Source organism: Sphingomonas yunnanensis (genome assembly GCF_019898765.1).
Classification (GTDB): domain Bacteria; phylum Pseudomonadota; class Alphaproteobacteria; order Sphingomonadales; family Sphingomonadaceae; genus Sphingomonas; species Sphingomonas yunnanensis.
Map to the genome: position 1 here is coordinate 112,932 of NZ_JAIOKB010000002.1, position 57,108 is coordinate 170,039.

The window sequence follows — 57,108 nt, forward strand, 5'->3', positions numbered from 1 at the left end:
TGCTGCTGTGCGCGGCGAAGCTGCGGAACTGCGCTTCGCTCGCCCGGATCGCCGCCTCGGTGTTGCGTCGCGCGGTCATGTCGATGGCTGCACCGACGAAGCCGGCTGGCTGGCCGTCGCTGAAGGTCGTCTGGCCCGACGTGGCGATGTGGCGCGTGACCCCGTCGTCCCGCCCGATCACGCGGTATTCGATGCTGTAGCGACCATCCCCGGCCGGATCGACGCACGCGGCGATCGCCGCATGTACGCGCGGCAGATCGCGGGGATGGATGCCGGCCTCGTAGACCTGGGTGTTAACTGTCGCGTCGGCGGGCAACCCCCACATCTCGCGCAGCCGCGCATCCCATTCGAGCGCGCCGGTCATCGGGTCCCAGGCATATATGCCGAGGCCGACGAGCTCGGTGGCGGCGCGCAAGCGGGCTTCGCTCTTTTGAAGCGCATCTTCGAAGGCGCGCCGTTCACTGGTGTCGCGCGAGACGCCGATGACCTGCTCGATGGTGCCGTCCTCGCCACGCACAGGACCCCAACGATAGGAGAAGTAGGCGGCATGCCCCGACGGGGTGTCATAGAAAACTTCATCCTCGACCGTCACGCCCTCTGCAAAGATGCGATCGATATGGCCGTTGAGGAGGTTAGCCAGATCTGTGGGATAGTTAAGATCGACGAAAGTGTTACCGATCATCTCGTCCCACGACAGGCCGAACAGAGCAAGCATGGCGGGATTGGCATAAACGAAACGGCGCGTGCGATCGAAAGCGTAGACGAAATCGGAGATTGACGAGAGGTAAGCTTCAAGTAAGCGGAGCTGGCGCGGAAGTTTGGCCGTGAAAGGCGCGCTCTCGCTGCCTTGCGACACGATCGCTGGCGATGTCGTCTCGGTCATGGTGCCAGTCCTCCTCACGGCTTGCTGGCCAAGCGCCAACCGTTCGGCGATCCGGGATGTTCCCTAGGGATCACCCGCATGTCCGGCATGGGAAAATAAGCGCTTAGATCCCGTCGCTTAACCGAGGAGACCGGCATGAAGGCCCTAGTCTGGCACGGCAAGGAGGACATCCGTTACGACACGGTGTCCGATCCTGCGATCGAAGAGCCCCGCGATGCCATAATCAGGGTCACGAGCTGCGCAATCTGCGGCTCCGACCTGCATCTCTTCCACAATCTCGTCCCCGCGATGCTGCCCGGCGACATCATGGGTCACGAGACCATGGGCGAGGTCGTCGAGGTCGGCAGCGGCGCGAAGGGCAAGCTGAAGAAGGGCGACCGCGTCGTCATTCCCTTCACCATCCAATGCGGCGAGTGCGACCAGTGCCGCCGCGGCAATTTCTCGGTCTGCCAGCGGACAAACCGAAAGGGCGAACTTGGCGACAAGGCGTTCGGTCACCGGACGGCGGGTCTGTTCGGCTACACTCATCTCACGGGCGGCTATCCCGGCGGACAGGCCGAATATCTGCGCGTACCCTTCGCCGACACGACGCACATCAAGGTGCCCGACGGCATCGACGACGAGAAACTGTTGTTCCTGTCGGACATCCTGCCGACCGGCTGGCAGGCGGCGGTGCAGGCGGACATCCAGCCCGGCGACACGGTGGCGGTGTGGGGCTGCGGCCCGGTCGGCCAGATGACGATCCGGTCGGCCATCCTGCTCGGTGCCGAACAGGTCGTTGCCATCGATCATCTGCCGGAGCGATTGTCGATGGCGGCCGCCGCCGGCGCGATCACGATCAATTTCGACGAGGAGAACGTGGTCGAGCGGCTGAACGAGCTGACCGGTGGCTTCGGCCCACACAAATGTATCGATGCGGTCGGCGCCGAAAGCCATGTCGGCTTCGGCCAGCCCGACACCATCGTTGATCGCGCCAAGCAGATGCTGATGCTGGAGAACGATCGGCCGCACGTGTTGCGCGAGATGATCTTCGTCTGTCGCCCCGCTGGCGTCATCTCGATCATCGGCGTCTATCTCGGTCTCGTCGACAAGATCCCGATGGGGATGGCGATGAACAAGGGCCTGACCTTCCGCATGGCGCAGGCGCACGTGCCCCGCTGGACCGGCGACCTGCTGCGCCGGATCGAGGACGGGCAGATCGATCCGTCGTTCGTCATCACGCACAAGGTCGCGCTTTCCCAAGGCCCCGAGATGTACGCCACGTTCCGCGACAAGGCGGACGGCTGCATCAAGGTCATGCTCCAGCCCTGAAGGACGCATCCCATGCCACTCACCAACATCTCAGGCATCGCCCGATCGGAAGGCGATCCCCGTGTCGAGCGCAAAGGACCAAGCTCGCTGACCGGTCCCGACCGGCTGGCACGCGCGCTTGGCTGGTTCTCGGTCGGGCTCGGTATCGCCGAGCTCGTCGCGCCGGGCCGCATCGCCCGCACTCTCGGTCTCGAGGGCAAGGAAGGGCTGATCCGTGCGTACGGTGCCCGCGAACTCGCGAGCGCCGTGCCGACACTGTCGATCGACAAGCCCGTCGGGCTGGCGGCGCGGATCGGGGGCGACGGCCTTGATCTGGCGACGCTTGCCACCGCGCTGCATCCCGACAATCCGAAGCGCAGCAACGCCGCCATCGCGACCGCGATGATCGTCGGGATCACCTTGCTCGACGTCGTCGCCTACAAGAGCGTGAAGGCTGCCCACCGCCGCGAGCCGGGCAGCGACCGCGATTATTCGGATCGCAGCGGCCTGCCGCGGGGTGCCGAGGCTTCTCGCGGTCTGGCCCGAAAGGACTTCCAGATACCGGCGGACTACCGCGCGGAGGGCACGGTAGCAGACGCGCTGCCGGCGCTCGCGTCATGAACGCTCCCGCCGCCCAAGCGGCGCTCGACGCTTCTGCACGCGCTGGAGTCACGATCGGCAGACCCGCCGAGGAACTTCGCACGCTCTGGCTTCAGCCGGACACACAGTCGCGTATCTGGGCGCATTTCGCCAACGTGACGGCATCGGGCGATGGTGCCGCCGATTGGGTCGCGCACGGTCCGGCGGGCGGCGAGTATCGATGGCAGACGCAGACGGACGCGAGCGCTGCCGACGCGCTGCGTTGGACCTCCCTCGACGGCGCCGACGTCGCGAACGCGGGCAGTCTGCGGTTTCGCCCGGCACCCGGAGACCGCGGTACTGAGCTGCACCTCGACATACGCTTCGATCCGCCCGGCGGCATCGTCGGCGAAGCCGCGGTCAAGCTGTTCCGCATCGTCCCGCGCGAGATCGTGCTGACCGCGCTCTACCGGTTCCGCGCGCTGGCGCTCACCGGCGAGATCCCGACCACCGATCACCAGCCCGCCGCCCGCAACGGCGGCACTGACCGGTAGGAGAAGACCCATGCGCGCACTCTGCTGGAACGGCGTTAACGATCTCCGCGTCGAGACGGTCGCGGATCCCGAGATCATCAACCCTAACGACGTGATCCTGAAGGTCCGGCTGTCGACGACCTGCGGGTCGGACCTGCACCTGATCGACGGCCTCATCCCGACAATGAAGGCCGGCGACGTGCTCGGCCACGAGTTCATGGGCGAGGTCGTCGACGTCGGCCGCGGCGTGATGAAGGTCAAGAAGGGCGACCGTGTGGTGGTGCCGTCGTTCATCGCCTGCGGCAATTGCTGGTACTGCGCGCACGATCTCTACTCGCTGTGCGACACGACACACCCCAAACCCGAGCTGCAGGAGCCGCTGCTCGGCTATCCGACCGCCGGCATCTACGCCTATTCGCATGCCTTTGGCGGTTATGCCGGCAGCCACGCCGAATACATCCGCGTGCCGTTCGCCGACACAGACTGCTTCGTCGTGCCCGACGGTGTGTCCGACGAAACCGCCCTGTTCATCTCGGACGCTGCGCCGACCGGGTTTATGGGTGCGGACTTCTGCAACATCCAGCGCGGCGACGTGGTAGCCGTATGGGGATGCGGCGGCGTCGGCCTGATGGCGCAGCAGGGCGCGATGATCCTCGGTGCCGAGCGCGTGATCGCCATCGACCGCTACCCCGAACGGCTCGCACAGGCCGCCGCGTTCGGCGCCACGACCCTCGACTACACCAAGGTCGATGTCATCGACGCGCTGAAGGAGCTGACCGGCGGGCGCGGCCCCGACGCGTGCATCGACGCGGTCGGCATGGAAGCGGGCGGCACCGGGCTCCAGCAAGCGTATGACCGGGTCAAGCAGGCGCTCTACCTGGAGACCGACCGCGGCACCGCGCTGCGCGAGGCGATGCTGGCGGTGCGCAAGGGCGGCACGTTGTCGATCCTCGGCGTCTACGGGCTGATGGACAAGTTCCCGCTTGGCCTGCTCATGAACAAGGGCGTCACCGTGCGGACCGCGCAGCAGCACGGGCAGGCCTATGTCCCGCGGCTGCTGGAGCACGCGCAGCGCGGCGAGCTGACGCCCGCCGCGCTCGCCACCCACCGCTTCTCGCTCGAGGACAGCCCTAGGGGGTATCACATGTTCAAGCACAAGGAAGACGGCTGCGTGCGCGCGGTGTTCGCGCCATGAGCCGCCATCATCGTCCGCACCCGTCCTACGGAGAGGCAATCATGGCCGGGCTAAGGGTCGCGTCCGCCGCCGTGGCGGTAACGATTGTTGCTACCGCCTCCCTCGCACAGCAGCGAACTGCTCCAGCGGCAGGAACGGCGCGCCTCGAGCAGGTCGCCAGCTTCGAGCATCAGGTGACCGGAGTGACCGTCTCCCCGGAAGGCCGCATCTTCGTCAACTTTCCTCGCTGGACGGAGGATGCGCCGATCTCCGTCGCAGAGGTGATGCGCGACGGCCGGATCAGGCCTTACCCGGATGGCGCATGGAATGCCTGGCGCAATGCCAGCAAGAACCAGATGTCCGCCGGGGATCATTTCGTGTGCGTCCAGAGCGTTGTAGCCGACGCGCGCGGCAATCTGTGGGTCGTCGATCCCGCTGCGCCGGCAACCGCAGCCGTCGTCCAGGGTGGGCCCAAGCTCGTCAGGATCGACCTGAAGACGAACACGGTCGCGCAGGTGATCCGCCTCGACGAGACCGTCGCACCGCAGGGCAGCTATCTCAACGATGGGCGGTTTTCGCCAGATGGGCGGCATGCCTATCTCACCGACGCCGGTGCCAAAGGCGCGCTCGTCGTGGTCGATCTGCAGACCGGCAACGCTCGCCGCGTCCTTGATGGCCACCCTAGCACGCAGCCTGAGAAGAACGTGGTAGTGAAAACCGATGGCCGTGAGGTGCGCCGCCCGGACGGCCGAGGAGTCGAGTTCGCTGCCGACAGCATCGCGCTGTCTGAGGACGGCCGTACGCTCTACTGGAAGGCGCTGACCGGTCGCACGCTCTATCGCATCTCGACCGAGGCTCTGGATGACCCGCGTCTGTCCGAAGAGTTGCTCGAAGCTCGGGTGCAAAGTGCCGGCGTGACCGAGCCTACCGACGGGCTGTGGATCGACCGTCGGGGGCGCATGTACCTCAGCGCGATCGAGCAGGACGCGGTGCATGTTCGTGATGGCGACAGCGTCGCCACCCTCGTTCGGGACAAGCGGCTACGCTGGCCCGACACTTTCTCCGAGGGACCCGACGGCACGATCTACGTCACCAGCTCGCGCATCCAGGACATGAGCTGGTTCAAGCCGGAGAACGGCCCCCGCCTCACGACGCAATTGTGGCGCATTGAGGGGAGTGCGACGCGGCATCCGTGAAGGCCAACCGATCAAGCCTCAAGCGATCAACCCAGTGAGGACGCCATGACCATCAGCCAACTTTCCGTATCTCTCGAGGACGCTAGTCGCGTTATCGCCGCCGGTCAGGCCAAGGCTGGCGAGATCGGGTCGCCCAGCAACGTGGCCGTGGTCGACGCGGGCGGCAACCTCGTTTCCCACATCCGCATGGACCACGCCTGGGTGGGCAGCATCGACATCTCGATCAACAAGGCCTTCACCGCGCGCGCCTTTGACATCGCCACCAAGGATCTGGGCGAAAACGCTCAGCCGGGACAGCAATTCTACGGCATCCAGGATTCCAACCATGGCAGGGTGATGATCTTCGCCGGCGGGATTCCGCTCCGCCACGACGGTCAGGTCGTCGGGGCCGTCGGCGTGAGCGGGGGCAGCGGCGAGCAGGATCAGACGGTCGCCGAGGCGGCAGCCGCCGCATTCTGATCACTACAATGACACACGAGCAAGGAGAGGATTCGAGATGGCGACACATGTCAGCAAGGCGGTTCTGGTCCGCCTCGAAGCCCTTCCCGGCAAGGAGGGCGACGTTCGCGGCTTCTTGAACCAGGGGTTGTCGATCGTCGAAGGGGAGCCGAAGACCGTCAGGTGGTTCGGGGTCCAGTTCGGACCCTCGTCGTTCGGGATCTTCGATGCCTTTCCCGATGAAGACGGGCGTGAGGCGCATCTGTCGGGTGAGGTCGCGAAGGCGCTCGAAGAGAACACGGGTGTTCTCTTCCAGAAGCCCACGATCGAGCGTCTTGATGTCGTCGCAGAGAAGCAGCCGGTATAGAGCCTGCAGAGCCTCCAAGCGTTCGAAAAGACGAGAGCCGATCTCGGCGCAACAGCTCGTTACGGGAGACGAAAAGATGATCGACCTGTTCGCGGCCGCGTGGTCGTCGCAAGCGGCGGTGACGTGACGCCCGCCTCCGCAGCTGGCGCATCGCAGCGCGCATTGTCCGCGCCGGGATTGAAGGGCATGGAGCAGCGACCCTTTGGGTCCGTGCCGCGCGACGTTCCGGTCATCGGTCAAGGGACCTGGTACATTGACGACGCGCACCGACCCTCCGCCATTGCCGCCCTGCGCCGGGGTGTCGACCTCGGCATGACGCACATCGACACCGCCGAGATGTACGGCGACGCCGAGCTTGTGGTGGGCGAGGCGATCGCAGGCCGGCGCGACGCGGTGTTCCTCGTCTCAAAGGTGCTCCCGAACAACGCCTCGCTGTCAGGTACCGTCGCGGCCTGCGAGCGCTCGCTCGCTCGGCTGCGCACCGACCATCTGGACTGCTACCTCCTGCACTGGCCGGGCTCATACCCGCTGGAAGATACGTTCGAAGCCTTCGAGCGGCTGCGCGAGCAGGGCAAGATCCTGTCCTGGGGGGTGAGCAACTTCGACGTCCCCGATCTCGAAGCGGCCTGGGCAGCCGGCGGCAAGGGGCGCATCGCTTGCAACCAGGTGCTCTACCATCTGGAGGAGCGCGCGATCGAGCACGCCGTATTGCCCTGGTGCGAGGAGCATCGCGTTGCCACGGTCGCTTACAGCCCCTTCGGTCACGGAAACTTCCCCGATCCAGGCTCGCCCGGCGGCCGCGTGCTGGCGGAGATCGCCGCAAGCCACGGCGCGACGATGCGTCAGGTGGCGCTCCGCTTCCTCGTGCGGCGGCCATCGACTTTCACGATCCCGAAGGCATCGAGCGCGGAGCACGCCGCCGACAATGCGGGCGCCGGCGCGCTGATCCTGACGGAAGCCGAACGTGCCCGGATTGATGCGGCATTCCCGCTCGGTCCTCGGCCACGGCGGCTCCCGATGCTGTAGGCTGGAGATGTCGATCGCGCCCACGCAGCTTTCCATACTCGCCGTGGGGCTGGGCGTCGCCGCTGCGGCAGGTCCGGAGGAGAAGTCGGCCATGAAGCCTGAACAGTTCGTTGGGGCAGCGCTGATGCTGCTGTTCCTCGCCGACATCTTCCTCACGGTCCTCTACGCCCGGGCTGGCACGGGGCTGCTCGCGCCACACTGGAACCGCGCGGTATGGGCTTCGATGCGCGCCGCGGCCCGGCTGTCCGGCCGTCGGCGAAGGGCGCTCCTGTCGTTCGCCGGCCCGGTGATCGTCGTCCTGCTGATCGGCTTCTGGGCGTTCGGCCTGACAATCGGTGCGGCGCTCGTCATCCAGCCCGAACTTGGCACCGCGATCCGGCCCTCGACGGGCAGCGCCTCCACAGACTTCGTCACGGCGCTCCTCGTGGCCGGCAACAGCCTTTCGATAGTGGGCGGCGGCGATTACAGCCCGCACACGTCCGCCACGCGCATCCTCTTCCTGAGCAACTCGCTGATCGGTGCGTCGGTGCTGAGCCTGGTGCTGAGCTACCTCGTCCAGGTCTATTCGGCACTTCGAGAGCGCAATGCGCTGGCGTTGACGATCGACCTGATGACAGACGGGACGGGCGATGCCGCGGCCATGCTGGCGAGGCTGATGCCCGATGGCGATCCCGACGGCGCCGCGAGCGAACTCGGCAATCTCGTCCAGTCGCTCGCAGCGACGAAGGAAGCACATCATTTTTACCCGCTCTTGTTCTACTTCCGCTTCGAAGAGCCGCGCTATGCCGTTTCCCGCTTCACCTTCGTCCTCCTCGATCTGACAACGCTGATCGCTACCGGGCTCGACCCGCACCGCTACGGAACTCTTGTAAAGTCCGCGCCTGTTTGCGCGCTGCGGCAGGGGGCCTTCATGCTGCTTAAAACCCTCGACCGAAACTTCCCATCCGTCGAGCATCACACGTCGGATTCGAGTGAGACGTGGCGGTCGCGACTGACCTACGTTGCTGCGATCAAGACATTCGAACGCGCCGGCATCGCGGTGCAACCGGACGGCATTGGGCGATACACCGTCGATCGCCGTAAATGGGAGCCGCTCGCCCAGCGGGTTGCCCCGTCGCTTGGCGACACGATGGCCGAGATCGATAGCCGCTATGCTCTATCAGAACCGCAGAACAATGTCTGAACGCCGCACCGATGCACCACAACCTGGAAGATCGTCACCGCAGCTGACTGTCCTTGCTTCCCCGCCGGTTGAACGTAGCGGCAAGAGGCCGGTCGCGGCCGCTCTGACACGTCACGCAGGTCCGCACTCCTGGCAGCGCCCGACGTCGACCTTCGGGGATGTCGCCGCCGCAGAGTGTACAGAACGGTTCACCCGTTCCACTTGGCATGCTGGCGCGTGCGGCCGACACTGCGTCCGCCACGGAATCATCGATCTGATCCTGCACCGCGCCATCGCGCGCCCAACCGCCGGCCATCTGCCTCTCCTGACCTGACGCATATGGTGACCCGGGTGCGCCTATGCCAATGCTGGCGCTTCAACCGATGTCCGCTTCTCGGCCGCTTCACTCCCGCTAAAAAACTGCGATCGCGTTGAGCGACATATATCTTGTCCGACGTTCTGGCATTGCGTTCGGTGCCGTCCCGAGGAACCTGCGCTTCGCGAACACAACGGCGTCAGATTCGAGGCGCAATGCCTGCGACCGCTGATGTCGCACCCGCCCGTTGAACGGCGTGCCTACGAACGAGCCAGATCGGCCGGTCGCGTCGCGCACTCCAGTAAAGGAGAACGCGTCCTGGCGAGCCGCCAGCCAGAACGACGGAGAGAGGGCATCAGTTCGGTCCGCTTGTCGGGCGCGGCTTCGACCCGCACGCCGGGACTGACGAGGTTGCTGCGGATGATGGCATTGTAGAGCCCGGCGGGGGCAAGGTCGGCGCGGCCCATCCCGAACAGCGTGTCGAAGCGTCCGTAGTCGCCGCCTGGCCGATCGGTATCCCGGCGCTGGAACGCGATCCTGCGCTCGACGTGTGCAACCGGCTTCACGTCATGGAGATGAAGCCTGGCGCCGGCACGATCATCAACATATCATCCGTTGTCGGGATCTCGGTCGAGGCGCTGAACGGCGTCTACCGCGCATCGAAGTCCTACGTGCTGAGCCTCGGCCATTCTTGCAGAAGGACCTCGCCGACAAGGGCGTCCGCTTCCAGACCGTCCTGCCCGCCGCGACCGCCACAAACTGCAGGGACGTTGCCGGCTATGCGCCGCAGAAGACGGCCGAGATCAACATGCAGGCGGCCGATCTGGTCGACGCGGCGCTGGCCGGACTTGACCAGGGCGAGCTCGTCACGATCCCGGGTCTCCACGAAGGCGACGCGTGGACCCGCCGGGGGCAGGAGCGCCGTGACCTCGCGCCCAAGTTCCGCAATCCCACGCCAGCGGCGCGCTACGCGGTCGCCTGAGTGTCTGAGGGGTCGTCATTCTGTCGAGATGACGACCCTCAGACAGCGGTGGTGCTTCCACGGCCTAGGCATTCCCATTTCTATCCAGACCGTGCGGAAACTCGGTCGCCGATTCCATGACGCCGCGGACACGCAAGGCTTCACAGCATCAGTCAATGACGTGATTGATCGTTGGTGCGCCGGCCTTTTTTGGCCCACTTCCCATCGACGTGGGTGGGTGGGCGAGGATCGGCAGAAATGATCCTCAGTTCACCCGTGCTGGGTGGGCCAATAATGCCAACGTCGGCCCACCAGAAAAGGGAGGCGCAATACCGCAAATCAGCCGCAGGCATATTTGCATTGCGAGTGTAGCGAAGATCGCAGTGAGGGCGCCAAGACATCTCATTCGGGGCTTTGGCGCCGCCACGTGTGACGACTGTTTTGGCCCACCGAGCAGGTGGGCCAAAATCCTCAAACAATGCTCTCGTTTTCCTCAACAGAGGTGGGCTCGTCGTGCCGGCGATCAACACGCTCACCGTCCGCGCCACCGGTCGTCACGAGGATCTGCTCGACGACGTGTCGTTCAACCGGGCCGCGCCCAGGATGCCGCTCTCCGTCCGCTGAGGATCGCCGCCAGCCTAAGCTGACGCCAGACGCGATCGATGCGATCAACCGAGCTCTTCAGATGCGCGAGATGGAACGAGCGCCGAACTCCAACACGCTGCTGTCGTTGATCCGTATGTGGCGATCCGAACATCCCGATCGAGCATCAAGCCCCGAATGGGAACGGCTTGCCGCCAACACCAAGAAGACTTGGGGTTCTGCCCTCAACAAATTCGGGGAAAAATGGGGGTCTGTGCCGCTGGCGGTGTTCGATGATCCGCGCATGACCCAAGAGGTCATCGCCTGGAGAAACAGCCGCCGGGACACGCCTCGCGCTGCCGACAACGGCATCACCGTTCTCCAAGCACTGCTCAAGTTCGGGATGCAGAATGCGCTTCGCAGCCGTGACGTCGCCAATGAAATCACGAAGCTGTATGAGAATGGTCAGCGTGCCGACATCGTCTGGACGGAAGACGATCTAAATGCCTTCGAAGCGGCCGCAGAGCCGGACGATCGACCCGTGGTCGATGCGATAAGCCTTGACGCCGCAACAGGTCTGCGTCGCGACGATCTCGCATGGCTGACTTGGGCCAGCGTTCGTGAATTCACCCTGGTCAAGGAAACAGCCAAGCGAAGCGGGGGGAAGCGCCGCTTTGCCACGATCCCGCGGATCCCCGCCCTAGACGCCGTACTTGCGGACCTTCGAAACCGCCATAGAGATCCTGGCGTGGAAACGATATCGGTGACGCGCTCGCGGCAACCTTGGAACCTCGACACCCTTACCCACGAGGTCACGAGGATCGTAGAGAAGGCCGGTGTTGTTCATATTGACGTGCCGGAGAAGGACAAACCTCCTCGAACCCGCCGCAAGCACCTTCACGATGTCCGCGGTACCTTCGTGACACGGCTGATGACCACGACCGATCTGACTGACGAGGAAATCGCCGACATCATGGCCTGGTCGCCCGCGGATGTCCGAAGGATTCGGACGATCTACGTTGACGACCACCCGAGGAGTGTGGCACTTGGCCGCCGTATCGCACGGGGTCTGTAAACCGGAATTGTAAACCGGCGGCTCGCGAGCGGTCAGATCGGCGCTAAGTCGTTGATTCGCGGGTGTAGCTCAATGGCAGAGCAGAAGCTTCCCAAGCTTACGACGAGGGTTCGATTCCCTTCACCCGCTCCACGATTTTTCGAAGCATTCTGAACGACTTAGGCACTAGGCCGCGACAGTCAGCCTCCCAGCCGTTGCGGTAAACTCGCGGCAAAATGCTCCGGGAGCGAGCGACTCGACCTCTTCGATGATGGATTCGGCCGCCGCGAGGGCCAGTCCCAAGTTGGCTATGTCCCGGATAGCGTAGATATCGGAGATGTCGGCGCGGACGTGTCCAAGCATCATCTTGCCCTGCTGCCACTGGGCCTCCCCGATCCGCCCGCGCGCGATCGTCGCCATGCTGCGACGAATGAGCTTCTCGCCCGCCTCCCCATGCTCGGGCAGCCCGATCGTAGTCGCCATGCGGTCCCAGGCTGCGCGGATCGACGCCACCGGCAGCCAGACATCGCCCATGTCATTCAAGTACGGAGCGAACTGCCGTGCGATTGGCACCTTGGGTCGATGCTTCCGCGTCTGTCGCCGGTTGGGCGGGTTGAGGTCGAGGACGCCCGACGCTGAGTGCCACTGCCGCTTGCGGAGGTCGTAGAGCGCATCAGGACGCGCCCATGTGGCGACGGCCGCGCGGAGATAGCGCAACAGGTTCGCGCGCTCCTCAATGCGTCGAGCGACGAGGTTCGCGTTGATCTCGTCGGGGTTGCGCCAGTGCCGAACCGACTTGTCGTCGGGCCGGAGGCAGTAGTTGAACATGGCGGCAATCGTTCGGACGTCGGCACGATACTGCGGCGATGCCGAAACCTCCTTTTGCTGGATGACAGCGAATCCAGCCTTCTGCCCGGGCGTGGCGTTAATGGCTGCCGCAAGCTGCATCAACGCTCCCTCGATCGAGGACAACGCCCGGTGCCGTTCCTCTCCGCCCCGCGAGCCACCGGTGATCTTCTCCGCGCCGAGCCACTCGCGGAAGGCATTGGCGAACTTCTCGTCCGCCTGGGCGGCGGTCATCGCTGGATTCTTCGTGTTGATGTAGCGCACGACGTGACCGAGCCGGGTCCTCGCGGACTTCTCGCCAGCCTTACCCGCCGACAGCAAGAGGTAGTCGGCGATGAGCGACAACAGTAGCGGACTGCCCGACGCCTCCCATGCCCGACCACAGGTCGGGCAATGGTGCGCACCCTCTGATTCGAGGAACTTCCGATCGACGGCTAGCCGCCCGGCTTCAGGATCGCGCGTAGCCGCGCTTGCGCTTCGCTCACGCTGTCGCTCGTGGTCATACCAGACGATCTCGAGGTTGCGCCCTGGCCGTTCGTAGAGGGCGAACTGGCCGCGCTGGTAGATCGGTTTCGGGCGTTTCGTTGCTGGCATTGGGTCCTCTGGTATTCGGCAACGGCCTGGCGGAACACGTCATAGGCTCCGGTCGATACGAACAGGTCAAGGTCATCCGCCGAAAGCTGGATGCCCTTGCCTGCTTCGATCTTCCGGGAGAAGCGGCGGTCGAGGTCGGGGAGCGACGCCATCACGACGCCTCCCATCCCAGGATTGCCGGCCCCTGCACGTCGTAAGAGCCACGATCGTTTGGGGTCCAGTCGCCAGCCTTGATCCGCTCGCGGATGATGGCAGCGACCTCCTCTTCCATCTCGGCGAAGAAGAGGCGCAGTCCTTCACGCCAGCTTGCGGCGCGGCCGGGCACGATGAGGTTGTCGCGGGCGAGCTTGCCCCCTCGAACATGTGCCGCGCATACTGGCCGGTCATGAAGCGGTGAGTGCGTTCCCACTCGGTTTCGGTGCGCGGAGCCACTCGGATGCCCTCCGGCTGCCACGCTCCGCCCGAGAACACGCCGATCAGGTGGCGCGACCACTTCGTTGCGCCCCACGTTTCCTCCGCAGTCTTGGTCGCGAAGGTGGTCTTGGCGTCCTTCTGCGGCCGCACTTGCAGCTCCAGGCGGACCCATTCCGGGTCGGCGCCGCAGTCTGGGAACCTCCCGAGTTGCTCAAAGCCCTTCTGGTACAGGCGAGCCATGACGGGGGAATTGCGGCTCCCCATATAGTAGGTCGCGCCTTTCAGGGGATTGTCGGGCTTCATTAGCAGCCCGGAATCCATGCCGCGCACGTCCATCACCAGCTGGCAGGTCTTCAGCGCCGCGCCCCACACTTCGGGACCAGCGAAGTCGATGGCAGCGTCAATCCTGGTGACGCGGTGATCCGGTTGGAGGCGGCGCAGCAACTCGGCGAACGGCGCCGCGTGTCGGGACGTGGCCTTCACATTCGGTTTCGGATTGCCACCGTGCAGGATGGTCAGTTCGACGCCGCCGCGATTGTCCACGAACTCGGTGCGCTTCTGGTAGCCGGACGTGCCGCTATCGACATGGCGCAACTGGAACGGCTTGAGATGATCCGCCAGCATCTCGGAGACCTTCCGCACATACTGCGGGCCGGTCTGACGATCATCACCGGGTAGCGTGGCCTGATACCAGTCGAAGGTGCAGGAGGTGACCTGACGGTCATCCTCCTGGTCTTTTTTGGCCTTCCAGGGGAACGTAACGCGCGAAGTGACCCCCATGTTATAGGATGGGGGTCCTTGATCGTTGGGCCCGAGGCGAAGTCGGGTCATCGGCTGTCCTCCCGATCGGAGAGACGGTCGGGATTCGGGTCCGCGTAAGGCACGATTATGATGGTCGCGGACGTGGCTTTAAACGCCGCAATCTGGCTTCGAAGGGTATCGCGCAGAGAGGACCGACGACCACCACTGTCGAGCGTCGTCGGTTCACCTTGCGGTGCTTCGGCAGTTGGAGACATGTTCGTCACCGAGAAGAGGCGACGTCATCCCGATCTATGGCTCACGCAGCCAATAAGCAGGAGACGTCTGATGCCCCCAAACTTTTCTTCTCGGTCGCAAGCGCCGCAGAGCCGATCCGCCTTTGATCCTCGACCCGTGCCGCGATGCGGTCGTTCTTCGGGAGGCCCCACGGTTACGTGTTGCGAGCGCGACGTGATTTCCGCAGGCTGCTGGTGCCTGGGGTCAATGACCGCTCTACAAGATATGCCTCGCGACATATCAGGTCCGGGAACAATGCCCCTCGGCGGCAAGAATCAATATAGGCGCGTTCCCGGAACATATCAACAACGATTTGGGCATAGCAGTCGTCCTTGCGCCTTGCCCGGAGACGCCGCCCCGCACGGCTGGGCGTCGGAGGGCAAGGCGCTCGCCCGCTAGGGCGATTGGCGGGGTCCAGGGGGTGCAGCCACCTCGGCGAAGGGGAATTAGGCTCGCGTAATTCCGTCCTGAGTGACGGAGTTGCTTCGCAACCCCTCGTCGCGAAATGACCGACGGGGTGATTCCCATGGCTGACTATGACGGGTATCATGATACCCGTCATAGGAGAGGATTATGAAAGCGTTCGCGATCATTCGGCATCAGAAGATCAAGGCTGGTCGCCACCTCGTCGCGACAGGCTTGCACAACGCGCGGGGGATCGAGACTCCGAATGCCAACAAGGGCGCGCCGCCGGTCGAGATCATGGTCGGAACGAAGAAGCCCTGGAGAGACGTGACGAGCGTTATGGACCGGTTGGGTATCGCCAAGGTCCGCAAGAACGGCAACGTAGCCATCGAGGTCATCCTTGGGGCGTCGCCGGAATGGTGGTCTTCACATGGATGGCGATCCGGCATCATCCCATCCGGCGCCACTTTGGACGTTATCGAAGCATGGAAGGCGGATCAGCTCGCCTATTTACGATCGCGGTTCGGCGAGCACCTGATCGCCTCCGTCGTGTTTCACCAAGATGAGGCCTCGCCGCATGTGCATGCGCTGATCGTCCCGGCTCAATTCCGCCAAGATGGACGGGAGAAGGGAGACGACGCCGGCCCCGCGTGGCGGCTTTCGACCGAGAAGATGTTGCCGGGGCCGAACGCCATGAAGGCGATCGTAACCGACTACGCCGGACGCATGGCGAGCTTCGGCTTGGTGCGCGGGGAGGACCGGCCAGCGGGCACGACGAGGCACAAGCCGTTGAAGGAGTGGCAGGCCGAACAGGCCGACTTATCGAATAAGTTGGGGAGAGAGTTCATGAGACAGATCGACGTGACAGAGGAAGCTCACAAAGAGGCTGAGCGCATCAAGCGCGAGGCAAATGATTACGTAGCGAGGATCAGGCTCATTGCGGAGACCGAGGCAAAGGAAGCACGCGAACTTATCGTGATGAGGGAAGAAATCCTGCGCCGAAAAGAGGATGCGGCCAGTGCCGTAAGGCAGGAAATCCGGGCGGAGCACACGCGCGTCATGGAAATCGCGCAAGCCGCAGAGGTTGAGCGACGCGCCCTGCAAACGGCGAGGGATCGGTTGGAAACCATGATTTCCAAAGTTGAAACGATGCTGGAACCGATCCGGCGGCACGCGGCAAAATGGCTTGAGTCCTCGCCGCTTGTTCGACAAGCCATTGGTCCGAGGGGGCGTGAAGCGGTCGCGGTTGTGGGTTCTGAAGACGTGGCAAATCTTGCCGCTATGAAGCTACACCTGCAGTCCGATGGCAAGGCTCGCTAGTGCGATCCACGACCTCGTATACGGGGCCGGGCTCCGCACCCCAGCGCGGCCACAGGGCCATCTCCCACTAGACAATGCGCCCACGGCTGCGCATATCGTTTCGTGAACCTTTTTGTGGCAATCGCCGCATAATTGGCCGTTGAAAGCGATACTGAACATGATCATCGATCTATCGATGTCGAATTTTCGATCTTTCCAAGAAGATCAGATGTTAAGCATGAACGTCGAGGGCGCGCGCACCAGGCATTCGTCGAATTTTACCCTGATTGAAGAGGGCCGTATTGGCGTTCTTCGCTCTGCCGCGATCCTTGGAGCAAATGCTTCCGGCAAGTCCAACCTGCTCACGGCTTTGATGGCGGTGAAGTGGATTGTTCAATCCTCAGGTGGCAGAAAGGAAGGCCAATCCATTCCGCCATATGAGCCTTTTCGTCTGTCGAAGGCAGGACAGAGTCAACCTGTGCGCCTTGAGATCGAGTTCGTTGTGCCATCGGGCGTGAGATACCGCTATGAACTAGCTTTTTCGAAGAACAGGATTCTTGAAGAGCGCCTGTATTCGTATGCGCGTCGTGTTCGAGCAACGATCTTTGAGCGCGGTCCCGACGACACATGGGAAACTATAAAGTTTGGGGGAAACTTCAAAGGTGGGAATCGACGATTTCCATTCTTTCCCAATGCGGCGTATCTTTCTCGTGCCGGAAATGACGCTTCCTCTCCGGAGTTTATCAGGGAAATTTATAGGTATTTCGCTGATATTTCTAACATCCCGGCCGGCAACAATCTATTCTCACTTCTTCCCCTGACTGACGCATCGACTTTGGCGGCAGTCAGCGAATTAGTCTGCCTGGCTGACACTGGCGTGACCAAGGTTACAATGGAAGAGAAGGAAGGCGCGGACGACATAAAGCTGCCAGACGGCATGCCTGAAGACCTAAAAGAGATAATCCTAGCGCAAAATAGGCTGTCTGCCCGGTATTGGATACAGTCGCAATCTGGAGACCTCATCGCTTTCGATTCTGATGAGATGTCTGATGGGACAACACGCCTCCTCCATATTCTACCCTTAGTGCTTGAAACATTTGAAAAGGGCGCCGTCCTAGCGTTCGACGAAATCGATGCTCATTTCCATACTGACATAGTTGATTTGATCTTGCGCCTTTTTCATGATGATCAGATCAATAGGAGAGGTGCGCAAATTATATTTACTACCCACGACACCAACATACTGGACTCGTCATCGCTTCGCCGTGATCAGATCTGGTTCGTCACCAAAGACAAGGGCTCATCATCCCTGAAGAGTCTGGATGAATACGATCGTAAATACGTGCGTCACGACAGCCCCTTCGAATCATTTTATCGGGATGGAAGGTTGGGCGCACTTCCCAGAGTTTCCTACGGTAAGGTCAAAGAAGCTATTTTGGGCGCGCTTGCAGCTAAAGCGTCGTTCCAACAGGACGTCGCCGATGCCTAAGCCCCGCAAGCCGGCAAACCAGAAGCCTCTAAAAACACTCAAGATTTTTTGCGAAGGCGAGAAGACGGAGCCGAATTATCTTAAGGGATATATCGCCACTCTCGATAGCGAAGCGCGCAAATCTGTCGTGGAAGTGGAGCCGACGCGTAAGAATACAGCAGTTCAGCTTGTCGACGAGGCGATCAAGGCAAAGAAGTCTGCGGATTCTTTACCTGAGGACGAGTTTTGGGTCGTTTATGATCGGGAAAGTATCGCGAAATATTCTGATGAGCTTCATTCAAGAGCTATTAGCAAGGCAAGCGGCGCAGATGTCAAGGTCGCGCTGTGCAATGTGTGCTTTGAATATTGGATCCTTCTTCATTTCATTGACACTGATGCGCCCTATCAAAATTTCGACGATCTGAAGAAGAATAGCGCGCTTAACCAGGAGGTCAAAAAGGTTTGTGGCTGCGACTATGACAAATCTTCAGCATCACTGTTTGACTCGATAAAGAAGCTGATCCCGGACGCCAAGCGGCGAGGCGCGCGCTTGAACAAGCGCGGCGTCGAGAACGCCGAATCCGGCCGGAGCAAGCCATATCAAATCAATCCCTATGTCGGGATTGTCGATTTGTTAGACGCCATCGATAAATTCACGTGACCCAGCAGGCTGCCCCCTGGGGTAGACAGGTTGCGGTAAATCTGCGGTAAAAGCGCTCGATGTTTCTGGTCTGTTCTCGATTTTAGAGCCTTACTCGAGCGTATTCGTGAACTTTTCCTCTCCTTGGCATCAATCCACCTTGCCTTCCCAAGCTTACGACGAGGGTTCGATTCCCTTCACCCGCTCCACTCCTTGCGCCGCGTTCATCCCGCCTTACTGATCGTTAACCAGTGCGTGCTAACGTCCCCCGACACCAAGGGGGGATGTTCCGCGTGGCCTCGCAGCCTGATATCGACAAACGGCGCGACCCGCGCTTCCATACCGAGTGCCGCGCCATGGCGCGGCTCGCCATCTCGGTGACCATCCTCGACGTCTCGGCCAACGGGCTGCGCGCGCGCATCTCGCTGCCGCTCGCGGCCGGGACGCTGCTCAAATTCTCGCTGCCGGGGGGCAGCGAGCATCACGCGCGGATCGCTTGGCACGACGGCGACGTGTTCGGCTGCGAGTTCATGAAGGCGCTCAACTCGCACGAACTACGCCGCGTCGCCGAGGCGAGCAGCAACGCCGCCCCGGTCGCGATCAGCGCCTGAGCGGCGCGGCACGCAGCTCCACCCGCCGCTCCGGGCGATCGACGCGGACGGTGAGCTCGGGTAGCCGCAGCTCGAAGCCGTCCGCGCCGTCCCAGTCGGCGCCGCGCATCGGCGTGCCGTCGAGCCGGTACCACCGCGCGTCGTGGCGCAGGGCCGGATCACGCAGTGCCGGCACGGCGCCGCGAGCGGCCGCCAGCTCGGCGACGAAGTCCTCCAGCGCGACGTCGCGGCCGGTCCAGTCGAGCCAGGTCGTGGCATTGTCCTGCGCATAGGCGTTGTTGTTACCGCGCTGGCTGCGGCGGAACTCGTCGCCCGCGGTGAGCATGATGGTGCCCCGCGTGGCGAACAGTGTCGCGAGCAGTGCGCGCGCGTCGGCGCGGCGCCGCGCCAGCACCGCGGGATCGTCGCTCTCCCCCTCGACGCCGTTGTTCCACGCGATCTCGCCGCCGTGGCCGTCGCGATTGTCCTCGCCGTTGGCATGGTTGTGGCGGTCGGCGTGGGAGACCAGGTCGGCGAGCGCGAAGCCGTCATGCGCGGCGACGAAGCTGACCCCGCGCGTGCGCTCCGCCCCGAACACGTCGCTCGAACCCGACAGCCGTGTCGCCAGCGCGCCCGCGCCGCCATCGCCGCGCCAGAAGCGGCGCACGTCGTCGCGGTAGCGGTCGTTCCACTCCCACCAGCCCGGCGGGAAGGCGCCGAGCCGGTAGCCGCCCGGGCCGGTGTCCCACGGCTCGGCGATCATCACGCGATCGCGCAGCAGCGGGTCGGCGGCGATCTCGGCGAAGATCGGCGCATCGGCGGCGAAGCCCGGCCCGCGCGCCATCACCGTGGCGAGGTCGAAGCGGAAACCGTCGACGCCCGCCTGCGCGACGAAGTGGCGCAGCGAGTCGCGCACCAGCGCGCGCACCCAGCCTCGCGCGAAGTCGAGCGTGTTGCCCGTGCCCGTGTCGTTGATCAGCGTGCCGTCGGGCGCGCGCGCATAGGCCGTGTCGTCGAGCCCGCGCAGCGACAGCGTCGGGCCGAGCTCGTCGCTCTCGCCGGTGTGGTTGAAGACGAGGTCGAGGATCGTGCCGATCCCCGCCGCGCGCAGCGCCGCGACCGTCTCGCGCAGCTCGCGCACGCCGCCGGGCACCAGGCGCGGGTCGAGCGCCATCGGCACGACCGGGTTGTAGCCCCAGGCGTTGCGCAGCCCCAGCGACGGCAGGTGGCGCTCGTCGATCCAGGCCGTGATCGGCATCAGCTCGACCGCGTCGACCCCGATCTTGCGCAGGTGCGCGATCACCGCGGGGTGCGCCAGCGCGGCGACCGTGCCGCGCTGTGCCGCGGGCACGTCGGGGTGCAGCATGGTGAAGCCGCGGACGTTGATCTCGTAGATCAGGCCGCCCGCGCGCAGGAGCGGCGGGAGGTCGAGCGTGCGCAGCGGGGCGCGCACGATCGCTCTCGGCACCAGCGCGGCGGTATCGGCGCCCCGCTCGGCCAGCCGCGGGTCATAAGCGAACGGTCGGTCGAGCTCGATCGCGTGCGGGTCGACGAGCAGCTTGGCCAAGTCGAACGGCGGCTCACCCTCCGCGCGCAAGCCATAGCGCGTGCCCTCGCCGATGCCGGCGACATGGACGCGCCAACCCTCGCCGTCGCGCGCCATCGCGATACGGTGTTCCTCCTCGCCGTCGAACAGGCACAGCCACAACGCCGCCGCGGCGGGCGCGCGCACCGTGAAGGTGACGCCGCCCGCCTCGATCGTCGCGGTCACGTCACGACGTCGGGGCGCTCGCGGCCGGTGTGCTGGCGGATCGCGGCGAGTTGCTCGGCCGCGGCGACGATGTCGGCGAGCATGTCGCCCGTCTCCTCGTCGAGCTGGCCGCCCGCTGGCTCATAGCGCTCGAGATAGACGCGCAGCGTCGCGCCGCTGGTGCCGGTGCCCGAAAGGCGGAAGACGACGCGGCTGCCGCCCTCGAACAGCACGCGCACGCCCTGGTTGCGGCTGACCGACGCGTCGGTCGGGTCCTCATAGGCGAAGTCGTCGGCCTCGGCGATCGTCAGCCCGGCGACCGACGTGCCCGGCAGCGACGCGAGCTTGCCGCGCAACTCGCGCATCAGCGTGTCCGCCGCGGCGCTGTCGACGCCCTCATAGTCGTGGCGCGCGTAATAGTTGCGGCCGTAGGTGGCCCAATGCTCGCGCGCGATCTGGTCGACGCTCTTGCCCGTCCCCGCAAGGATGTTGAGCCACAGCAGCACCGCCCACAGCCCGTCCTTCTCGCGGACGTGATCGCTGCCGGTACCCGCGCTCTCCTCGCCGCAGATCGTCGCCATGCCGGCGTCGAGCAGATTGCCGAAGAACTTCCAGCCGGTCGGCGTCTCGTAGGAAGGGATACCGAGCTTCTCGGCGACGCGATCGGCCGCCGCGCTGGTCGGCATCGAGCGCGCGATGCCCTTGAGCCCGTCCTTGTACCCCGGCGCGAGATGCGCGTTGGCGGCGAGCATCGCGAGGCTGTCCGAGGGGGTGACGAAGCGGCTGCGCCCGATGATGAGGTTGCGGTCGCCGTCGCCGTCCGAGGCCGCGCCGAAGTCGGGCGCGTCGGCGGACATCATCAGCTCGTACAGCTCATGCGCGTGGACGAGGTTGGGGTCGGGATGATGGCCGCCGAAATCCTCCAGCGGCGTGCCGTTGCGCACCGTGCCCGGCGCGAAGCCGAGCCGGCGCTCGAGGATCTCGGTCGCGTACGGCCCGGTCACCGCGCTCATCGCGTCGAATGCCACGGTCAGCCCGGCGGCGCGGATCGCGGCGAAGTCGAACAATCGCTCCATCAGCGCGGCATAGTCCGCGACGGGATCGATCACCTCGACCGTCATGCCCTCCACGGTCACCTCGCCGAGCGAGTCGAGGTCGATGTCGGCGCTGTCAGCGGCGTGCCACTCGCTCAGCGAGAGGGTGCGCGCGTGGATCGCCTCGGTCACCTTCTCGGGCGCGGGGCCGCCGTTCGCGACATTGTACTTGATCCCGAAATCCTCGTCGGGGCCGCCGGGATTGTGGCTCGCCGACAGCACCAGCCCGCCGAGCGCGCCGCGCTGGCGGATCACATTCGAGGCGGCGGGGGTCGAGAGGATGCCGCCCTGCCCCACCACGACGCGTGCGAAGCCGGCGGCCGCGGCCATGCGGATCGCCTTCTGGATCACGACCCGGTTGAGGTAGCGACCGTCGCCGCCGATCACGAGCGTCGCGCCCTGCTTGCCTTCGACCACGTCGAACACCGACTGGATGAAGTTCTCGGCGTAGTTGGGCTGCTCGAACACGCGCACCTTCTTGCGCAGCCCCGAGGTGCCGGGCTTCTGGTCGTCGAACGGCGTGGTGGCGGTGGTGACGATCATGCCGCGAGCAGCTCCCTGTACAATGACGCGTAACGGCGACCACTCGTCGCCCATGAGAAATCGGCCGCCATGCCGGCGCGCTGGATCTGCTCCCAGCGCTCGGCATCGGCGAAGAGGTCGGTCGCCAGTGCGATCGCACCCACGAGTGACTCATACGTGACGGTATCGAACTGAATACCGGTGGCAACCCCCGCCGCCAGCGCGGCGGCATTGGCGTGGATCACGGTGTCGGCGAGCCCGCCGGTGCGCGCCACCACGGGAACGCAGCCGTAGGCGAGGCCGTAGAGCTGGGTCAGCCCGCACGGCTCGAAGCGCGACGGGATCAGGATCGCGTCGCTGCCCGCCTGGAGCAGGTGCGACAGCGCCTCGTCATAGCCGAGCCGCACGCCGACCTGGCCGGGGAAGCGCTCGGCGGCGTCGCGGAAGGCCTGTTCGAGCCAGGCGTCACCCGAGCCGAGCAGCGCCAGCCGCGCGCCGCGCTCGACCAGGGCGGGGATGGCGTCGGCGAGCACGTCCATCCCTTTCTGCCATGTCAGTCGGCTGACGACGCAGAAGATCGGACCGTCACCAACGTCGAGCGCGAAGGCCTTCTCCACCGCGCGCTTGTTGGCGGCGCGGCGGTCGAGCGTGGCGGCGTCGTAGCGCGCCGGCAGCGACGGGTCGGCGGACGGCGACCACACCGCGGTGTCGATGCCGTTGACGATCCCGCTGACGCGGCGCTGGCGCGTGCGGATCAGCCCCTCCAGCCCCATGCCGAAGTCGGGCGAGAGAATCTCGCGCGCGTAGGTTGGGCTCACCGTGGTGATCGCGTCGGCGGATTCGAGCCCGGCTTTGAGGTAGCCGACCCCGCCGTAATATTCGACGCCGTCGACCGCGAAGGCGAGCGCGGGCAGCGCCAGCGAGGCGAAGATGCTCGCGTCGTAGCGGCCCTGGAAGGCGATGTTGTGGATCGTCATGACCGTGCGCGGTGCTTCGGGCGCGGGCGGCGCGAAGCGGAGATAGGCCGGCGCCAGCCCCGACTGCCAGTCGTGCGCGTGGAGCACGTCGTAGCGCTCGCCACCGACGGCACCCCCGGCGACGTCCGCCGCGGCGCGCGCGAAGGCGGCGAAGCGGCGCCAATTGTCGTCCCAGTCGCGCCCGGCCGGGTCGCCATAGGGGCCGCCCTCGCGCGCGAAATAGCCGGGCGCGTCGAGCACCAGCAGGCGATGCCCCGCGATCTCGCCCTCGAGCAGCTGCGCCGGCGCGCCGAGCAGGTCGGGCCAGCGGTGCAGCGGCGCGCCCAGTCCGTGACTCACCTCGCCTGAACCATCGTGCTCCCGCGCACGCAGGAGCCCCGGGCCGCGCTCGTCACCCTTGTGGCCCTGGGCTCCGGCGTTCGCCCAAGCACGAGTACGCGCGCGCTTACCGTGGGCGGCATCAGCCTCCAATGCGGCGAGGACGCGCGGGTAGCCCGGCAGGAAAGTGGTCACCTCGACACCATAAGGCGCGAGCGCCGCGGGCAGCGCGCCGACCACGTCGCCCAAACCCCCGGTCTTCACCAGCGGATAGGCCTCGGACGCGACCGAGAGGACGGAGATCGCCATGTCAGCCGAGGCGATCGATCATCGGCTGGGTGATCAGGCAGACGCCCTTGTCGGTGCGGCGGAAGCGCTGCGCGTCGGCCTCGGGATCCTCGCCGACGATCAGCCCGTCGGGGATGATCACGCCGCGGTCGAGCACTACCTTGCTCAGCTTGGCGCCGCGGCCGATGTGGCAATGCGGCAGCACCACCGCCTCGTCGAGCGACGAGAAACTGTGCGCGCGCACGCCGGTCGATACCAGGCTGCGATGCACGTTCGAGCCCGAGATGATCGTGTCGCCCGCGATCAGGCTCGACACCGCCTGGCCGCGCCGCCCCTCGATGTCGTGGACGAACTTGGCGGGCGGCGTGAGCTCGGAATAGGTCCACAGCGGCCACTCGCGGTCGTACAGGTCGAGCTGGGGCACCACGTCGGTGAGGTCGATGCTCGCCTCCCAATAGGCGTCGACCGTGCCGACGTCGCGCCAATAGGCCGCGGGCTCGTCGGGCGAACGGACGCAGCTGGCGGAGAAGCGGTGCGCATAGGCGTTGCCGTTCTTCACCAGGTACGGGATGATGTCCTTGCCGAAGTCGCGCGCGGAGCCTTCGGTCGCGGCGTCGCGGCGCAGCTGATCGATCAGCAGCCGCGTGTGGAAGACGTAGATGCCGAGGCTGGCGAGCGCGAGGTCGGGTTGGCCCGGGATCGAGGGTGGGTCGGCGGGCTTCTCGACGAAGTCGATGATCCGGTCCTGCTCGTCGACGTGCATCACGCCGAATGCGCTCGCCTCGTGCCGCGGTACCTCGAGACAGGCCACGGTGACGTCGGCACCGCTGTCGCAGTGCTGCCGCAGCATGATCTCATAGTCCATCTTGTAGATGTGATCGCCCGCCAGGATCACCATGAACTCGGGCGCGATATCCTGGATGATGTCGATGTTCTGGTAGACCGCGTCGGCGGTGCCCTCATACCATTGGAACTCGCTGATCCGCTGCGACGCCGGCAGGATGTCGAAGCTCTCGTTGCGCTCGGGCCGCAGGAAGTTCCAGCCGCGCTGCAGGTGACGGATCAGCGAGTGCGCTTTATATTGCGTTGCAACACCGATCCGCCGGATGCCCGAGTTGATCGCGTTGGACAGCGCGAAATCGATGATCCGGCTCTTGCCGCCGAAGTAGACCGCGGGCTTGGCCCGCGTGTCGGTGAGTTCCTTGAGCCGGCTGCCGCGGCCGCCGGCCAGAACATAGGCCATCGCGTCGCGCGCCAGCGGCTGACCTCTGCGTTCGTCCACGTCAGACTCCTCTCTGTATCGTCTTTACTGCCGGGCTTGTGCCGGTTAGGTTCGGAACGCTCGAGCAGATTCCGCGTTGCTCAGTCAGTGATGGCGTATCAAGGAACGACAATGATAAGAGAGGATCTGCAATGGATCGCGCATTTCCGTATCGTTCGCCCGACGGTCTGATCCGCGGGCTGATGACGGCCATCATTCCCTCGATCCTGGCCTGGGCCATGATCATCGCATTGCTCACGCGGCTCTTCTGAGCGCGGTTCACCCTTCGAACTCCAGCATCACGGTCGCCAGCGGCGGCAGGGTAACGTCAGCATAGCCCGCCGCCGCGACGACGCCGCCGAGATTGCCAAGTCCCGATCCCCAATAATCCTGCGCGTCCGAGTTGATCAGCTCGCGCCAGCGCCCCGCGAGCGGCAGCGGCACGCGATAGGGCATCCGTGCCACCGGCGTCATGTTGACGATCACTGCCACAGGCGGCGCACCGGGCGCGCGCCGCAGCCAGGCGAACACCGAGTTCTCCGCGTCGCCGTCGATCAGCCACTCGAAGCCCTCGGGTTCACAGTCGCGGGCATGCAGCGCGCGGTGCTCGCGATAGACCTTGTTAAGATCGCGCACGAGCTTGCGCACGCCGTCGTGCGCGGACGAGTTGGTCAGCCCCCAGTCGAGCGCGCGTTCCTCGCTCCATTCCTGACGCTGCGCGAACTCCTGCCCCATGAACAGCAGCTTCTTGCCGGGATAGCCCCACATCATCGCGTAATAAGCGCGCAGGTTGGCGAACTTCTGCCAGTCGTCGCCGGCCATCTTGGTGAGCATCGAGCCCTTGCCGTGCACCACCTCGTCGTGGCTGATCGGCAGGACGAAATTCTCGCTGAAGGCGTAGACCAGCCCGAAGGTGATGTTGTGATGGTGGTGGCGGCGGTGGATCGGGTCGCGCGCCATGTACTGGAGCGTGTCGTGCATCCAGCCCATGTTCCACTTGAAGCCGAAGCCGAGCGCGCTGGCGGCGGCCTCGTCATAGGCGGGCGCGGTGACGCCGGGCCAGCTGGTCGATTCCTCCGCCACGGTGATCACGCCGGGGTGGCGCGCGTAGACCGCCCGGTTGGTGGCGCGCAGGAACTCGACCGCCTCCCAATTCTCGCGCCCGCCGTCGCTGTTGGGGATCCACTCGCCCGCCTTGCGCGAATAGTCGCGGTACAGCATCGACGCCACCGCATCGACGCGCAGTCCGTCGACATGGTAGCGCTCGGCCCAGAAGATCGCGTTGTTGACGAGGAAGGCGGACACCTCGCGCCGCCCGAAATTGTAGATCGCGGTGTTCCAGTCGGGGTGATAGCCCAGCCGCGGGTCCTGGTGCTCGTAGAGCGCGGTACCGTCGAAATGCGCGAGACCGTGCGCATCGGTCGGGAAATGCGCGGGCACCCAGTCGAGCAGCACGCCCAGCCCGGCGCGGTGCGCGCCGTCGACGAAGCGCGCGAACCCCTCATGGTCGCCGAATCGCGCGCTCGGCGCGAACAGGCCGGTGGTCTGATAGCCCCAGCTCGGATCATAGGGATGTTCCGAGATCGGCATGAACTCGATGTGGGTGAAGCCCATCGCCACGGCGTAGGGGATCAGTCGCTCAGCGAGCTGGTCCCAGCTGAGATACCAGCCGTTCTCGTCGCGATCCCAGCTGCCCGCGTGGACCTCGTAGATGCTGATTGGCACGCGCCGCGGGTCGACCGAGGCCCAGGCGTCGCGGTGCGCGGCATCGCCCCACTCGTGCGTCGGCGGCGCGGTGGTGAGCGAGGCGGTCTTCGGGCGCAGCTCGGCGGCGAAGGCGTACGGGTCGGCCTTGAGCGGCTGCATCACGCCGTCGGGGCCGGTGATCGCATATTTGTAGGCGCGGCCGGCGCCGATGTCGGGGAGGAAGATCTCCCACACGCCGGTGTCGGCGCGCAGCCGCATGCCGTGACGGCGCGCGTCCCAGTCGTTGAAGTCGCCCACCACCGCGACGCGCCGCGCGTTGGGCGCCCAGACCGCGAAATGCATGCCCTCGGCGCCCTGGTGGTAAAGCAGGTGCGCGCCGAGCTTGTCGTAGAGGCGGAAATGGGTGCCCTCGTTCATCAGCAGGTCGTCGACCGGGCCGAGCACGGGGCCGAAGCTGTACGGGTCGGTCACCCACCATTCCGCCCCGCCGCCGCGCGCGCGGTAGCGCAGCGGCTGGGGATCGCCATCGATCATTCCCTCGAACAGGCCGCGGTCGTCGACGCGCTCGAGCGCGCCGAGCGGTGCGCCCGCGAGCGTGTGCGGCTCGGCGCTCTCCGCACCCGGGATCCAGGCGCGCGCGAACGTGCCCTCCGGTCCGGCATGCGCGCCGAGCAGCGCGAACGGGTCGGCGCTGGTGCCGTCGAGCAGCGCGTCGATCGCTGCCGCCGGGGGTCTCACAGCACGCCCCAGATCTCGCGCGCATAGTCGCCGATCGTTCGGTCGGACGAGAACCAGCCCATGTTGGCGGTGTTGAGGATCGCGCTGCGCTGCCAGCCGTCGCGGTCGCCCCAACGACGGTCGACCTCGCGCTGCGCGGCGGCATAAGCGTCGAAGTCGGCGGCGACCATGAACCAGTCGTGGTCGTACAGGCCGTTCATGAGATCGCGGTAGCGGTCAGGGTCATCCGGAGAGAACACGCCAGAGGCGATCGCGTTCACCGCCTGCGCCAGCTCGGCCGAATTTTCGATCACCGCGCGCGGCGCGTACCCGCCCGCGCGCTGGGCTGCTACCTCCTCCGCGGTCATCCCGAAGATCACGATATTCTCGGCGCCGACATGGTCGCGGATCTCGATATTGGCGCCGTCGAGCGTGCCGATCGTCAGCGCGCCGTTGAGCGCGAACTTCATGTTGCCCGTGCCCGAGGCTTCCATGCCCGCGGTCGAGATCTGCTCGGAGAGATCGGCCGCCGGGACCATCCGCTCGGCGAGGCTGACGTTGTAATTGGGCAGTAACGCCACCTTGAGCAGCCCGCCGATGCTGGGATCGCCGTTGATCCGGCGCGCCACGTCATTGGCGAGCTTGATGATCAGCTTGGCGTTGACGTAGCTCGACGCGGCCTTGCCCGCGAACAGCTTGACCCGCGGGGTCCAGTCGCGCTCCGGGTGACTGCGGATCTGGTCGTACAGCGCCACCGTCTCGATCAGGTTGAGCAGCTGGCGCTTATACTCGTGGATGCGCTTGATCTGGACGTCGAAGATCGCGTCCGGGTCGAGCCGCAACCCGATCGTGTCGCGGACGTGCTCGGCCAGCGCGACCTTGTTGGCGCGCTTCACCGCGGCGAACTTCTCGCGGAAGCCGGCGTCCTCGGCGAAGGGCGCCAGGGCGGGCAGCTTCTGCGCGTCGTCGGTGAAATCGGGCCCGATCGCCTCCGCGATCAGCGCGGTCAAGGCCGGATTGCAGCCCTGCAGCCAGCGCCGCGGCGTGATGCCGTTGGTCTTGTTGTTGATCCGGTCGGGGTAGAGGCGGTGGAGGTCGGCGAAGACGGTCGACTTCATCAGCTGGGTGTGGAGCGCCGCCACGCCGTTGACGCTGTGCGCGCCCGCGAAGGCGAGGTTGGCCATGCGCACGCGGCGCTCGCCGCCCTCGTCGATCAGGCTGATCGCGGCGATGGCACGATCGTCGATCCCCTCGGCGGCGCGCGCCTCGCGCAGCAGCCGGGCGTTGATCGCGTAGACCAATTGCATGTGCCGCGGCAGCAGCCGCTCGAACAGCGGCAGCGGCCAGCTCTCCAGCGCCTCGGGCAGCAGGGTGTGGTTGGTATAGCCGAAGGTGGCGCGGGTGATCGCCCAGGCCGCGTCCATATCGAGCTCATGGTGATCGACCAGCAGCCGCATCAGCTCGGCGACCGCCACCGCGGGGTGGGTGTCGTTGAGCTGGATCGCGGCGCGATCCGGCAGCGTGCGGATGTCGCCGAAATACTGGATGTGGCGGCGGACGATGTCCTGGATCGACGCCGAGGAGAAGAAATATTCCTGGCGCAGTCGCAGCTCCTGCCCCGCCGCGGTGGAGTCATTGGGGTAGAGCACGCGCACCAGGCTGTCGGCGCGGAGCTGGTCCGCCATCGCGCCCTCGAAATCGCCGCGGTTGAAGGCGTCGAGCTTGAACGGGTCGAGGCTGCGCGCGGTCCACAGCCGCAGCGTGTTCACCCGCTTGCCGCGCCAGCCGACCACGGGCGTGTCGACCGCGACCGCCTCGACCGCCTCGCCCGGCTTCCAGTGGACGCGGCCGGCCTCGTCGCCGGTCACCTCGCCGCCGAAGCCGACGAAATAGGCGCTCTCGCGGCGCTCGAACTCCCACGGGTTGCCGTGCGCCAGCCAGGTCTCGGGCAGCTCGACCTGCCAGCCGTCGTCGATGCGCTGGCGGAACATGCCGTTCACGTAGCGGATGCCGTAACCGTAGGCGGGCAGGTCGAGCGTCGCCAGGCTCTCCATGAAACAGGCCGCCAGCCGCCCGAGCCCACCGTTGCCGAGCGCGGCGTCGGGCTCCAGCTCCTCGATCGCGACGAGGTCGACGCCGAGCTGGCGCAGCGCGGTGCCGACCTCGTCGCGGTGGCGCAGATTCGCCAGCGTGTCGCGCAGCAGCCGGCCGATCAGGAACTCGAGGCTGAGATAATAGACCCGCTTGGCGCCGGCAGCGTGCGCCTGCTTGGTGGAGGCCATCCAGCGCTCGATGATCTCGTTGCGCAGCGTGAGGATGGTCGCCTCGAGCCAGTCGTGCGGGCGCGCGGCGCGCTCGTCCTTGCCGATGCGGTGGACGAGCGTGTCGATGATGGCGAGCGCGAGCGGCCCGCGCTCGCTGACGTCGGTGGTCGCGGTCAAGTGTCTGGCCCCCGGGCGATGATGTCGATGCGGACCCTAACCGCGCGACGCCGCGGTGGCTATGTCCGAGATGGCGGCGTGACCAGCCCGGCCGCGATAGGCCTGGACGTCGAGCGCGGCGCCGAGCAGGAAAGCGTAGACACTGATCCACAGCCAGGTCAGCACCACGATGATCGCGCTGAGCGAGCCGTAGGTCGCGCCGTAATTGCCGAAGTTGGCGACGTAGAGGCTGAAGGCGACGTTGGCGAGCAGCCATACCGCGGTCGCCACCACCGTCCCCGGCGTCGCCCAGCGCAGTCGCGCGCCGTGGCGGTAGGGCCCGAAGCGGAACAGCAGCGACGCGCCGGTGATCACCAGTAGCGCGAGCGCGAGATAGGTCGCGACCCGGATCACCACCAGCACCACCGCGGGGAACCAGGGGATCAAAGTACCGATGAACGCGGCCAGCGCGCTCGCGGCGATGCCGGTCAGCACCAGCACCACGCCGGCGAGCACGATCGCGAAGGAGGTGAGCGTCCAGGTGACGAAGCTACGTTTGTCCTTGACCTCATAGGCGACGTTGAGCGCGGTCATCATCGAGGTGGCGGCCTTGCTGCCGCCGTACAGCGCGATCGCCAGCGCCAGGAGAATGCCGAGCCCCTTCTTGCCCTGCGAGCCCGAGACGACCGTGTCGAGCTGCTGCCCGATCAGCACCGCGACGTCGCGAGGGAAGGCGGCGAAGAGCGCGCGTATGTCCTCCTGCACCGTCTGCGCGTCGGCGAACAGGCCGTAGCCGAGCACCGTCACCGCCAGGATCGGCGCGATCGAGGAGATGATGTAGAAGGCCGCACCCGCCGCGATCAGCCCGAGATTGTCGGCGTCGGAGGCGGTGTAGGCGCGCTTCAGCTGGCCCCACCAGTCGGCGCGGAAGGAGCGCCACAGGTCGGCGGAGGAGAGGTCGACTCGCATTACCCGGGCAACGCCGCAGCGCGGCGGAGGGTCCGTGGAGTTTTGTTGCGCGGGAGGAAGAGGGCGAAGGGTCACGTTTGCGTAGGCCAAGTCGCCTGCGAATTGCCTACGCACCGCCCGCGATGCCGCCCTCACGCGCCACCCCCACGCTTTCGTCATCCCCGCGAAGGCGGGGATCCAGACGCGCGAGCGTCGCGCTTCACGACCAGACGTCAGCGTGTCTGGGTTCCCGCCGTCGCGGGAATGACGGAGTGGGGCGAAGGGAGAGGAGCGGGAGCGAACGGTAGTGGATCACGCCACCACCCACCCCCTCACACCGTGAAGCTCTCCCCGCACCCGCACGCGCCCTTGGCGTTGGGGTTCGCGAACACGAACCCCGCGGTGAAATCGTCCTCGACCCAGTCCATCGTCGAGCCGATCAGGTACAGCAGCGACGCGCCGTCGACGAACAGCACGCCGCCCGGCGTCTCGATCCGCTCGTCCATCGCGCTGGCCGCGTCGACATAGTCGACCGAATAGGCCAGCCCCGAGCAGCCGCGCCGCGGCGTCGAGAGCTTCACCCCGACCGCCCCTTCGGGCGCCTTGCCCATCAGTTCGGCAATACGCGCCTCGGCGCTCGCGGTGAGGTTCAGCGCCGCGGGGCGCGCGCGCAGGGTGGTGGCCATCACAGCATCCCCAGTTCGAGCTTGGCGTCGTCCGACATCTTCTGCGGGTCCCACGGCGGATCCCACACCAGGTTGACGTCGGCGAAGGCGATCCCCGGCACCGCGGCGACGCGCATCTCCACCTCGCCCGGCATCGACTCGGCGACCGGACAGTTCGGCGTGGTCAGCGTCATCGTCACCGTCGCCTGGCCGGCGTCGGTCACCTCGACCGCGTAGATCAGGCCCAGGTCGTAGATGTTGACCGGGATCTCCGGGTCGTAGATCTCCTTGAGCGCGTCGATCACGCCCTCGTACAGCGCCCCGCCGGGCTCGTGCGGTGCCTCGCCGCCGGCGGGCTGCTGCGCCAGGAAGCCCGCGAGATAGTCGCGCTGGCGCGCGCCCTCGGCGGCGCTGGCCACCGCGGGCTCGACCGCGTCGGACACTTTCGCGCGCGGCGGCGCCTGCACCGTCTCGACTTCCTCGACCTTGATCGGGTCGCTCATCGTCCCTCGTCCCTATTCAAAAACGTCATCCGAAGATCCGGGCCACGCGCTCGATCCCCGCGGCGAGCGCGGCGACGTCGTCGGGGCCGTTGTACACGCCGAAGCTGGCGCGCGCGGTCGCCTCGACGCCGAGCGCCGCCATCAGCGGCTGCGCGCAATGGTGGCCGGCGCGGATCGCCACCTTCGACTCGTCCAAGATGGTGCCGATGTCGTGCGGATGCACCCCCTCCATCGCGAAGGAGACGATCCCGGCGCTGTCCGCCGGCCCGAGCACGCGCACCGAGTTGATCCGGCCGAGCGCCTCGCGCGCCTGCGTCACCAGCGCGGTCTCGTGCGCGTGGATGCGCTCGAGACCGATCCCCTGCACATAGTCGATCGCGGCGGCGAGCCCGAGCGCGCCGACGATATGCGGCGTGCCCGCCTCGAAGCGGGTCGGCGCGGGCGCGTAGGTGGTGCGCTCGAACGACACGCGGTCGATCATCGAGCCGCCGCCCTGATAGGGCGGCATCGCGTCGAGCAGCTCGCGTCGCCCCCACAGCACGCCGATCCCGGTCGGGCCGTAGAGCTTGTGCCCGGAGAAGACGTAGAAGTCGCAGCCGAGCGCGCGCACGTCGACCGGCAGCCGCGCCACCGCCTGGCAGCCGTCGACCAGGATCGTCGCGCCGATCGAATGCGCGAGCTCGCTGGCGCGGCGCACGTCGAGCGTCGCGCCGAGCACGTTCGAGACATGCGCGAGCGCGACGAGCTTGTGCTCGGGGCGGAGCATGTGCGCCATGGCGTCGAGGTCGATGCGCTGGTCGGCGGTGAGCGGCACCACGTCGATCGCGGCGCCGACCCGCTCGGCCACCATCTGCCACGGCACGATGTTGCTGTGGTGCTCGAGCGTGGAGAGCAGGATGCGGTCGCCGGCCTTGAGGCGCGTGCCGGCGAAGGACTGGGCGACGAGGTTGATCGCCTCGGTCGCGCCGCGGACGAAGACGATCTCGTCGGCGTGCGCGTTGACGAAGCGCGCGACGGTCTCGCGTGCGGCCTCATAGGCCAGCGTCATGTCGGCGGAGCGCTGGTACACGCCGCGGTGGACGGTGGCATAGTCGGTGTCATAGCCGCGCGTGATCGCGTCGATCACCGCGCGCGGCTTCTGCGCCGTCGCCGCCGTGTCGAGATAGGCCCAGCCCGCGGGGATCGCGGGAAAGTCCGCGACGACGTCGAGCGGGCGCGAGGCGGGATCGGCGGTCAGGACGGTCATGCGCGCTCCCCAATGTTGAGTAAGTTGAGTCGGCCGCGCCCCACGCGCGCGCCGATGCTCGAGGACCAGGGAGCCGCCGCCCCCGCCCCTTCGCACCGATCCCGCGCGCAGGACAGCGTCACAGCGTGCGCTCCAGCCACGCCGCGGCGTCGGCCGCGAACGCCGCGCGCACCGTCTCGTCCGCGATGCGGTCGAGCGCGTCGGCAACGAAGGCGTGCGTCAGCAGCGCCTTGGCGCGCGCCGCCGGGATGCCGCGGCTCTCCATGTAGAACAGCGCGCGCGCGTCGAGCTCGCCCACGGTCGCGCCGTGCGCGCATTTCACGTCGTCGGCGAAGATCTCCAGCTCGGGCTTGAGGTTCACCGTCGCGGTGCGGTGGAGCAGCAGCCCGCGCAGAGACTGCTCGCCGTCGGTCTTCTGCGCGTGGCGCGCCACCTCCACAGCGGCGGCGAGGCTCGCCTGCGACTGGTCGGCCGCGACCGCGCGCCACAGCTGGTGCGACTGGCCGTTGGGCTCGGCGTGGCGCACGCGCACCGCGCATTCCTGCTGGAGCCGGTCGCGCGTCAGCAGCGCGCCGCCGAACTCGGCGTAGCCGCCCTCGCCCGCCAGCGTCAGCGCGGCGTCGACGCGCGCGCCCTGGTCACCCGCGGCGAGCACCGTGCCCACGAAGCTCGCCGCCTCGCCGAGCACGATCTCGTCGCGCAGCGAGACGAACCCCGCCGCCTGGGTCAGCCGCACCGCGCGCGACAGCCGCGCGCCGCGCCCCAGCCGGACGCTGGTGAAGCGGTTCGACCAGCCCGCGCCGACGAAACTCTCGACCAGCTGCGCGACCGCGTCGTCGCCCAGCTCGATCGCGGCGCCGAGATGGTTCTCCGCGCGGGTGGCGACATGGACGACCTGGACCGGGTCGGCGATTGCCTGCGCGTCGAGCCGGAGCGTCCAGCCGCGCGCGGCGCGGCGGCCGAGCGGATGGTCGCTCGAGGCGATCGCGCCGACCGTGACTCGGTGGAGCTCACTCGCGCCCTCGTCCAGTTCGCCGTCGACGAACAGGAGCTTGGCGCCGGGCAGGTCGAGGAACTGCGCGTCGGGGCGCGCGACGGGCGCGAGCGCGGCGGCCGCGGCGATCCCGCCGAGATCGGCCCAGCGCCACGCTTCCTCGCGGTTGGAGGGGAGGTCGAGCACGCTCATGCGGCGGCTCCTTTGTCATCCATTTCACGCGAAGATGCGGAGACGCGAAGAGGTTGGCACGCGGAGGCGCGAAGACGCGGAGCAGTCACGCCCCGCCGCGTCAGCGGCGCCTCATCATATAGCGTGAGAGGATGAGAGCGCGCTGCCGCGCGCGGGACACCTCCGCGTCTCCGCGCCTCCGCGTGAATCATCTTCTTCGCGTCTTCGCGGCTTCGCGTGAACCCAACCCTCACGCCGCCACCTCGGCATAGCCCTCGCGCTCGAGCTGCTGCGCCAGCTCCGGCCCGCCCGAGCGCGTGATGCGCCCGTCCGCCAGCACGTGGACGCGGTCGGGGCGGACATAGTCGAGCAGCCGCTGGTAATGAGTGATCAGCAGCACCGCCTTGTCGGGCCGGCGCATGATGCGGTTGATGCCGTCGCCGACCACGCGCAGCGCGTCGATGTCGAGCCCCGAGTCGGTCTCGTCGAGGATCGCGAATATCGGGTCGATGATCCCCATCTGCACCATCTCGTTGCGCTTCTTCTCGCCGCCCGAGAAGCCGACGTTGACCGGGCGCTTGAGCATGTCCTGCTGGAGCCCGAGCGCGTCCGCCTGCGCGCGCGCCACCTTGAGGAACTCCGCGCCCGACAGCGGCTTCTCGCCACGCACCGCGCGCTGCGCGTTGAGGCTCTCGCGCAGGAACTGGACGTTGGACACGCCCGGGATCTCGACCGGATATTGGAAACCGAGGAACACGCCCGCCGCGGCGCGCTCGTGCGGTTCCTTGTCGAGCAGATCCTCGCCGTTGAACGTGACCGAGCCCGCGGTCACCTCATAGCCGGGTCGCCCGCCGAGCACGTAGCCGAGCGTCGACTTGCCCGCGCCGTTGGGCCCCATGATCGCGTGGATCTCGCCGGCGTTCACCTCGAGCGTGAGACCCTTGAGGATCGGCTTGCCGTCGATCTCGGCGTGAAGGTTGTCAATCTTGAGCATCGTCATTCCTGAAGCTCCTCCCTCGCGTGAAGGAGGCCGTTGCATGTCTATCGTCATCCCGGACTTGCTCCGGGATCCATCCTTCCGCTTACCCTACCGACCGTCAGGCGCGCCGACAGCCGGCTCCCGGAACACGTCCGGGGTGACGGAGGGAAGAAGCATCACCCCACGCTCCCCTCGAGCGAGATTCCGAGCAGCTTCTGCGCCTCGACCGCAAACTCCATCGGCAGCTGCTGGAGCACCTCGCGCGCGAAGCCGTTGACGATCAGCGCCACCGCCGCCTCGGCGTCGAGCCCGCGCGACATCGCGTAGAACAGCTGGTCCTCGCTGATCTTCGACGTCGTCGCCTCATGCTCGATCTGCGCCGAGGGATTGCGCACCTCGATGTACGGCACGGTATGCGCGCCGCACTGGTCCGACAGCAGCAGCGAGTCGCACTGGGTGAAGTTGCGCACGCCCTCCGCGGTCGGCGCCACGCGCACCAGCCCGCGATAGGTGTTGTCCGACCGCCCCGCCGAGATGCCCTTCGACACGATCGTCGAGCGCGAGCCCTTGCCGAGGTGGATCATCTTCGTGCCGGTGTCGGCCTGCTGGCGGTTGTTGGTCACCGCCACCGAGTAGAACTCGCCGACGCTGTTCTCGCCCGCCAGCACGCAGCTCGGGTATTTCCAGGTGATCGCCGATCCGGTCTCGACCTGGGTCCAGCTCACCTTGCTATTCCTGCCTTGGCAGAGCGCGCGCTTGGTGACGAAATTGTAGATGCCGCCGACGCCGTTCTCGTCGCCGGGATACCAGTTCTGCACGGTGGAATATTTGATCTCGGCGTCGTCGAGCGCGACCAGCTCGACCACCGCGGCGTGGAGCTGGTTCTCGTCGCGCATCGGCGCGGTGCAGCCCTCGAGATAGCTGACGTACGCGCCCTTGTCGGCGACGATCAGCGTGCGCTCGAACTGGCCGGTGTTCTCGGCATTGATGCGGAAATAGGTGGAGAGCTCCATCGGGCAGCGTACGCCCTCGGGCACGTAGACGAAGGTGCCGTCCGAGAACACCGCCGAGTTGAGCGTCGCGAAGTAATTGTCGCGCTGCGGCACTACCTTGCCGAGCCACTTGCGGACGAGGTCGGGATATTCGCGGATCGCCTCGCTGATCGACAGGAAGATCACGCCCGCCGCCTTGAGCTCCTCTCGGAAGGTGGTCGCGACCGAGACCGAGTCGAACACCGCGTCGACCGCGACCTTGCGCGCGCCCTCGACGCCCGCGAGCACTTCCTGCTCCCGGATCGGGATGCCGAGCTTCTCATAGGTGCGCCGGATCTCGGGATCGAGCTCGTCGAGCGACGCGATCGTCTTCTTCTGCTTGGGCTCGGCGTAGTAATACGCGTCCTGATAATCGATCGGGGGGACGTTGAGCTTGGCCCAGTCGGGCGCCTGCATCGTCTGCCACAGCCGGAACGCCTTGAGCCGCCAGTCGAGCATCCACTCGGGCTCATTCTTCTTGGCGCTGATATAGCGGACGGTGTCCTCGCTCAGCCCCTTGGGCGCGAAGTCCTGCTCGATGTCGGTGGCGAAGCCCCACTCATACTTCTTGGCGACGGCCGCATGGGCCTCGGCGTTCTTCGTGGCCATCTTATGCCTCAACCTTCATCTGTTCGGACGCGGGCGCGGGCGCGGCGGCGAGCGACGCCAGCGTCACCCCCGCGAGCGCGCCGCGCACCGCCTCATTGACCGCGTTCCAGTGCGGCTTGACCCGGCAATTGCCCTCGATCGCGCAGTCGTGCTCGGCGGCGTCGACGCAGGCGGTGAGCGCGATCGGCCCCTCCACCGCCTCGACCACGTCCGCCAGCGTGATCGTCGCGGGCGGGCGCGCCAGCCGGATCCCGCCGCCGGTGCCGCGCGTGCTGTCGATCAGCCCCGCCGCCGCGAGCCGGCTGACCAGCTTCTGCGCGGTCGGCAGCGGCACGCCGGTCTCCTCGGCGAGCGACGTGGCGTTCATCCGCGCCAGCCCGCCGCAGTGGCGCGCGGCGGCGGTGAGCAGCACCACGGCATAGTCGGTCAGGCTCGAGAGGCGCATCATCCCACATTCAACAGTTGCGATCGACTCTCAAATCGGAGTAGATCGTTCCGATTGCCATGTGGCCGCCCCGTCGGGCGAAATCAACCGCGCCCGCCGCAACGCGTCGCAAAAAAAGGGCCCGGCAGAGGCTGCCGGGCCCTTGAGGAAAGAACTTCCGTTCGGAAGCCCTTCGGGTCGCAGTCGCGTTATGCACACAGCTCGTCGCGCAAGGATTGGACGGATTCCGCGCGGCCAAGACGATTTTTTACAGATCGCCCGACTTGATCTCGCTTCTCGAGGCGACGACAGACGCGATATGGCGATCTCCACCCTCTTCCACCGCGCCGCGCTGGCGCTGCCGCCCGAGCGCGCGCACGACGTCGCGCTCGGGGCGCTGGCGCGCTGGGGCGCGCTCGGCGGACCGCTCGGCGGCGCGATGCCGCGCCTGGCAACTCGAGTCGCCGGGATCGACTTCACCAACCCGGTCGGTCTCGCCGCCGGGCTCGACAAGGACGCGCGCGCGGTCGCCGGGCTGATGCGGCTCGGCTTCGGTTCGGTCGAGGTGGGCACGCTCACCCCGCGCGCACAGGCCGGCAACCCGCGCCCGCGGCTGTTCCGGCTGGCCGAGGACCGCGCGATCATCAACCGCATGGGCTTCAACAACGGGGGGCTCGCCGCGGGGGTGGCGCGCGCCGCGGCGGCGCGGCGCCACGGCGGCGTGCTCGGCATCAACGTCGGCGCCAACAAGGACGCGACCGACCGCGTCGCCGATTATGTCGCGGGGGTGAGCGCGGCGGCGCCGGTGGCGGATTACGTCACGATCAACGTCAGCTCGCCCAACACACCGGGACTGCGCGACCTGCAGCACGGCGCCGCGCTGGCCGAGCTGCTCGCCGCCTGTGTCGCGGCGCGCGGCGACACGCCCTTGCTCCTCAAGGTGGCACCCGATCTCGACGCCGCGCTGGTCGACTCGATCGCACGCGCCGCGCTCGACGCGGGCGTTGACGCGCTGATCGTGAGCAACACCACGGTGAGCCGCCCGCCGCTTCGCAGCGCGCACGCGGCCGAGACCGGCGGACTGTCCGGCGCGCCGCTGCGCTCGCTCGCAGCCGAGCGGCTCGCCGACTTCCGCCGCGCCACGGGCGGGGCGCTGCCGCTTATCGCGGTGGGCGGGATCGACAGCGGCGCCGAGGCGTACGCGCGGATCCGCGCCGGAGCGAGCCTGGTGCAGGTCTACACCGCGCTGATCTACGAGGGTCCGGGCCTGCCGCGCCGGATCGTGGCGGAGCTGGCGGCATGCCTCGCGCGGGATGGATTTACGAGCGTGGTGGAGGCGGTGGGGGCGTAAACCAAGGTCCTAAGCCGCAAGGGGAGGTGGCAGGCCGCAGGCCTGACGGCGGGGTGACCCAGCTGGTTAGAGCCGGCGGACTGACCGCCGGCGACATCCCTCCGTCAGCGCTGACGCGCTGCCACCTCCCGTGGCAGGGGAGGATCTAAACTCCTTACGCCTCCTCTTCCTCCTCCTCGTCCGCGCCGAGTTCCTCGGTCAGTGCGGCGAGGATCGCCTTGTTGAAGGCGGGGATGTCGTCGGGCTTGCGGCTGGTGATGAGGTTGTCGTCGACCACGACCTCCTCGTCGACCACCTCGGCGCCCGCATTCTCCAGGTCGGTGCGGATCGACTCGAAGCCGGTCAGCCGCCGCCCGTCGATCACGTCGGCCTCGGCGAGCAGCCAGGGAGCGTGGCAGATCGCCGCGACGATCTTGTCCTCGTCCATGAAGTCCTGGACGATCTGCACCGCCTTGGCCTCGACGCGCAGCTTGTCCGGATTGGCGACGCCGCCCGGCAGCACCAGCGCGTCGTAGTCGTCCACCTCGACCTCGTCGAGCGTGAGATCGGGGGTGGCGGTCTCGGCCTGGTTGATGTCCTGCTTCATGCCCTGGATCGGATCGCGCTTGATCGAGGCGAGCGTGACGGTGACGCCGGCGGCTTCCAGCGCCTTGCGCGGTTCGAACAGCTCCACCGTCTCGAAGCCGTCGGCGGCGAGCATCAGCACGCGGGCTTGCGACAGGTCGGCCATGGGAAATCTCCTGATACGTGTCGGTTCGACAGCGCCCCAAACCCCGTCCCCGCGCCGCCGTTCCGGAACGATGCGGCAGCCCGCGCATTTCCCGCGACATGAGCGTAGAAGCGGAGCGCACGACCGAGAACGGCTGCCATATCGTCTATTTCGACGACGGTGAGCCCGGCATCACGCGCAAGAAGACGCGGCACGGCGCCTGGGCCTATTATGATTCCGACGGCGCGCGCATCAGCGACCGCGACGAGATCGACCGGCTCAACGCGATCGGCCTGCCCCCCGCTTATACCGACGCCTGGTTCTGCCCCGACCAGACCGGCCATATCCAGGCGGTCGGCTGGGACGAGAAGGGCCGCAAGCAGTACCGCTATCACCTCGATTACCGCGCGCAGCAGGAGGCGGCGAAATACGACCTGTGCGCGCCGTTCGGCCGCGCGCTGACCAAGCTGCGCGCGCGCGTCGAGGCCGATCTCGACAAGCGCAGCCACAGCAAGGAGCGCACCGTCGCCGCGATCGTCAAGCTGCTCGACATGGCGGCGCTGCGCATCGGCAACGAGACCTATGCCAAGACCAACAAGAGCTACGGCCTGACCACGCTGCGCGACCGTCACGCGCAGATCAAGGGCAGCACGCTCGCGCTCCAGTACAAGGCCAAGTCGGGCAAGATCCGCAAGCTGCGCATCACCGACGGCAGCCTCGCGCGCTTCGTCAAGAAATGCCAGGACCTGCCCGGGCAGAAGCTGTTTCAATATGTCGGCGACGACGGCGCGCCGCACGCGGTGACCTCGTCCGACGTCAACGCCTATCTCCGCGCTGCCATGGGCGACGGCTTCACCGCCAAGCATTTCCGCACCTGGGGTGCGAGCGTCGTCGCGTTCGAGGCATTGGTCGAGGCGCCGGCGCCGATCGGGCTCAAGACGATGCTCGAGCCGGTGGTCGAGCGGCTCGGCAACACCCCCGCGATCGCGCGCAAATCCTATGTCCATCCCGCGCTGATCGAACTCGGCAAGGACAAGGCGCTCCAGGCGACGTTCCGCCAGACGCTGCGACTGCCGCGCGCCAGCCACTATCTCAGTCGCACCGAGCGCGGGCTGATCGCCTTCCTCGAGCAGAGCGGCGCGTGCGAGTTGAAAGCGGCCTGAGATGAGTGACAGCAAGGCGGGGTCGGCCGGGCCGGCCGTGGCGATCGACGCCGGCCGCGTCGGCGATCAGGCGCAGGCGCTGGTCGCGGCGAGCGTGACCTGGCTCCAAGAGCATTGGCTCCAGATCCTGATCGCGCTGGGCATCGGCGTGGCGATCGCGCTGCTGCTGTTCTGGCTGCGCGCCCTCGGCCCCCGGCTGGCGCGGCGCAGCGCCTCGGGCAAGGGCTGGTCGGCGGTGCTGGGGCGCGCGGTGGAGCGCACCAACGCCTTCTTCATCATCATGCTCTCGGCGCGGCTGGTGAGCGGCTATGCCGCCACCCCGCCCGAGCTGGACGCGACGATCGCCTTCCTGTTCAAGGTGGCGGTCACCTTCCAGGGCGCGATCTGGGCGCGCGAGCTGATCCTCGGCGCGATCGAGCATCGCACCCGCGGCGAACATTACAGCGGCGAGGCGCTGATGAGCGCGATGGGGCTGATCCGCCTCCTCGTCAGTGTCGCGGTGTTCGCAATCGCGCTCGTGGTGGTGCTCGACAATCTCGGGGTCAACGTTACCGGCCTGGTGGCGGGGCTGGGCGTCGGCGGCATCGCCATCGGCCTCGCCGCGCAGGGCATCTTCGCCGACCTGTTCGCCGCGCTGGCGATCATCTTCGACCGCCCGTTCCGCCGCGGGGACAAGATCAGCTACGGCACCACCAGCGGCGTGATCGAGTCGATCGGGCTGAAGTCGACGCGCATCCGCGCCTTCACCGGCGAGCTGCGCATCATCTCTAACCGCAACCTGCTCGACAAGGAGATCCAGAACACCTCGCTGCGCGACCACATCCGCGTGTCCTACACGATCGGAGTCACCTACGAGACGCCGCCCGACACGCTCGCGCGCGTGCCCGCGATCCTGACCGAGCTGGTCGGGGCGGAGGGCGCCAAGGTGGCGCGCGCCGGGTTCGAGTCGTTCGGCGCGTCGAGCCTCGACTATGCGCTCCAGGTCGACACGCCCGGCGACGACTGGGCGACCGCGCATGCCACGCGCGACCGGCTGATGGTGGCGATCATCCGCCGCTTCGCGGACGAGAAGATCGGCATCGCCTACCCCACGCAGACCACCTTCACCGCCGCACCCGACGGGACGCTGGTGATGCCCTATGCCGAGGCGGCGCGGGGCTGAGGGGAAGCTTATCCTCCCCTGCAAGAGGAGGATCAATCCGCCGCCATCCTCACTCCCCCGCCGGGGCCACCCCCACCAGCCCGGGCGCGTCCGCGACGAAGCGGTCGAGCACGCCGTCTGCGACCTTCACCGGGCCGTCGAACCGCGTCGCGCCGGGGATCGTCTTCACCGCCGCCGCCTGCGCCGCGAGCTGCCCCGCCGCGGCGAAGTCGCGCGCCGCCGCCGCGCTGCCGTCCAGCGCTGCGCCCAGTCCGGCCGCGGTGAGTTGGAGCGCGCGGCCCCACAAAGCGGTCGCCTCGAGCCACGGCGCCGCCTGCGCCGCGAAGCCGGGGTCGGTCACGCCCGCGCGGACCATGTCGGGCGCCGCCGCGAGCGCGTCGGCGCGCGCCGCCAGCGCCGCGACCGCCGCGCGCCGCGCCGTGTCGTCGCCGTCCGCCAGCGCGAAGCGGACCCCGTCGAGCAGCGCCCTGAGCCGCGGCGCCTGCTCCTGCCACGGCTGGCTCCCGAAGGTGGGGGCGAGATGCTGCGTGTCGAAGAGGTCGAGCAGCGCCGCCGCGGTGCGCGGGTCGCCGCCCGACAGCGCGTCGGCGGCGAAGCGCCAGCTTTGCGCCGGGTCATAGCCGCGGTCGTTCCACGCGAACGCGGCGACCCCCGCCACCGCGACGCGGCTCGGCGCCTCCTGGTTCATCGGATTGGAGAGGATGCCGCTGAGCTCGCCCGCCAGCCCGGCCTCGCGCCGCGCATAGGGGGCGAGCAGCAGCCGTCCCGTGGTCTGGGCATAATCGTTGACCGGGTAATTGTCCCACAGCAGCGTCTTGCGCCCGAACGCCGCGGTCGCGGTCTTGGCGTCGCCGATCGAGATCGCGGGCGGCACCACGTCGGTGCCGGTCCACTGCACCACCACGCGCGGGTCGAGCTCCCGCCGCAGCGCGGTCTTGTAGGGCGTCTCCTTGGCGTCGTAATATTCGGTCGGCACCATGATCAGCGGCGGCGCGGCGCGGTCCTTGGCGAGGAGGTCGCGCTGCACCGCGTTGAGCAGCCGCGCCTGCGCCGTGCCCGCCGCGGCCGCGCCCGACGGGCCGAACGCCGCCTCGTCCCTGGCGCAGTTCCACTTCTTATACTCGATGTCGTCGAGCGCGACGTAGAAGCTGCGCACGCCGATACCGCGCAGTGCGTCGAACTTGCGCTCCAGCGCGGCCGCGTCGGCGGGGTCGGAGAAGCACACCGTCGGCCCCGGCGAGATGGCGTAGACGAAATTGACGTGGTCGCGCCTCGCCGCCGCCGCCAACGTACCCAGCTCGGCCAGCGTGGCCGCCGGATAGGGCTCGCGCCAGCGGTCGCGCGCGTACGGATCGTCCTTCGGGCTGTAGACGTAGGTGTTGGCCTTGACGCTGGCGAGGAAGTCGAGTTGGCGGATCCGATCCTCCTGCGTCCAGGGCTTGCCGTAGAAGCCCTCGATCGTGCCGCGGATCGGCATCGCGGGATGATCCTGGATCATCAGCCCCGGCACCTCGCCGCGACGCGCGAGCTGGCGCAAGGTCTGCGCGGCGTGGAACAGTCCGTCGGCATCGTGTCCGGCGAGCGCGATCAGCCCGCCGCCCGCGGCGTCGGGGCGCGTCGCGAGCGTATAGCCCTCGGGTCGGTCGTCGCCGGTGGCACCGGCGCGCGCGAGCGAGGCGCGCACCGCCGCGGCGTCGCTCGTCCCGACGACGACGTGGAGCGACGTGAGCGCGGCGGGCAGCCGGCTCGCGGTGGTGACCTGGGTGACGCCGGCGGCGGCGAGCGCCGCGCGCACCAGCGCCACCGTCTCGGGTGCGGTGCCGGGTGCGATGATCAGCACCGCCCTGCGGCCGAGCGCGACGCGGCCGCCGGTCAGCGCCATCTTCGTCGGCGCGGGGAAGATAGCCGGGAGCGTCGGCACCTGTGCCGCGGCGGGCGTGACCGCGGCAGCGGCGAGCGCGGCGGCGAGCCACGGGGATCGAGGGGTCCGCGTGCGGGTCATGTCGCGCTCCGGTATCAGGTTGGTACTATAGTTGTCTGGGTAGAAGGCGTGGCGTAGCTCTGCAAGCGCCGGCACGGCATAGGTAGGGCGCCGTTTTTCCACCCTCTGCCGTCATCCTGAGCTTGTCTCAGGATCCACTGGTCCGCGCCCCCCCGGCGTGATCTTGCGCGGCACGGTGGATCCTGAAACGAGTTCAGGATGACGCCGGTGAGAAGGTGCGCTTCCCCGGCCAGTGCTGCCGGTGCGACGCCGGCGCGTCGCCCCACTCTCGGCGACGAGCGAAGAGCACTCCGGAGTCAGACCCGCCCCTACCCCACCGTCCCGGCGACCGGCCGCGGCGGCGGCGGCGGAACGCCGGCGGCCACCACCGCGGCGGGGACGAGCTGGCCCGCGCGCCAGCGATCATAAGCGGCGAAGAAGTCGGTGAACGGCCGCTCCAGCGCCGCCAGCCGCTCCGCCGCGAAGCCCGGCAGCGTCGCCGCCGGCACCGCCGCCATCGCGCCCAACGTGTCGGCCGCGCCGGCGCAGAAGGCCTCGCGCGCGAGATCCTGCGCGAAGAAATTGTAGAGCCGCGTCATGTGGTCGTCGAACCGGTCCTGCCAGTCGCCGCCGCCGGCGCGATACTCGGCCTGGAGCGTCGCCTGCGCGCTGGCGAACTCAATCTTCCGCGCGGCGAGCATCGCATTGTACTGCGCGATGATCGTCGCCTCCTGCGCGCCGCGGCAGGCGAGCGCGGCGACGTTGAGCGCGCTGCGCAGGTGCCACACCGCGCCCGCACCGCTGAGCGCGCGGTTGGGCGTGGGATAGCTGCCGTCGGGCAGGCGCGCGGGGACGCTCATCCCCGGCCGCGCGCCCGCGGGCAGCGGTGCGGGCACCATCGCGACCACGGGCGGTGGTGCAACCGAGGCAGTCGGCGGCGGCGCGGCGTGGCGCGCGCAGCCCGCGAGCAGCGCGGCAGTGAACAGCGCCCCGGTGATCGACGCGACGGGCGCGCTCTGCTGGAAACGCACGGTCCGGCCCCTTTTTCTGTGTCCCCGCGGCGGGTGTACGCCCGCCCGGTGCGCGCGCCCACGGCAGCATGACCCATGCGCCCGCGGTACGCGCCCAGCCGAGTCGCTTTCGCGCCAGAGCGAGTCGGGGCGCCGCTCAGGCCTCCTCGATGCGGCGCTCCTCCTCGGTGCGCAGGCTCATCTCGGTGAAGTCGAGCTCCTCCTGCAGCACCAGGAAGGAGTCGGCGCCCACCTGCTGCGCCTCACGCAGTTCCTCCAGCCGCTCGCGCTGCCACGCCACCGCGGCGAGGCCGAGCTGGCGCTTCTCCTCGCCCGCGCGCGCGTCCCCGCCGGTGCGCATCGCATCGCGCTTGGTCGTCAGGCCGTAGCGCCAATGGTCCGCCGCGGCGCCGGGCGTGTCGCCGATCCGCGCCAGCGCCGCCTCGGCCAGCGCGACGCGCGCGCGTGCCAGCTCCTCGCCCAGCCCGTCGTCGCCGTCGAGCCCGAGCCAACGCACCAGCGGCGCCAGCGTCATGCCCTGCGCCACCAAGGTCGCGAGCACGACCGCGAAGGCGGTGAGCACGATCAGGTCGCGCTGCGGGAAGTGGCCCGGCAGCGCGAAGGCGGTGGCGAGCGTGACGATGCCGCGCATCCCGCACCAGCCCACCACCACGCTCTGCGCCAGCCCGGTGGCGGGATAGTCGCCGCGCAGCTTGGGGAAATGGTAGGTGAGCCGGTTGTAGATCAGCACCCAGGCCATCCGCACGACGATCAGGCAGGCCACCACCGCGGCGGCGAACACCGCCGCCTCGCGCAGCCGCTCGGGCGCCATGCCGCCCACGATCGTGCGCGCCTGGAAGCCCATCAGCAGGAAAGCGAGCACGTTGAGCAGGAACACCGCGGTCTCCCACACCGCGAAATCGTGCAGCCGCGCGCGCGGCGGCGTCACCAGCCCGGCCGAGCGCGCGATCGTCATCGCGAAGGTGACGAGGCACAGCACCGCCGACAGGCCCAGCCGCTCGGCCACCAGCCAGGCGGCGAAGCCCGAGACGAACTGGAAGATGTTGCCGCTCAGCGTGCCCCAGACCAGCGGCTGGATCCGCTTCATCGCCAGCGCGAGCAGATAGCCGAGCAGCATTCCGCCGGGCACCGCGACGCCGACGCGCAGCGCCAGCCCGCCGTCGACCCCGCCGTGGCTCTCCACCAGGATCGCGGCGGTGTAGAGCAGCAGCGCCGAGGCGTCGTTGAGCAGGCTCTCGCCCTTGAGCACCGCGACGGTGCGGCGCGGCATGCGCACGCTGCCCGAGATCGCGGTGGCCGCGGCGGCGTCGGGCGGGGCGACGATCGCGCCGAGCGCCAGCGCGGCATAGATCGGCAGCCCGGCGAGCGCGACGCCGAGCCAGGTCACCGCGCCCGCGCTCAGCAGCACCGCGACCAGCGCGAGCGCGGTCAGCGGCCGCCACAGCCGCACCACCGTGTGGACGGGGAAGTCGAACGCGGCGTCGATCAGGATCGGCGCGATGAACAAAGCGAGCGCGGTGTGCGGGTCGAGCGCGATCGTCGGCGCGCCGGGCAGCCAGGCGAGCGCCACCCCCGCGGCGGCGAGCAGCGCGGGATAGGGGATGCTGGTACGGCGCGCGAACTGGAGCAGCAGCACCGCGACGCCGAGCAGCGCGAGCAGGCTCTCGAAGAAGGTCACGGCGCGCTCCCCTGCCGCGCCGTTCCCGCGCGGCGCGCGGGAGCAGCATGACGGATCGCGCGCGGCGGCGCCAGCGGGGCGGTCGAGGTGCGACCTTCGCCGCAGCCTCTTGCAACGCGTCATCGGATGGGGACGCGCCCTCCGCCCCAACCGGCGTCATCCTGGGCTTGTCTCAGGATCCACCGTGCCGCGGACACCGCCCGCAGTCGAGCATGCGGCGGGGTGGATCCTGAAACGAGTTCAGGATGACGCTATCGAGCGGACGGCACCCCCAGGCTCGCCCCGCGAGCCCCTCACCAGAAGCTCACGTACAGCGCCACCAGGATCAGCACGAGCGCCAGCGCGCCGACGTTGAACGCCGCGCTGGTGGCGTAGCCGACGTCGCCGGTGACGATCGTGTCGCGATCGTCGCGCCGCGGCGTCGCCAGCGAGGCGCCCACCGCCAGCGCCAGCGCGATCAGGAAGACCAGTCCCATGCGATCCATGAACGGCAGCCCGGGCAGCAGCAGCTTGAACCCCCAGGACAGCAGCACCGAGCCGACCGCGGCGCTGATCGCGCCCGCCTCGTTGGCGCGCTTCCAGAACAGCCCGAGCAGGAAGATCACGGTGATGCCCGGCGTGAAGAAGCCGGTGAACTCCTGGATGAACTGGAACGCCTGCTCGGACGATCCCACCAGAGGCCGCGCGGTGAGGATCGCGATGACGGTCGCCACCATCGCGGCGACCCGGCCGACCAGCACCAGCCGCGAGTCGTCCACCGCGCCGTCCTCGGCCGCGGACGGCCGGCGCTTGAACTTGGCCCAGACGTCGAGCGTGAAGATGGTGGCGATCGAGTTGATCTTGGAGGCGGTGGAGGCGACGATCGCCGCCACCAGCGCGGCGAAGACGAGGCCGAGCAGCCCGGTCGGCAGCAGCCGCATCATCGTCGGGTAGGCCTCGTCGGGCTTGGCGAGGCCGGGCGCCAATATCACCGCGGCGATCCCCGGTAGCACGATGATGATCGGCATCAGCAGCTTGAGGAAGGACGCGAACAGCACGCCCTTCTGCGCCTCGGCCAGCGACTTGGCCGCGAGCGCGCGCTGGATGATATACTGGTTGAAGCCCCAGTAGCTGAGGTTGGCGATCCACATGCCGCCGATCAGCACCGAAAGACCGGGCAGATCCATGTAATGCGGGTTGTCGCGCGACAGGATCATCTCGAAATGGTCGGGCAGCTCGCGCGTCAGCCGCGCGAAGCCCGCGGCGAGGCCGGCGCCCTGCCCCAGCTCCCCGAGCGTGAGATAGGCGATGATCAGGCCGCCGAGCACCAGCAACGTCACCTGGACGATGTCGGTCAGCGCCACCGCCTTCAGCCCGCCCTTGAGCTGGTACAGCAGCGCGAAGGCGCCGAGCACCACCAGCGCGATATTCTGGTCGACGCCCGCCACCTTGGTCACCGCGATCGAGCCCAGCCAGATGATGCTGGTGAGGTTCACGAAGACGTAGAGCGCCAGCCAGAACAGCGCCATCAGCGTCCGGATCGAGGGGCCGTAGCGCCGCTCGAGGAACTGCGGCATCGTGTAGATCTCGTTGCGCAGGAAGATCGGCAGGAAGAACTTGCCGACGATCAGCAGCGTCAGCGCCGCCATCCACTCGTAGGACGCGATCGCGAGCCCGATGGCATAGCCCGAGCCCGACATGCCGACGATCTGCTCGGCCGAGATATTGGCCGCGATCAGGCTCGCGCCGATCGCCCACCACGGCAGGTTCTTGGAGGCGAGGAAATAGTCGGTGGTGTTCTTCGGCCCGGCGCCCGCCTTGTCGCGGCTGACCCATTGCGCCAGCGCGAAGATGAAGATGGCATAGGCGACGACCACCAGCACGTCGATCGTGGCAAGCTGCACCCGTGTCTCTCCCATCCGCCGCGCGTCGCGTGTCGCGCGCCGTTGTAGGTCGCGGCTGGTGGCTGTCCAGCCGTGTCGTGGCGCGAGGCGGTGCGACAAAGGTTGCGGCGCCGACACATGTCGCAATCGTGCGATGCGGCGCGGCCGCCACCAGGGCAACGAGGTCGCGGCGTTCCCGTGCTGTCCGTTGCCTCGCGTCGCCCGCTTCTCCTCCCGGTGGGCGGGCGGCGCCTTACTCGACCGCGGCGGGGAGGAGACGATGATGACCCTTCTGCTCGCCGCGGTCCTCTTGGCCGGGACCGTGCCAGACGCCGCCGTGCCGGCACCGCCGCAGCGTGTCCGCAGCGTCGCGCTCGCGCCGGGCGAGGCCTGCCCCAAGCCCGCCGGCGACGAGGTCGTGGTGTGCGCCCCGCTCGACGAGCCCTATCGCATCCCCAAGCCGCTGCGCCGTGCCGAGATCGCGGCGAAGAACCAGAGCTGGGTCAACCGCGTCGCCACGATGGACGAGGTCGGCCGCGTCGCCGGCGGGCTGCCGAACACCTGCTCGGCGGTCGGCACCGGCGGCCAGACCGGTTGCACCCAGTCGATGATGCGCGCCTGGGCCGCGGACCGCCGCCAGCTCGCACGCGAGAGCGCGACGGTGCCGTAAGGGCATAGAAGCGCGGCAGGCTCGGCGGGGCGATCCGAGCGCGACGCCCCCTCCTTCTCGGCGTCATCCTGAGCTTGTCTCAGGATCCACCCATCGGCCCCCAGGAGGGCCGAGGCGCTCGCGGGACGGTGGATCCTGAAACGAGTCCAGGATGACGCCGGTGGGTGGGGCGACCGCAGCCATGGACACGCCGGTTTGCGGCACGCCGCGGCTCTCGTCCCCTCACCCCACCGGCATCGACTTGGCGGTCGGCTCGGCGTGGGCCAGCGCCTTCTCCTCGGCCTCGCGCGCGGTCGCGGGCAGCCGGCCGCGTCGCCACCCGCCGTGGAGGTAGAAACCGATCATCAGCAGCATCGAGCCGATCGAGCCGGCCGGGAAGCTCCACCAGATCGCGTCCGCGCCCCAGCGCGGCGACAGCCCCGCCGCCATGCCCAGCCGCAGCGGGAACATCGCCACCACCAGGATCACCAGCGGCCCGATCACCGCGCCGTTGGCACGCACCGTCGCGGACAGCACCATCGACACGCCGAACAGCACGAAGCTCCACCCGGCGATCAGATTGATCCGCGCCGCGATGTCCACCGCGCCGCCGTCCTGTCCGAGGAACAGCCACAGCAGGTGGCGATCGAGCAGCGTCAGCAGCGCCACCAGCCCGCCGGTCAGCGCCAGATTGGTGAGGATGCCGGTGCGCGTGATCCGGCCGACGCGATCCCACCGCCCCGCGCCGATGTTCTGCGCCGCCATCGCGCTCACCGCCGCGCCCACCGCCATCGCGGGCATCTGGACGTAGGTCCACAATTGGTTGGCCGCGCCATAGGCGGCGGTGGTGGCGGTGCCGTGGCGGTTGACCAGCCCGATCATCGCCAGCGCCGAGGTGGAGACCACCAGCATCTGCAGCCCCATCGGCACGCCCTTGGCGACGATCGTGCGCAGCAGCGCGCGCTCGGGCAGGACGTAGCGCCATTCCGCCCCGCGCAGCCGCACCGGCAGGTCGCGCCGGTAGATATAGCCGAGCAGCGCGAGCAGCGAGACGGTGTTGGCGAGCAGGGTCGCCAGCGCCGAGCCCTCGATGCCCAGCGCGGGCAGCGGCCCCAGCCCACGGATCAGCAGCGGGTTGAGCGCGACGTCGATCGCCGAGCCCAGCGCCATGAACTTGAGCGGCGTGATCGAGTCGCCGGTGCCGCGCAGCGCCATGGTCAGCAGCACCGAGAGGAAGCCGGGCGGCATCGCCACGAAGATCACCCGCAGATAGGCGAGCGCCAGCGGGTAGACCTCCGCCGGCGTGGCGAGCGCGCGCAGGATAACGGGCGCGGCGAACCAGCCGACCAGCAACGTCACCACCGACACGCCCGCGAACAGCCCGAGCGAGGTGCCGAGCACGCGCCGCACCGCGTCGAGATCGCGCCGCCCCATGTTCTGGCCGATCAGGATCGTCGCCGCCATGCCGAAGCCGAACACCGCCGCGATCAACAGGAACATGATGATGTTGGCGTTGGTGGTCGCGGCCAGCGCGCGCTCGCCGAGGAATTGCCCGATCCAGATCGCGTTGATCGAGCCGTTGAGCGACTGGAGCACGCTCGAGCCGAGCGTCGGCAGCGCGAACAGCAGGAGCGTGCGCCCGATCGGCCCGGCGGTGAGGTCGCGCTGCGGCGGTCGCGCCATCGGTCCTGCTCCTCCCCTGCCCCCGCGCCGGCTGTAGAGGCTTATTCTGCCGCGCGATAGCGGGCTTCAGTCGGCGAGAAAGGCGGCGAGCTCCTCCGCGCTGCCGGTCGGGAAGGCGGCGCGGAGATGGTCGAGGAAGGCGGCGACGCGCGCGCTCAGCAGCCGCCGCGTCGGGTACAGCGCCCAGAGCTGGATCGGCGCGGCGTCGATCTCGCCCCACAGCGCCAGCCGCCCCGCGGCGAGGTCGTGCGCGACCAGCGAGACCGGCAGTCGCGCCGCGCCGACGCCGGCCAGCGCGGCGTCCCGCACCATCACCAGCGAGGACAGACCGAGCACCGGCGTCACCGCGACGCTCTCCCCCACGCCGCCGGGGCGCAGCCGCCACTCGGCCCCCTCGCCCACGCCGCCGCGCGCCACCGCGGGCACGCGCTCGCCCGGCGCGGGCGGCGCGAGGCCGGGCGCGGCGACCGCGACGAGCCGGTCGCGCAGGAAGGGGCGGCCGACCAGAGCGGCCTCGGGCGCCGGGTCGACGCGGATGACGAGGTCATAGCCCTCCTCGACCAGGTCGACCGCCCGATCCTCGCTGCTCACCTCGAGCCGCACCTCGGGGTGCGCCAGCGCGAACCCGGCCGCCAGCCGCCCCATCGCGGTCTGCGAGAAGAGCAAGGGCGCGCTCACCTTGAGCCGCCCGCGCGGCGAGCGCCCGCCCGCCGCCACCGCCGCGGCGGTCTCGTCCAGCTCGGTGAGGAGCGCTGCGGTGCGCTCGTACAGCGCGCGCCCTTCCTCGGTCAGCCTCAGCACGCGCGCGCCGCGCTCGAACAAGCGCAGGCCGAGCGCCGCCTCCAGCTCGGCGACACGGCGCGACAAGGTCGCCTTCGGCCGCCCCGCGGCGCGCGCGGCGCGGCCGATCCCGCCGTGGCGGGCGACCAACGTGAAGTCGGCGAGGGCGAGCAGGTCCATCACGTCTCCCGGCGCGGAACGATCGGTCCTCCCCCGGAGGGCAGGTGGCAGCGCGAAGCGCTGACGGAGGGGTGACCCGTCCGGCGAGGTTCGCCGACACTCACCGAGGGCGACACCCCTCCGTCGCGCTGCGCGCGCCACCACCCCTTGCAGGGGAGGATTGATCCGATGTTCGTTGCTCAGAAATCTAACGCCGAAAAGCCCAAGGGCTATATTCCACGGCGCTCAGAAGCCGATCGACGCCCGCGCCGCGATGCGGTCGCCGGCGTGGTCGAGCGCCGCGTAGGGCGAGACCACCAAGGCGTCGTCGCTGATGTCGGTGCCGGTGTAGACCAGCGCGAGCGTCAACGGGCCGGTGATATGCTCGAGCCCGACCGACCAGTCGCGATAGCGGCCGGTCGGTCGCAGCCGCGCCGCGCGGATCGGGTCGTCGACGCTGCCCGAGGAGCGGCCGAGGCTGGCGGTGAGCGACCAGGGCGTCACCGGGATGCCGACCCGCCCGCGCACCCCGAGGTAGAGATTGTCGCCGCCGATCGCGCCCTGCGACGGCGCGTAGCGCGCCTCCGCGCCCGCCTCGACCGGGCCGAGCGTGTAGCTGGCCCCGGCGCCGAGCTCGCCATAGTCGAGCGCACCGCGCGCGCCGGTGAAGAGATGCCCGGTGACGAAGCCGTCGAGCCGGAACCCGCCCGCCGCTTTGCTATAGCCGAGCGTCGGCTCGATCACCGCGTCAGCACCGCCGTGGCGCGGGTCGCCGCGCGTGCCGGTGACGCGCGCGCCCAGGTCGATCCCCGCGGGCAGGTCGATCCGCGCCCAGGCGACGGGGGCGAGCTGCGAGTCGCTCCAGCTCAGCCCGCGGCGACGCTCGTCGGTGGTGACCTCGACGCCGGCGTGCGGCGCCAGCTGCGCCGCCGCCGGGGAGACGAGGGCGGCGCCGGTCAGCGCCGCCAGCAGGAAGGGAGAGCGCCGCACTCAGCCGCGTACCCGGTCATGCGCCGCGTCGAGCTCGGCGACCAGCGAGTCCTGGTCGCGCGCGGCGACCGCGAGCAGATGCGCGCGCATCGCGCCGCTGCGCGCCGCGACGTCCCGCGCGATCGCGTCCTTCTGCGTCGCGCACCAGCCCGGGCGCGAGCCGGTGAGCGGCTTCTCGGCGTCGACGGTGCGCGCCAGCACGTGGCCGGCGGGATGGCGCGCCTCGCGCCGCACCGCGACCGACGCCTGCCAGGCGCAGCGCAGCGCACTGGGGCGGCCTGGCGCGCCGGCCGCGCCGAGCTGGCGGTGAGTCACGCGGACGTCGCTACGATAGGTCACGTCGACGCGCTGCCCGCGATGGTCGAGCTGGACCCGGTGCGCGGTGTCGGCGGCGGCGGGCGCCGGCTCGGTCGCGGTGAGCGCCAGGGCGAGCCCGGCGACGAGGGGAACGTACATGGTCTTCTCCTTGCGCTGCCCCGGGCCATGCTGCCCGGTGGCACCGCCGAGATGAGGGCGGGTGGGCCCGCTTCAACGAAGCCGGCCGCGGGCGCAATCATTTCTCACAGGCGATACGGCCAATGTTGCCAGCGGCGGGCCAGGGCGACGGGAGCGCGACGCCGGCGCGACAGTTGTGCGCGTCGCGGCGGCGCGGCACAGTCGCGCGCCATGCCCTATGCTCCCGCTCTTCCCACCATCGCCGAGGCGATCCAGGCCTCGCTCAGCCCGGTGTTCATGCTCACCGGCATCGGCGCGCTGCTCAACGTGCTCACCGGGCGGCTGGCGCGCGTGATCGATCGCGCGCGCGTGCTGGAGGAACGCCACCCCGCGCTCCAGCGTGACGACCGCACCCGCGCCGCCGCCGAGCTGCGCCGGCTGGCGCGGCGGATGAAGGTGATCAACGCCTCGCTGTTCCTCGCGGTGGCGAGCGCGGTGGCGACCTGCACCGTGGTGGCGATGCTCTTCGTCGGCGCGCTGACTCGCTATCACATCGGCCAGTGGGTGGCGTTCAGCTTCATCCTGGCGATGTCATTGCTGATCGCGGCGTTCGTGGCGTTCATGGTGGAGGTGCGGCTGTCGATCCACGCGATCCGGGTGCGCGACGAATTGCTGCGGTAGCGGCGTGGCAAGGTCATCCGTTCGGTAAGAGCAAGCGTCCTCTCCCCTCCCCCTCAGGGAGAGGCCGGGGGTGGGGCGCCTCCGCATAGGCCGCGCCCGCGGGCAGGCCCCACCCCAACCCCTCCCCTAACAGGGAGAGGCGATTATCAACCGACGTGAGGTCGCGCTCCACCCCATCCACCGGCGTCATCCTGAGCTCGTCTCAGGATCCACTGGTCCGCATACGCCGCGGCACTTGGGTGTGCGGCCCGGTGGATCCCGAAACAAGTTCGGGATGACGCCTGGGTCGGGGGGAGAGCAGTGATGCCCCCCGCCCTACCGCGTGGGGTCGATCAGATACTTCTCCCCCGTCGCCTTGCGCTCGTATGCGCGGAGCACGTCGGGATCGAGCGCCTCGGCGAGGCCGATCGTGCGGGTGTAGCGGCTGGCGAAGGTGGTCGTCAGCTCGTCGACCACGCGCTGGCGCATCCGCGCCACCGTCTCGCGCCCCGCCTTCTGCAGCCACGGCGTCAGCAGGAAGCCCGCGACGCTCCACTGGAAGCCGAACGCCAGCCGGTTGAGCGTGGTCGGCGCCGTGTCGAGCGCGCCGTAGATGTACAGCTGCTTGAACACGGTCGAGCCGTAGCGGCTGTACTCGGTGGCGCGGCGGTTGGCGGCCTGCTCCATCGCCTGGACGATGTCGCTGCCGAGCGTGCCGCCGCCGATCGCGTCGAAGGCGATCGTCGCGCCGGTCTCCGCGATCGCGTCGGCGAGCTGGCGGCGGAAGTCCTCGGCGCGGCTGTCGACCACGTGCGTGGCACCGATGTCGCGCAGCAGCGCCGCCTGCGCCTCGCTCCGCACGATATTGACCACCGGCACGCCGTCGGCGAGGCAGATCTTCTGGAGCATCTGCCCGAGGTTCGACGCCGCCGCGGTGTGGACGATCGCGTGATGCCCCTCCTCCCGCGCCGTCTCGACGAAGCTGAGCGCGGTCAGCGGGTTGACGAACATGGCCGCGCCGTCCGCCGCTTCCGCGCCGTCGGGCAGCGGCACCACGTCGCGCGCGCGCAGCTTGCGATACTGCGCGTACATGGCGCCGCCCATCATCCCCACCGTGCGCCCGAGCAGCGCCTGCGCGTCCGGCCCCGCGGCGATCACCGTGCCCGCGCCCTCGTTGCCGACCGGCAGCGACTGGCCGAGCCGCGCGCGCACCCCGCCGATCCGCTCGCGCGGTACCTGGAAGCGAAGCTCGGGCCGCTCCGCGCTGCCGCCGTGGGCCAGCGTGGCGACGTCCGCGGGGCCGAGCAGCAGCCCGAGATCGGAGGGGTTGATCGGCGCCGCCTCGACGCGGACGATCAGCTCGTCGCCCTGCGGCGGCGACAGTGTCACCGGCTCGAGCGACAGGGTCAACGTGCCGCCCTCGTCCACGGTCGAGCGCAGCTCCAGCCCGGTCACCTCTTCCATCCTCGCCTCCTATCCTGTGCCTGCCTCGGGGATGCCGGTGCAAAGGTTTGCGGTCAAATCCGTTCTCATCCGCGCGCGGCTGGGGTAGCGCGGCGGCATGTTCGACCTCGACGCCTATCTCGCCCGCATCGAGCTGCCCGCACGCCCCACCCGCGACGCCGCCGGGCTGGCGCGGCTCCAGCTCGCGCACCGGCTCACCATCCCGTTCGAGAACCTCGATGTTCGGCTCGGCCGCGGGATCGCGATCGACGGCGACTCCGTCGCGGCCAAGCTCGTCGCCTCGCGCCGCGGGGGCTATTGTTTCGAGCACAACCGGCTGCTGCTCGACGCGCTCGCCGCGCTGGAGATGGAAGCGCGCCCGCTGCTCGCGCGAGTCTGGCTCGGCGCCGAGGCGACCCCGCCGCGCAACCACGCGCTGTCGCTGGTGACGATCGACGGCGCCGAGTGGATCGCCGACACCGGCTTCGGCGCGAGCTACGCCCCGGTGATGCCGCTGGTCGCCGACGAGGAGGTTACCGCGCCCGACGGCGCGCGCTTCCGGCTCGCGCGCGAGGAGGACGGCGGCTGGCTGCTGCTGCGCGACGGCGATCCGGTCAGCACCGACGGGCGCACCGCGCCGGGGTGGGAGGGCACGAGCTGGCAGCCGCAGTACAGCTTCACCACCGAGTCGGTGCACGACAGCGACCTGGCGATGAGCAACCACTGGGCGATGAGCGCGCCGGCGAGCCGCTTCACCCAGCGCGCGGTGGTGAGCATCGTGCTGCCGCACGGCTTCGCCGCGCTGACCGATCGTGCCTATCGCCGCCGCGCCGCGGGCAACACCGCCGCGGGCGAGATCACCGACCCGCGCGTGTATCGCATGCGGCTCAGCCTGATGTTCGGGATCGAGCTGGCGAAGGAAGAGGTGGCGGCCCTGGGGCTGTTCTGAGGCGCACTTACAGCAATCCTCCCCTGCAAGGGGAGGTGGCCCTCGAAGCGCGACGGATGGGTGTCGCGGGTCTTGAGTCCACCGACCCTCGCCGGGCGGGTCACCCCTCCGTCAGGCCTGCGGCCTGCCACCTCCCCTTGCAGGGGAGAATCTACAGCGCCCTTGCTCGCCGCCCCTCAGCGCTCCCCTAGCGCATCCCCTGCTCGCGCAGCCGCGGGTGGTCGGGCGGCAGCGGCGGGGCGAAGTCCTCGCGGCGCCAGATCGCGTCCGCCGGTTCCTCCGGGTCCGGCACCGCGAAGTCGACATAGCCGAAATAGGTCGCGATCAGCCGCTCGCCGGGATCGGTGATCGCGGTGCGGCCGTGCAGGAAGCGCGTGTTGTCGAGCATCAGCACGTCGCCGTTCCGCCACTCCACCGGCACCATCAGCCGGTCGCCGGCCGCCTTGATCGCCTGCAGCCACGCCTCGGGCACCGGGCGCCCATCGTCGAGCACGGGATGGTCGGGCCGGTTGTTGTTGAAGCGCGCGAACAGCAGGAAATTGCCGAAGGCGGGCGCGTCGGCGAACATCGGTCGGTGCAGCGCCGGGCGCGAGAAGAAACGCACGATCGTGCCGTCGGGGAAGCGCCGGAACTGATAGGGACAGGCGGGCGGCGGCGCGGCGAGCTGCGCGTCGCTCGGCGCCTCGGTGCCGAGCCAGTAACGGAGCAGCGAGGGCCAGACCGGCTTGATGTACAGCAGCCGGCGATGCAGGAGCCCGGCGCGCACCGGCTCGGGGAGCTCGCGCGCCAGCGCGACGCCGTCGCAGATCGTCGTCTGCCCGCCGCGGGTCGGCGCCGAGAGGCAGGCGAAGAAGGCGGCGTCGGGCTTCCACGGCTCGCGCGAGAGTTCGGGGTGGAGCGCGAAGGCGCCGGTGCCGCCGTCGACGGTGTGGATGTTGGCGGCAGGA

51 protein-coding genes and 1 tRNA gene (2 of these 52 running past the window's edge) are annotated in these 57,108 nt (G+C 68.3%); 22 read left to right on the forward strand and 30 right to left on the reverse strand.

Going from position 1 to position 57,108, the window contains the following annotated elements:
- Positions 1–883: the 5' end (the start) of a PAS domain-containing protein gene (locus tag K7957_RS06720; RefSeq protein ID WP_223011227.1), read on the reverse strand. It extends 956 nt beyond the left edge of the window; the window shows 883 of its 1,839 coding nt (coding positions 1–883); its start codon is at positions 881–883; the stop codon falls past the left edge of the window.
- Positions 884–1,018: 135 nt separating this feature from the next.
- Here K7957_RS06720 and K7957_RS06725 point away from each other — a divergent pair, with 135 nt between their 5' ends.
- From K7957_RS06725 to K7957_RS06765, 9 genes are all read left to right on the forward strand, one after another.
- Entirely contained in the window at positions 1,019–2,194 is a 1,176-nt protein-coding gene (locus K7957_RS06725) for a zinc-dependent alcohol dehydrogenase (RefSeq protein WP_223011228.1), read from the forward strand.
- A 12-nt stretch (positions 2,195–2,206) separates the two neighbouring features.
- On the forward strand, positions 2,207–2,794 hold the full coding sequence (locus K7957_RS06730; RefSeq protein WP_223011229.1) for a hypothetical protein: 588 nt from the start codon (positions 2,207–2,209) through the stop codon (positions 2,792–2,794).
- Positions 2,791–3,306: an SRPBCC family protein gene (locus K7957_RS06735; RefSeq protein WP_223011230.1), complete on the forward strand. Its 516-nt coding sequence runs from the start codon at positions 2,791–2,793 to the stop codon at positions 3,304–3,306. Before K7957_RS06730 ends, K7957_RS06735 begins: the two co-directional genes overlap by 4 nt.
- Positions 3,307–3,316: 10 nt before the next feature.
- Positions 3,317–4,480 (forward strand): zinc-dependent alcohol dehydrogenase, encoded by a 1,164-nt coding sequence (locus K7957_RS06740; RefSeq protein ID WP_223011231.1) that lies wholly within the window; start codon positions 3,317–3,319, stop codon positions 4,478–4,480.
- Between the two features lie 41 nt (positions 4,481–4,521).
- Positions 4,522–5,655 carry an SMP-30/gluconolactonase/LRE family protein gene (locus K7957_RS06745; RefSeq protein ID WP_246616827.1) on the forward strand — a complete coding sequence of 378 codons (1,134 nt, stop codon included), beginning with the start codon at positions 4,522–4,524 and terminating at the stop codon, positions 5,653–5,655.
- 45 nt (positions 5,656–5,700) lie between these two features.
- Positions 5,701–6,114 (forward strand): GlcG/HbpS family heme-binding protein, encoded by a 414-nt coding sequence (locus K7957_RS06750; protein WP_223011232.1) that lies wholly within the window; start codon positions 5,701–5,703, stop codon positions 6,112–6,114.
- A 37-nt stretch (positions 6,115–6,151) separates the two neighbouring features.
- Complete coding sequence (locus K7957_RS06755) at positions 6,152–6,460, forward strand: putative quinol monooxygenase (RefSeq protein ID WP_223011233.1); 309 nt, start codon at positions 6,152–6,154, stop codon at positions 6,458–6,460.
- A 186-nt stretch (positions 6,461–6,646) separates the two neighbouring features.
- Positions 6,647–7,486, forward strand: coding sequence for an aldo/keto reductase (locus K7957_RS06760; protein ID WP_223011234.1), 840 nt, complete (start codon positions 6,647–6,649; stop codon positions 7,484–7,486).
- A gap of 7 nt (positions 7,487–7,493) precedes the next feature.
- Positions 7,494–8,669 (forward strand): ion channel, encoded by a 1,176-nt coding sequence (locus tag K7957_RS06765; RefSeq protein ID WP_223011235.1) that lies wholly within the window; start codon positions 7,494–7,496, stop codon positions 8,667–8,669.
- A gap of 34 nt (positions 8,670–8,703) precedes the next feature.
- On the opposite strand, the gene K7957_RS06770 is transcribed toward K7957_RS06765, so the two are convergent.
- Both K7957_RS06770 and K7957_RS06775 read right to left on the reverse strand, forming a co-directional pair.
- Positions 8,704–8,964 carry a DksA/TraR family C4-type zinc finger protein gene (locus tag K7957_RS06770; protein ID WP_223011236.1) on the reverse strand — a complete coding sequence of 87 codons (261 nt, stop codon included), beginning with the start codon at positions 8,962–8,964 and terminating at the stop codon, positions 8,704–8,706.
- Between the two features lie 260 nt (positions 8,965–9,224).
- Positions 9,225–9,530 carry a hypothetical protein gene (locus tag K7957_RS06775; protein WP_223011237.1) on the reverse strand — a complete coding sequence of 102 codons (306 nt, stop codon included), beginning with the start codon at positions 9,528–9,530 and terminating at the stop codon, positions 9,225–9,227.
- Positions 9,531–9,655: 125 nt separating this feature from the next.
- On the opposite strand from K7957_RS06775, the gene K7957_RS06780 reads away from it, so the two are divergent.
- The 3 genes from K7957_RS06780 (at position 9,656) to K7957_RS06790 (ending at position 11,714) form a co-directional block, all read left to right on the forward strand.
- Complete coding sequence (locus tag K7957_RS06780) at positions 9,656–9,946, forward strand: hypothetical protein (protein WP_223011238.1); 291 nt, start codon at positions 9,656–9,658, stop codon at positions 9,944–9,946.
- A gap of 664 nt (positions 9,947–10,610) precedes the next feature.
- Entirely contained in the window at positions 10,611–11,582 is a 972-nt protein-coding gene (locus tag K7957_RS06785) for a site-specific integrase (RefSeq protein WP_223011239.1), read from the forward strand.
- A gap of 58 nt (positions 11,583–11,640) precedes the next feature.
- Positions 11,641–11,714 (forward strand) — tRNA-Gly (locus tag K7957_RS06790).
- Between the two features lie 33 nt (positions 11,715–11,747).
- On the opposite strand, the gene K7957_RS06795 is transcribed toward K7957_RS06790, so the two are convergent.
- Both K7957_RS06795 and K7957_RS06800 read right to left on the reverse strand, forming a co-directional pair.
- A complete protein-coding gene (locus tag K7957_RS06795) occupies positions 11,748–13,001 on the reverse strand; it encodes a hypothetical protein (RefSeq protein WP_223011240.1) in 1,254 nt (417 codons plus the stop codon).
- 72 nt (positions 13,002–13,073) lie between these two features.
- Entirely contained in the window at positions 13,074–14,246 is a 1,173-nt protein-coding gene (locus tag K7957_RS06800) for a replication initiation factor domain-containing protein (RefSeq protein WP_223011241.1), read from the reverse strand.
- Between the two features lie 777 nt (positions 14,247–15,023).
- Here K7957_RS06800 and K7957_RS06805 point away from each other — a divergent pair.
- From K7957_RS06805 to K7957_RS06820, 4 genes are all read left to right on the forward strand, one after another.
- Positions 15,024–16,175 (forward strand): plasmid recombination protein, encoded by a 1,152-nt coding sequence (locus tag K7957_RS06805; RefSeq protein WP_223011242.1) that lies wholly within the window; start codon positions 15,024–15,026, stop codon positions 16,173–16,175.
- Between the two features lie 157 nt (positions 16,176–16,332).
- A complete protein-coding gene (locus K7957_RS06810; RefSeq protein WP_223011243.1) occupies positions 16,333–17,643 on the forward strand; it encodes an AAA family ATPase in 1,311 nt (436 codons plus the stop codon).
- Entirely contained in the window at positions 17,636–18,283 is a 648-nt protein-coding gene (locus tag K7957_RS06815; RefSeq protein ID WP_223011244.1) for an RloB family protein, read from the forward strand. The genes K7957_RS06810 and K7957_RS06815 overlap by 8 nt, the downstream gene beginning before the upstream one ends.
- Before the next feature lie 272 nt (positions 18,284–18,555).
- Complete coding sequence (locus K7957_RS06820; RefSeq protein ID WP_223011245.1) at positions 18,556–18,873, forward strand: PilZ domain-containing protein; 318 nt, start codon at positions 18,556–18,558, stop codon at positions 18,871–18,873.
- Here the strand turns inward: K7957_RS06820 and K7957_RS06825 are convergent.
- From K7957_RS06825 to K7957_RS06890, 14 genes are all read right to left on the reverse strand, one after another.
- Positions 18,863–20,623 (reverse strand): glycogen debranching protein, encoded by a 1,761-nt coding sequence (locus K7957_RS06825; protein ID WP_343228332.1) that lies wholly within the window; start codon positions 20,621–20,623, stop codon positions 18,863–18,865. The two genes, K7957_RS06820 and K7957_RS06825, sit on opposite strands and share 11 nt — an antisense overlap.
- Complete coding sequence (locus tag K7957_RS06830; protein ID WP_223011246.1) at positions 20,620–22,239, reverse strand: alpha-D-glucose phosphate-specific phosphoglucomutase; 1,620 nt, start codon at positions 22,237–22,239, stop codon at positions 20,620–20,622. The genes K7957_RS06825 and K7957_RS06830 overlap by 4 nt, the downstream gene beginning before the upstream one ends.
- Positions 22,236–23,822 carry a glycogen synthase GlgA gene (gene glgA / locus K7957_RS06835; protein WP_223011247.1) on the reverse strand — a complete coding sequence of 529 codons (1,587 nt, stop codon included), beginning with the start codon at positions 23,820–23,822 and terminating at the stop codon, positions 22,236–22,238. Before glgA ends, K7957_RS06830 begins: the two co-directional genes overlap by 4 nt.
- A gap of 1 nt (position 23,823) precedes the next feature.
- Positions 23,824–25,083, reverse strand: coding sequence for a glucose-1-phosphate adenylyltransferase (gene glgC / locus K7957_RS06840; RefSeq protein ID WP_223011248.1), 1,260 nt, complete (start codon positions 25,081–25,083; stop codon positions 23,824–23,826).
- Positions 25,084–25,341: 258 nt separating this feature from the next.
- Positions 25,342–27,507 (reverse strand): 1,4-alpha-glucan branching protein GlgB, encoded by a 2,166-nt coding sequence (gene glgB / locus K7957_RS06845; protein ID WP_223011249.1) that lies wholly within the window; start codon positions 27,505–27,507, stop codon positions 25,342–25,344.
- Positions 27,504–29,927, reverse strand: a complete 2,424-nt coding sequence (locus K7957_RS06850) for a glycogen/starch/alpha-glucan phosphorylase (protein ID WP_223011250.1) — start codon at positions 29,925–29,927, stop codon at positions 27,504–27,506. Before K7957_RS06850 ends, glgB begins: the two co-directional genes overlap by 4 nt.
- A gap of 36 nt (positions 29,928–29,963) precedes the next feature.
- Positions 29,964–30,875 (reverse strand): YihY/virulence factor BrkB family protein, encoded by a 912-nt coding sequence (locus K7957_RS06855; RefSeq protein WP_223011251.1) that lies wholly within the window; start codon positions 30,873–30,875, stop codon positions 29,964–29,966.
- A gap of 311 nt (positions 30,876–31,186) precedes the next feature.
- Complete coding sequence (locus K7957_RS06860) at positions 31,187–31,540, reverse strand: HesB/IscA family protein (RefSeq protein ID WP_223011252.1); 354 nt, start codon at positions 31,538–31,540, stop codon at positions 31,187–31,189.
- Positions 31,540–32,022 carry an SUF system Fe-S cluster assembly protein gene (locus K7957_RS06865; RefSeq protein WP_223011253.1) on the reverse strand — a complete coding sequence of 161 codons (483 nt, stop codon included), beginning with the start codon at positions 32,020–32,022 and terminating at the stop codon, positions 31,540–31,542. Before K7957_RS06865 ends, K7957_RS06860 begins: the two co-directional genes overlap by 1 nt.
- A 25-nt stretch (positions 32,023–32,047) precedes the next feature.
- Complete coding sequence (locus tag K7957_RS06870) at positions 32,048–33,268, reverse strand: aminotransferase class V-fold PLP-dependent enzyme (RefSeq protein ID WP_223011254.1); 1,221 nt, start codon at positions 33,266–33,268, stop codon at positions 32,048–32,050.
- Between the two features lie 118 nt (positions 33,269–33,386).
- The gene (locus K7957_RS06875; protein WP_223011255.1) at positions 33,387–34,454 is read right to left on the reverse strand and encodes a SufD family Fe-S cluster assembly protein; all 1,068 of its coding nucleotides are present in this window, start codon (positions 34,452–34,454) and stop codon (positions 33,387–33,389) included.
- Between the two features lie 229 nt (positions 34,455–34,683).
- Entirely contained in the window at positions 34,684–35,427 is a 744-nt protein-coding gene (gene sufC / locus K7957_RS06880; RefSeq protein WP_223011762.1) for a Fe-S cluster assembly ATPase SufC, read from the reverse strand.
- A 161-nt stretch (positions 35,428–35,588) separates the two neighbouring features.
- Complete coding sequence (sufB, locus tag K7957_RS06885; protein WP_223011256.1) at positions 35,589–37,052, reverse strand: Fe-S cluster assembly protein SufB; 1,464 nt, start codon at positions 37,050–37,052, stop codon at positions 35,589–35,591.
- Between the two features lies 1 nt (position 37,053).
- Positions 37,054–37,497: an SUF system Fe-S cluster assembly regulator gene (locus K7957_RS06890; protein WP_223011257.1), complete on the reverse strand. Its 444-nt coding sequence runs from the start codon at positions 37,495–37,497 to the stop codon at positions 37,054–37,056.
- Between the two features lie 298 nt (positions 37,498–37,795).
- On the opposite strand from K7957_RS06890, the gene K7957_RS06895 reads away from it, so the two are divergent.
- Positions 37,796–38,827 (forward strand): quinone-dependent dihydroorotate dehydrogenase, encoded by a 1,032-nt coding sequence (locus K7957_RS06895; RefSeq protein ID WP_223011258.1) that lies wholly within the window; start codon positions 37,796–37,798, stop codon positions 38,825–38,827.
- Between the two features lie 154 nt (positions 38,828–38,981).
- On the opposite strand, the gene K7957_RS06900 is transcribed toward K7957_RS06895, so the two are convergent.
- Entirely contained in the window at positions 38,982–39,557 is a 576-nt protein-coding gene (locus K7957_RS06900; protein WP_223011259.1) for a type 1 glutamine amidotransferase domain-containing protein, read from the reverse strand.
- 98 nt (positions 39,558–39,655) lie between these two features.
- Here K7957_RS06900 and K7957_RS06905 point away from each other — a divergent pair, with 98 nt between their 5' ends.
- Positions 39,656–40,699, forward strand: a complete 1,044-nt coding sequence (locus K7957_RS06905) for a DNA topoisomerase IB (protein ID WP_223011260.1) — start codon at positions 39,656–39,658, stop codon at positions 40,697–40,699.
- A 1-nt stretch (position 40,700) separates the two neighbouring features.
- Positions 40,701–41,861, forward strand: coding sequence for a mechanosensitive ion channel family protein (locus K7957_RS06910; RefSeq protein ID WP_223011261.1), 1,161 nt, complete (start codon positions 40,701–40,703; stop codon positions 41,859–41,861).
- Positions 41,862–41,910: 49 nt separating this feature from the next.
- Here the strand turns inward: K7957_RS06910 and K7957_RS06915 are convergent, their stop codons facing one another.
- From K7957_RS06915 to K7957_RS06930, 4 genes are all read right to left on the reverse strand, one after another.
- On the reverse strand, positions 41,911–43,863 hold the full coding sequence (locus tag K7957_RS06915) for a glycoside hydrolase family 84 protein (RefSeq protein ID WP_223011262.1): 1,953 nt from the start codon (positions 43,861–43,863) through the stop codon (positions 41,911–41,913).
- A 308-nt stretch (positions 43,864–44,171) separates the two neighbouring features.
- Positions 44,172–44,873 carry a hypothetical protein gene (locus K7957_RS06920; RefSeq protein WP_223011263.1) on the reverse strand — a complete coding sequence of 234 codons (702 nt, stop codon included), beginning with the start codon at positions 44,871–44,873 and terminating at the stop codon, positions 44,172–44,174.
- Positions 44,874–45,009: 136 nt separating this feature from the next.
- Entirely contained in the window at positions 45,010–46,551 is a 1,542-nt protein-coding gene (locus tag K7957_RS06925) for a cation:proton antiporter (RefSeq protein ID WP_223011264.1), read from the reverse strand.
- Between the two features lie 293 nt (positions 46,552–46,844).
- The gene (locus tag K7957_RS06930; protein WP_223011265.1) at positions 46,845–48,434 is read right to left on the reverse strand and encodes a sodium/sugar symporter; all 1,590 of its coding nucleotides are present in this window, start codon (positions 48,432–48,434) and stop codon (positions 46,845–46,847) included.
- Between the two features lie 262 nt (positions 48,435–48,696).
- Here K7957_RS06930 and K7957_RS06935 point away from each other — a divergent pair, with 262 nt between their 5' ends.
- Positions 48,697–49,083, forward strand: a complete 387-nt coding sequence (locus K7957_RS06935) for a hypothetical protein (RefSeq protein ID WP_246616828.1) — start codon at positions 48,697–48,699, stop codon at positions 49,081–49,083.
- Between the two features lie 222 nt (positions 49,084–49,305).
- On the opposite strand, the gene K7957_RS06940 is transcribed toward K7957_RS06935, so the two are convergent.
- The 4 genes from K7957_RS06940 to K7957_RS06955 form a co-directional block, all read right to left on the reverse strand.
- Positions 49,306–50,745, reverse strand: coding sequence for an MATE family efflux transporter (locus K7957_RS06940; protein ID WP_223011267.1), 1,440 nt, complete (start codon positions 50,743–50,745; stop codon positions 49,306–49,308).
- A 66-nt stretch (positions 50,746–50,811) separates the two neighbouring features.
- The gene (locus K7957_RS06945) at positions 50,812–51,705 is read right to left on the reverse strand and encodes a LysR family transcriptional regulator (protein ID WP_223011268.1); all 894 of its coding nucleotides are present in this window, start codon (positions 51,703–51,705) and stop codon (positions 50,812–50,814) included.
- Between the two features lie 225 nt (positions 51,706–51,930).
- On the reverse strand, positions 51,931–52,674 hold the full coding sequence (locus K7957_RS06950) for a TorF family putative porin (RefSeq protein ID WP_343228333.1): 744 nt from the start codon (positions 52,672–52,674) through the stop codon (positions 51,931–51,933).
- Complete coding sequence (locus K7957_RS06955) at positions 52,675–53,130, reverse strand: hypothetical protein (protein ID WP_223011269.1); 456 nt, start codon at positions 53,128–53,130, stop codon at positions 52,675–52,677.
- A gap of 210 nt (positions 53,131–53,340) precedes the next feature.
- Between K7957_RS06955 and K7957_RS06960 the strand changes: the two genes are divergently transcribed.
- Positions 53,341–53,790 carry a DUF2721 domain-containing protein gene (locus K7957_RS06960; RefSeq protein ID WP_183921774.1) on the forward strand — a complete coding sequence of 150 codons (450 nt, stop codon included), beginning with the start codon at positions 53,341–53,343 and terminating at the stop codon, positions 53,788–53,790.
- Between the two features lie 315 nt (positions 53,791–54,105).
- Here the strand turns inward: K7957_RS06960 and K7957_RS06965 are convergent, their stop codons facing one another.
- Entirely contained in the window at positions 54,106–55,233 is a 1,128-nt protein-coding gene (locus K7957_RS06965; protein WP_223011270.1) for a zinc-binding dehydrogenase, read from the reverse strand.
- A gap of 97 nt (positions 55,234–55,330) precedes the next feature.
- Between K7957_RS06965 and K7957_RS06970 the strand changes: the two genes are divergently transcribed.
- Positions 55,331–56,161 carry an arylamine N-acetyltransferase family protein gene (locus tag K7957_RS06970; RefSeq protein WP_223011271.1) on the forward strand — a complete coding sequence of 277 codons (831 nt, stop codon included), beginning with the start codon at positions 55,331–55,333 and terminating at the stop codon, positions 56,159–56,161.
- A gap of 187 nt (positions 56,162–56,348) precedes the next feature.
- Here the strand turns inward: K7957_RS06970 and K7957_RS06975 are convergent, their stop codons facing one another.
- Positions 56,349–57,108, reverse strand: the 3' portion of a protein-coding gene (locus K7957_RS06975; RefSeq protein ID WP_223011272.1) for a TauD/TfdA family dioxygenase. 236 nt of this gene lie beyond the right edge of the window; the window shows 760 of its 996 coding nt (coding positions 237–996); its start codon lies beyond the right edge, outside the window — the gene reads right to left on this strand; its stop codon occupies positions 56,349–56,351.

Excerpts from the sequence above, each read along its gene's own strand:
- K7957_RS06725 (WP_223011228.1), top strand. The coding sequence starts at position 1,019 with ATGAAGGCCCTAGTCTGGCACGGCAAGGAGGACATCCGTTACGACACG.
- K7957_RS06730 (WP_223011229.1), top strand. The coding sequence starts at position 2,207 with ATGCCACTCACCAACATCTCAGGCATCGCCCGATCGGAAGGCGATCCC.
- K7957_RS06735 (WP_223011230.1), top strand. The coding sequence starts at position 2,791 with ATGAACGCTCCCGCCGCCCAAGCGGCGCTCGACGCTTCTGCACGCGCT.
- K7957_RS06740 (WP_223011231.1), top strand. The coding sequence starts at position 3,317 with ATGCGCGCACTCTGCTGGAACGGCGTTAACGATCTCCGCGTCGAGACG.
- K7957_RS06745 (WP_246616827.1), top strand. The coding sequence starts at position 4,522 with ATGGCCGGGCTAAGGGTCGCGTCCGCCGCCGTGGCGGTAACGATTGTT.
- K7957_RS06750 (WP_223011232.1), top strand. The coding sequence starts at position 5,701 with ATGACCATCAGCCAACTTTCCGTATCTCTCGAGGACGCTAGTCGCGTT.
- K7957_RS06755 (WP_223011233.1), top strand. The coding sequence starts at position 6,152 with ATGGCGACACATGTCAGCAAGGCGGTTCTGGTCCGCCTCGAAGCCCTT.
- K7957_RS06760 (WP_223011234.1), top strand. The coding sequence starts at position 6,647 with ATGGAGCAGCGACCCTTTGGGTCCGTGCCGCGCGACGTTCCGGTCATC.
- K7957_RS06765 (WP_223011235.1), top strand. The coding sequence starts at position 7,494 with ATGTCGATCGCGCCCACGCAGCTTTCCATACTCGCCGTGGGGCTGGGC.
- K7957_RS06770 (WP_223011236.1), bottom strand. The coding sequence starts at position 8,964 with ATGGCCGGCGGTTGGGCGCGCGATGGCGCGGTGCAGGATCAGATCGAT.
- K7957_RS06785 (WP_223011239.1), top strand. The coding sequence starts at position 10,611 with ATGCGCGAGATGGAACGAGCGCCGAACTCCAACACGCTGCTGTCGTTG.
- K7957_RS06795 (WP_223011240.1), bottom strand. The coding sequence starts at position 13,001 with ATGCCAGCAACGAAACGCCCGAAACCGATCTACCAGCGCGGCCAGTTC.
- K7957_RS06800 (WP_223011241.1), bottom strand. The coding sequence starts at position 14,246 with ATGACCCGACTTCGCCTCGGGCCCAACGATCAAGGACCCCCATCCTAT.
- K7957_RS06805 (WP_223011242.1), top strand. The coding sequence starts at position 15,024 with ATGAAAGCGTTCGCGATCATTCGGCATCAGAAGATCAAGGCTGGTCGC.
- K7957_RS06810 (WP_223011243.1), top strand. The coding sequence starts at position 16,333 with ATGATCATCGATCTATCGATGTCGAATTTTCGATCTTTCCAAGAAGAT.
- K7957_RS06815 (WP_223011244.1), top strand. The coding sequence starts at position 17,636 with ATGCCTAAGCCCCGCAAGCCGGCAAACCAGAAGCCTCTAAAAACACTC.
- K7957_RS06830 (WP_223011246.1), bottom strand. The coding sequence starts at position 22,239 with ATGATCGTCACCACCGCCACCACGCCGTTCGACGACCAGAAGCCCGGC.
- glgA (WP_223011247.1), bottom strand. The coding sequence starts at position 23,822 with ATGGCGATCTCCGTCCTCTCGGTCGCGTCCGAGGCCTATCCGCTGGTG.
- K7957_RS06855 (WP_223011251.1), bottom strand. The coding sequence starts at position 30,875 with ATGCGAGTCGACCTCTCCTCCGCCGACCTGTGGCGCTCCTTCCGCGCC.
- K7957_RS06860 (WP_223011252.1), bottom strand. The coding sequence starts at position 31,540 with ATGGCCACCACCCTGCGCGCGCGCCCCGCGGCGCTGAACCTCACCGCG.
- K7957_RS06865 (WP_223011253.1), bottom strand. The coding sequence starts at position 32,022 with ATGAGCGACCCGATCAAGGTCGAGGAAGTCGAGACGGTGCAGGCGCCG.
- K7957_RS06870 (WP_223011254.1), bottom strand. The coding sequence starts at position 33,268 with ATGACCGTCCTGACCGCCGATCCCGCCTCGCGCCCGCTCGACGTCGTC.
- K7957_RS06875 (WP_223011255.1), bottom strand. The coding sequence starts at position 34,454 with ATGAGCGTGCTCGACCTCCCCTCCAACCGCGAGGAAGCGTGGCGCTGG.
- sufC (WP_223011762.1), bottom strand. The coding sequence starts at position 35,427 with ATGCTCAAGATTGACAACCTTCACGCCGAGATCGACGGCAAGCCGATC.
- sufB (WP_223011256.1), bottom strand. The coding sequence starts at position 37,052 with ATGGCCACGAAGAACGCCGAGGCCCATGCGGCCGTCGCCAAGAAGTAT.
- K7957_RS06890 (WP_223011257.1), bottom strand. The coding sequence starts at position 37,497 with ATGCGCCTCTCGAGCCTGACCGACTATGCCGTGGTGCTGCTCACCGCC.
- K7957_RS06895 (WP_223011258.1), top strand. The coding sequence starts at position 37,796 with ATGGCGATCTCCACCCTCTTCCACCGCGCCGCGCTGGCGCTGCCGCCC.
- K7957_RS06900 (WP_223011259.1), bottom strand. The coding sequence starts at position 39,557 with ATGGCCGACCTGTCGCAAGCCCGCGTGCTGATGCTCGCCGCCGACGGC.
- K7957_RS06905 (WP_223011260.1), top strand. The coding sequence starts at position 39,656 with ATGAGCGTAGAAGCGGAGCGCACGACCGAGAACGGCTGCCATATCGTC.
- K7957_RS06910 (WP_223011261.1), top strand. The coding sequence starts at position 40,701 with ATGAGTGACAGCAAGGCGGGGTCGGCCGGGCCGGCCGTGGCGATCGAC.
- K7957_RS06915 (WP_223011262.1), bottom strand. The coding sequence starts at position 43,863 with ATGACCCGCACGCGGACCCCTCGATCCCCGTGGCTCGCCGCCGCGCTC.
- K7957_RS06935 (WP_246616828.1), top strand. The coding sequence starts at position 48,697 with ATGACCCTTCTGCTCGCCGCGGTCCTCTTGGCCGGGACCGTGCCAGAC.
- K7957_RS06940 (WP_223011267.1), bottom strand. The coding sequence starts at position 50,745 with ATGGCGCGACCGCCGCAGCGCGACCTCACCGCCGGGCCGATCGGGCGC.
- K7957_RS06945 (WP_223011268.1), bottom strand. The coding sequence starts at position 51,705 with ATGGACCTGCTCGCCCTCGCCGACTTCACGTTGGTCGCCCGCCACGGC.
- K7957_RS06955 (WP_223011269.1), bottom strand. The coding sequence starts at position 53,130 with ATGTACGTTCCCCTCGTCGCCGGGCTCGCCCTGGCGCTCACCGCGACC.
- K7957_RS06960 (WP_183921774.1), top strand. The coding sequence starts at position 53,341 with ATGCCCTATGCTCCCGCTCTTCCCACCATCGCCGAGGCGATCCAGGCC.
- K7957_RS06965 (WP_223011270.1), bottom strand. The coding sequence starts at position 55,233 with ATGGAAGAGGTGACCGGGCTGGAGCTGCGCTCGACCGTGGACGAGGGC.
- K7957_RS06970 (WP_223011271.1), top strand. The coding sequence starts at position 55,331 with ATGTTCGACCTCGACGCCTATCTCGCCCGCATCGAGCTGCCCGCACGC.